The organism is Staphylococcus sp. 231237_7MaSpsaltlick (assembly GCF_043107035.1).
Window position 1 is genome coordinate 288357 of the sequence record NZ_JBICNX010000004.1, and the last position, 57671, is coordinate 346027.

General features: G+C 33.2%; 45 protein-coding genes, 1 pseudogene and 1 riboswitch (2 of these 47 cut by a window edge). Of the genes and pseudogenes, 33 read left to right on the forward strand and 13 right to left on the reverse strand.

The genetic code is table 11. The features are described from left to right. Both ACF91D_RS09780 and ACF91D_RS09785 read right to left on the reverse strand, forming a co-directional pair. On the reverse strand, nt 1-38 hold the beginning of the coding sequence (locus ACF91D_RS09780; RefSeq protein WP_107526855.1) for an SDR family oxidoreductase. The gene continues 721 nt to the left of window position 1, outside the view; the window shows 38 of its 759 coding nt (coding positions 1-38); the start codon lies at nt 36-38; its stop codon lies beyond the left edge, outside the window. A 191-nt stretch (nt 39-229) separates the two neighbouring features. Further along, nucleotides 230-2383, reverse strand: a complete 2154-nt coding sequence (locus ACF91D_RS09785; protein ID WP_107589133.1) for a bifunctional glycosyltransferase/CDP-glycerol:glycerophosphate glycerophosphotransferase — start codon at nt 2381-2383, stop codon at nt 230-232. A gap of 469 nt (nt 2384-2852) precedes the next feature. Here ACF91D_RS09785 and ACF91D_RS09790 point away from each other — a divergent pair, with 469 nt between their 5' ends. From ACF91D_RS09790 to ACF91D_RS09800, 3 genes are all read left to right on the forward strand, one after another. Beyond that, nucleotides 2853-3293 (forward strand): GNAT family N-acetyltransferase, encoded by a 441-nt coding sequence (locus ACF91D_RS09790; RefSeq protein WP_107527294.1) that lies wholly within the window; start codon nt 2853-2855, stop codon nt 3291-3293. A gap of 188 nt (nt 3294-3481) precedes the next feature. Beyond that, nucleotides 3482-4786: an MFS transporter gene (locus ACF91D_RS09795; protein WP_107527295.1), complete on the forward strand. Its 1305-nt coding sequence runs from the start codon at nt 3482-3484 to the stop codon at nt 4784-4786. A gap of 205 nt (nt 4787-4991) precedes the next feature. Then, nucleotides 4992-5618 (forward strand): nitroreductase family protein, encoded by a 627-nt coding sequence (locus ACF91D_RS09800; protein WP_107527296.1) that lies wholly within the window; start codon nt 4992-4994, stop codon nt 5616-5618. A 207-nt stretch (nt 5619-5825) separates the two neighbouring features. On the opposite strand, the gene ACF91D_RS09805 is transcribed toward ACF91D_RS09800, so the two are convergent. Further along, nucleotides 5826-6770 (reverse strand): nucleoside hydrolase, encoded by a 945-nt coding sequence (locus ACF91D_RS09805; RefSeq protein WP_107527297.1) that lies wholly within the window; start codon nt 6768-6770, stop codon nt 5826-5828. Nucleotides 6771-6967: 197 nt separating this feature from the next. Between ACF91D_RS09805 and ACF91D_RS09810 the strand changes: the two genes are divergently transcribed. The 6 genes and pseudogenes from ACF91D_RS09810 (at nt 6968) to argB (ending at nt 15206) form a co-directional block, all read left to right on the forward strand. Next, nucleotides 6968-8377, forward strand: coding sequence for an MFS transporter (locus ACF91D_RS09810; protein ID WP_107527298.1), 1410 nt, complete (start codon nt 6968-6970; stop codon nt 8375-8377). 546 nt (nt 8378-8923) lie between these two features. Further along, nucleotides 8924-10561, forward strand: a complete 1638-nt coding sequence (locus ACF91D_RS09815; RefSeq protein WP_119624426.1) for an APC family permease — start codon at nt 8924-8926, stop codon at nt 10559-10561. Nucleotides 10562-10906: 345 nt separating this feature from the next. Next, nucleotides 10907-12100, forward strand: coding sequence for an ornithine--oxo-acid transaminase (rocD, locus tag ACF91D_RS09820; RefSeq protein WP_107527812.1), 1194 nt, complete (start codon nt 10907-10909; stop codon nt 12098-12100). Between the two features lie 40 nt (nt 12101-12140). Continuing rightward, nucleotides 12141-13172 (forward strand): N-acetyl-gamma-glutamyl-phosphate reductase, encoded by a 1032-nt coding sequence (gene argC / locus ACF91D_RS09825; protein ID WP_107527813.1) that lies wholly within the window; start codon nt 12141-12143, stop codon nt 13170-13172. A 19-nt stretch (nt 13173-13191) separates the two neighbouring features. Next, nucleotides 13192-14430 (forward strand): annotated as a pseudogene (gene argJ / locus ACF91D_RS09830) (bifunctional glutamate N-acetyltransferase/amino-acid acetyltransferase ArgJ). 14 nt (nt 14431-14444) lie between these two features. After that, nucleotides 14445-15206, forward strand: coding sequence for an acetylglutamate kinase (gene argB / locus ACF91D_RS09835; RefSeq protein ID WP_107527815.1), 762 nt, complete (start codon nt 14445-14447; stop codon nt 15204-15206). Nucleotides 15207-15380: 174 nt separating this feature from the next. Here argB and ACF91D_RS09840 read toward each other — a convergent pair whose 3' ends face one another. Together ACF91D_RS09840 and ACF91D_RS09845 are read right to left on the reverse strand one after the other, a co-directional pair. After that, on the reverse strand, nt 15381-16610 hold the full coding sequence (locus ACF91D_RS09840) for an ArgE/DapE family deacylase (protein ID WP_107511783.1): 1230 nt from the start codon (nt 16608-16610) through the stop codon (nt 15381-15383). A gap of 199 nt (nt 16611-16809) precedes the next feature. Then, nucleotides 16810-17475, reverse strand: a complete 666-nt coding sequence (locus ACF91D_RS09845) for a hypothetical protein (protein ID WP_107526979.1) — start codon at nt 17473-17475, stop codon at nt 16810-16812. A 438-nt stretch (nt 17476-17913) separates the two neighbouring features. On the opposite strand from ACF91D_RS09845, the gene ACF91D_RS09850 reads away from it, so the two are divergent. From ACF91D_RS09850 to nagB, 4 genes are all read left to right on the forward strand, one after another. After that, nucleotides 17914-19176, forward strand: coding sequence for an MFS transporter (locus tag ACF91D_RS09850; protein ID WP_107526980.1), 1263 nt, complete (start codon nt 17914-17916; stop codon nt 19174-19176). Between the two features lie 1362 nt (nt 19177-20538). Beyond that, nucleotides 20539-21570, forward strand: coding sequence for an ornithine carbamoyltransferase (gene argF / locus ACF91D_RS09855; protein WP_082039251.1), 1032 nt, complete (start codon nt 20539-20541; stop codon nt 21568-21570). 203 nt (nt 21571-21773) lie between these two features. Beyond that, nucleotides 21774-23309: a PTS transporter subunit EIIC gene (locus ACF91D_RS09860; RefSeq protein ID WP_107526981.1), complete on the forward strand. Its 1536-nt coding sequence runs from the start codon at nt 21774-21776 to the stop codon at nt 23307-23309. A gap of 40 nt (nt 23310-23349) precedes the next feature. Next, nucleotides 23350-24096, forward strand: a complete 747-nt coding sequence (gene nagB / locus ACF91D_RS09865) for a glucosamine-6-phosphate deaminase (protein ID WP_107526982.1) — start codon at nt 23350-23352, stop codon at nt 24094-24096. Between the two features lie 716 nt (nt 24097-24812). On the opposite strand, the gene ACF91D_RS09870 is transcribed toward nagB, so the two are convergent. The 3 genes from ACF91D_RS09870 to ACF91D_RS09880 are packed head-to-tail and all read right to left on the reverse strand — an operon-like array spanning nt 24813 to nt 28049. Then, entirely contained in the window at nt 24813-26036 is a 1224-nt protein-coding gene (locus tag ACF91D_RS09870; RefSeq protein ID WP_107526983.1) for a NupC/NupG family nucleoside CNT transporter, read from the reverse strand. An 8-nt stretch (nt 26037-26044) separates the two neighbouring features. After that, nucleotides 26045-26956, reverse strand: a complete 912-nt coding sequence (locus ACF91D_RS09875; RefSeq protein WP_107526984.1) for a pseudouridine-5'-phosphate glycosidase — start codon at nt 26954-26956, stop codon at nt 26045-26047. Then, the gene (locus ACF91D_RS09880) at nt 26940-28049 is read right to left on the reverse strand and encodes a carbohydrate kinase (RefSeq protein ID WP_107526985.1); all 1110 of its coding nucleotides are present in this window, start codon (nt 28047-28049) and stop codon (nt 26940-26942) included. Before ACF91D_RS09880 ends, ACF91D_RS09875 begins: the two co-directional genes overlap by 17 nt. A gap of 266 nt (nt 28050-28315) precedes the next feature. Here ACF91D_RS09880 and bioB point away from each other — a divergent pair, with 266 nt between their 5' ends. The 11 genes from bioB (at nt 28316) to galU (ending at nt 41017) form a co-directional block, all read left to right on the forward strand. Next, a complete protein-coding gene (gene bioB / locus ACF91D_RS09885) occupies nt 28316-29302 on the forward strand; it encodes a biotin synthase BioB (RefSeq protein WP_107526986.1) in 987 nt (328 codons plus the stop codon). Nucleotides 29303-29827: 525 nt separating this feature from the next. Beyond that, nucleotides 29828-30628, forward strand: coding sequence for an amino acid ABC transporter substrate-binding protein (locus tag ACF91D_RS09890; RefSeq protein WP_107526987.1), 801 nt, complete (start codon nt 29828-29830; stop codon nt 30626-30628). Next, nucleotides 30612-31331, forward strand: a complete 720-nt coding sequence (locus ACF91D_RS09895; RefSeq protein ID WP_392436950.1) for an amino acid ABC transporter permease — start codon at nt 30612-30614, stop codon at nt 31329-31331. The genes ACF91D_RS09890 and ACF91D_RS09895 overlap by 17 nt, the downstream gene beginning before the upstream one ends. Then, nucleotides 31328-32059, forward strand: a complete 732-nt coding sequence (locus ACF91D_RS09900) for an amino acid ABC transporter ATP-binding protein (protein ID WP_042740435.1) — start codon at nt 31328-31330, stop codon at nt 32057-32059. The genes ACF91D_RS09895 and ACF91D_RS09900 overlap by 4 nt, the downstream gene beginning before the upstream one ends. Nucleotides 32060-32240: 181 nt before the next feature. Continuing rightward, nucleotides 32241-33146 carry a type I pantothenate kinase gene (gene coaA / locus ACF91D_RS09905; protein ID WP_232154390.1) on the forward strand — a complete coding sequence of 302 codons (906 nt, stop codon included), beginning with the start codon at nt 32241-32243 and terminating at the stop codon, nt 33144-33146. Between the two features lie 771 nt (nt 33147-33917). Continuing rightward, entirely contained in the window at nt 33918-35861 is a 1944-nt protein-coding gene (locus ACF91D_RS09910; RefSeq protein WP_107526988.1) for a BglG family transcription antiterminator, read from the forward strand. A gap of 23 nt (nt 35862-35884) precedes the next feature. Further along, nucleotides 35885-36319, forward strand: coding sequence for a PTS sugar transporter subunit IIA (locus ACF91D_RS09915; protein ID WP_042740432.1), 435 nt, complete (start codon nt 35885-35887; stop codon nt 36317-36319). 5 nt (nt 36320-36324) lie between these two features. Next, nucleotides 36325-36609 carry a PTS sugar transporter subunit IIB gene (locus ACF91D_RS09920; RefSeq protein WP_042740431.1) on the forward strand — a complete coding sequence of 95 codons (285 nt, stop codon included), beginning with the start codon at nt 36325-36327 and terminating at the stop codon, nt 36607-36609. Nucleotides 36610-36628: 19 nt separating this feature from the next. Then, the gene (locus ACF91D_RS09925) at nt 36629-37984 is read left to right on the forward strand and encodes a PTS ascorbate transporter subunit IIC (RefSeq protein WP_107526989.1); all 1356 of its coding nucleotides are present in this window, start codon (nt 36629-36631) and stop codon (nt 37982-37984) included. Nucleotides 37985-38502: 518 nt separating this feature from the next. After that, the gene (locus ACF91D_RS09930; RefSeq protein WP_119624427.1) at nt 38503-40041 is read left to right on the forward strand and encodes a glycosyltransferase; all 1539 of its coding nucleotides are present in this window, start codon (nt 38503-38505) and stop codon (nt 40039-40041) included. 112 nt (nt 40042-40153) lie between these two features. Then, a complete protein-coding gene (galU, locus tag ACF91D_RS09935; protein WP_042740428.1) occupies nt 40154-41017 on the forward strand; it encodes a UTP--glucose-1-phosphate uridylyltransferase GalU in 864 nt (287 codons plus the stop codon). Nucleotides 41018-41234: 217 nt separating this feature from the next. On the opposite strand, the gene panE is transcribed toward galU, so the two are convergent. After that, the gene (gene panE, locus ACF91D_RS09940; protein WP_107527858.1) at nt 41235-42152 is read right to left on the reverse strand and encodes a 2-dehydropantoate 2-reductase; all 918 of its coding nucleotides are present in this window, start codon (nt 42150-42152) and stop codon (nt 41235-41237) included. Nucleotides 42153-42318: 166 nt separating this feature from the next. Here panE and ACF91D_RS09945 point away from each other — a divergent pair, with 166 nt between their 5' ends. The 6 genes from ACF91D_RS09945 (at nt 42319) to ACF91D_RS09970 (ending at nt 50254) form a co-directional block, all read left to right on the forward strand. Further along, on the forward strand, nt 42319-43077 hold the full coding sequence (locus tag ACF91D_RS09945) for a CPBP family intramembrane glutamic endopeptidase (protein WP_107527857.1): 759 nt from the start codon (nt 42319-42321) through the stop codon (nt 43075-43077). A 166-nt stretch (nt 43078-43243) separates the two neighbouring features. Beyond that, a riboswitch (SAM riboswitch) is annotated at nt 43244-43348 on the forward strand. 64 nt (nt 43349-43412) lie between these two features. Next, a complete protein-coding gene (locus tag ACF91D_RS09950; RefSeq protein WP_119624428.1) occupies nt 43413-44231 on the forward strand; it encodes a MetQ/NlpA family ABC transporter substrate-binding protein in 819 nt (272 codons plus the stop codon). A 198-nt stretch (nt 44232-44429) separates the two neighbouring features. Next, complete coding sequence (locus ACF91D_RS09955) at nt 44430-46295, forward strand: BglG family transcription antiterminator (protein ID WP_107526788.1); 1866 nt, start codon at nt 44430-44432, stop codon at nt 46293-46295. 83 nt (nt 46296-46378) lie between these two features. Beyond that, nucleotides 46379-48361: a fructose-specific PTS transporter subunit EIIC gene (locus ACF91D_RS09960; protein WP_107526787.1), complete on the forward strand. Its 1983-nt coding sequence runs from the start codon at nt 46379-46381 to the stop codon at nt 48359-48361. 15 nt (nt 48362-48376) lie between these two features. Then, complete coding sequence (gene manA, locus ACF91D_RS09965) at nt 48377-49312, forward strand: mannose-6-phosphate isomerase, class I (protein WP_107526786.1); 936 nt, start codon at nt 48377-48379, stop codon at nt 49310-49312. A 51-nt stretch (nt 49313-49363) separates the two neighbouring features. Continuing rightward, complete coding sequence (locus ACF91D_RS09970; RefSeq protein ID WP_107526785.1) at nt 49364-50254, forward strand: ROK family protein; 891 nt, start codon at nt 49364-49366, stop codon at nt 50252-50254. 92 nt (nt 50255-50346) lie between these two features. On the opposite strand, the gene ACF91D_RS09975 is transcribed toward ACF91D_RS09970, so the two are convergent. From ACF91D_RS09975 to ACF91D_RS09985, 3 genes are all read right to left on the reverse strand, one after another. Next, nucleotides 50347-50805: a threonine/serine exporter family protein gene (locus tag ACF91D_RS09975; protein ID WP_042740420.1), complete on the reverse strand. Its 459-nt coding sequence runs from the start codon at nt 50803-50805 to the stop codon at nt 50347-50349. A 12-nt stretch (nt 50806-50817) separates the two neighbouring features. Next, nucleotides 50818-51570: a threonine/serine exporter family protein gene (locus ACF91D_RS09980; RefSeq protein WP_107526784.1), complete on the reverse strand. Its 753-nt coding sequence runs from the start codon at nt 51568-51570 to the stop codon at nt 50818-50820. Between the two features lie 928 nt (nt 51571-52498). Continuing rightward, nucleotides 52499-53803 carry a homocysteine synthase gene (locus ACF91D_RS09985; protein ID WP_107526783.1) on the reverse strand — a complete coding sequence of 435 codons (1305 nt, stop codon included), beginning with the start codon at nt 53801-53803 and terminating at the stop codon, nt 52499-52501. Between the two features lie 228 nt (nt 53804-54031). On the opposite strand from ACF91D_RS09985, the gene ACF91D_RS09990 reads away from it, so the two are divergent. Both ACF91D_RS09990 and ACF91D_RS09995 read left to right on the forward strand, forming a co-directional pair. Continuing rightward, a complete protein-coding gene (locus ACF91D_RS09990; RefSeq protein ID WP_107526782.1) occupies nt 54032-54934 on the forward strand; it encodes a PLP-dependent cysteine synthase family protein in 903 nt (300 codons plus the stop codon). Next, a complete protein-coding gene (locus ACF91D_RS09995; protein ID WP_107526781.1) occupies nt 54931-56079 on the forward strand; it encodes a bifunctional cystathionine gamma-lyase/homocysteine desulfhydrase in 1149 nt (382 codons plus the stop codon). Before ACF91D_RS09990 ends, ACF91D_RS09995 begins: the two co-directional genes overlap by 4 nt. Before the next feature lie 293 nt (nt 56080-56372). Here ACF91D_RS09995 and ACF91D_RS10000 read toward each other — a convergent pair whose 3' ends face one another. Next, nucleotides 56373-56978, reverse strand: coding sequence for a hypothetical protein (locus ACF91D_RS10000; protein WP_042740414.1), 606 nt, complete (start codon nt 56976-56978; stop codon nt 56373-56375). A 232-nt stretch (nt 56979-57210) separates the two neighbouring features. Between ACF91D_RS10000 and ACF91D_RS10005 the strand changes: the two genes are divergently transcribed. Then, nucleotides 57211-57671: the 5' portion of an ABC transporter ATP-binding protein gene (locus tag ACF91D_RS10005; RefSeq protein WP_119624429.1), read on the forward strand. The gene runs 244 nt beyond the window's last position; the window shows 461 of its 705 coding nt (coding positions 1-461); its start codon is at nt 57211-57213; the stop codon falls past the right edge of the window.

A 57671-nucleotide genomic window follows, 5' to 3' on the forward strand; every position in this document is an offset into this window, starting at 1 on the left:
ACTACGACTTTGTTGTTTAATGAATTAAATTTACCCATCATATTACCTCCTAATTTTTATAACGTTACGTTACACCTTAGAGTACGCTCTCAAGCAAGTTATATGTGGAAGGGGAGTGATATATCAATTAAAAACCACCAACAAATTAGGGAGTATCCCATTTGTTGGTGGTTTTAGTATAATGATCTTATTTGGAGTTTATTAATTTTAGCACAGATTTAAATAGAAATTATTTTTCAGTTATTAAGTCTGAAATTGCTTTTGAAGCTTTACCATTTTCTATTGAACAGAAATCATTATAGAATTTATCAATCTTACCTTGGTAGTCATTGGTAATTTTATCTAAGTTCTGTAAATCATCTGCTAATTGATAAGCATCCTTATAAATTGGACCTGGTAAGTCGTTGTGGAAATCAAGATAGAATCCACGTAGGTCTTGGTCATATTTATCTAAGTCATAAGCAAAGAAGATTTGAGGACGTTTTAATACACCGAAATCGAACATAACTGATGAATAATCTGTAATTAAACAATCAGAAATTAAATATAACTCTGAAATATCGCTGTAATTTGATACGTCTATAGCAAAGTCTTCGTAACCACGTAGGTCTAACGCATTTGAAATTAGATAATGCATTCTTAGTAATACAACATATTCATCACCTAGCTTTTGTTGTAAATTATCTAAATCAATTTTTAAGTCGAATAGATATTTACCTTTTTTCACAAATTCATCGTCTCGCCAAGTAGGAGCATACATAATGACCTTTTTACCTTCTGGAAGGTTTAGATTTTCTTTAATTTGTTGTATAAATGCTTGGTCATTCGCTCTGTTTACTAAGACATCATTTCTAGGATATCCAATTTCTAAGATTTTTTCGGGTGGCATCCAGAAAGCTGTCTCGAAAATTTTAGATGAATATGCATTTGGTGAGATAAGATAATCCCAACGATTGGTTTCTTCACGGAAATTACGTTTATAATTATCCGTTGTTGTACCTGGCATACGAACGACTTTCATATCATTGGCTAATCGTTTTAAAGGTGTGCCGTGCCATGTCTGGATGTAGACTTGGTTTGGTTTTTTATTTAAATAAAGCGGTAATCTAGCGTTAGACACCCAATATTTAGCTCTTGAATATGCATCATAGTATGCAGCAGAGCCTTTCTTTACTTTTTTAGCTGGACCAGGTAAAAATGCTTTGTCTGGACTTTTAAATACCCAAATAAATTCTAATTGAGGATAATGTTTCATCATATATTCATAAATATATTTAGGGCTATCGCTATAGTTTTTACCACCAAATGATTCAAAAACAATTGTTCTTGGATTTACTTTATCGATGTTATCGGTTAATTGATAGTGTGCACGATTTTTATTTTTTCTTTTTAGAACAACACTTTTCAATAATCTCGTATTTTTGCGTATGCGATTGACTTTAAATGCTTTATTACGTTTGTTAAACATCAATAATAGCATTTCTATAACAAATAAAGGTTTTTCATTTTTTATGATAGATGGGAATAATGAACGTACTACTTTTGGTAATAATTCACTATGTTGTTCGTAACGTTCTGGTGTCTTTCTCAATGAAGGTTCGAATGAATGCTTCATTAAGTTTTTCATTTTATTGCGAATGAATGCTTTATTTTCTTGTCTTGGCGCACGTTTGACTGAGTCACTAAAGCTATAAACATAATCGTTAAAGATTACACCAAAGTCTTGTTTAGATAACGTCGGTTTTAAAAATGGATCATATACTTCTCCTTTAATATAGAAAGGGAAGCGACTGACACGTACGAATTTATTAGCATATTTAATAAATTCTAGTACAAATGACCAGTCAATAAATATATTTAAGTCTTCATTAAACTGTATGTTGTGTCCATGGACGATAGCAGTTTTAAAGACGATATTACACGCAGAATGTTTACGTAAAAATTGATTAGAATTTTCTTTCGTATCTAAGTAACTAACTCTTACAAGATTTTGATCCACATATTGAGGAATATCAAGTGTAAATGAGTGAATTGGTGCGATTAAAGCATCAAAATGATTCAAGTTTTTCATATAGAATGATAGGGCATAAGAAGCGAGATAATCATCTGAATCTACAAAGACGAAGTAAGGTGCTTCTACTGATTTCATTGCCACATTTCTTGCGTGTGCATGGCCCATATTTTGTTCTAAATTAATTTCTTTAACGGTAATATCCCAATCTTTAAGTATTTGTGTAGCGATGACTTTAGATTGGTCCGTTGAACCATCATTCACTAAGATTAATTCGAAATCTTGGAATCTCTGTTGTTTAAGACTATTTAGACATCTCTCTATATAATCTTCTGAGTTGTAGTAAGTTACTATAACGGATATAGACTTCATTGTTTTACCTCTTTTTCAATTTTTTTCTTAATTTTATAAGGTAGAATGTAACAAAAAGTAAGTGGTTATTTCAAATGTTAACTTACTTTGGTCATACCTTAGTCTAGATACAGTAGTTTCTCTGTATTAAGAAATAGTAGTAGTCTTGTTGTTTGTATGAATAGTTAAATTATACCATGTAAATGTGTATTTTTTGCTTTTGAATTATGAAAATACAGCACATGGTAAAAAACCACCTCTCTTATTTTACTATAAAAATTTAATATATCTAGTGATTAAACAAAATTATAGGTAATTTTTGTAGAATATTATTTAAAATTTAATATTAGTTCTAAAAAATAAAACGTAAATATACAACAATGTTTTGTGTTATATGATTTGAGTACAATTAGAATAGTTTTTAGTGTGGTTTATGGCAAAGAAAAGAATCAAATAAATAGTAAACATAATAATAGAAGGAAGTGATCACATGTTTATTAAATTAGCGACGAATAAAGATTTGAAAGTGATTTATAACGCAGTACCCCATTTGTTTAAAGAGGCTATGAACTGTCAAATAGCTGTATCTGATGATGCACTTAAAGCATTATCGAAAGAATTAGTGTCAAAAGGTGCACGATACTTTGTGTGGAAAGAAGGGGAATCGATTAAAGGTTTTATATTATTTGATACAAAATTTGATTATTTAACACAACAAACATATGGATTTATTTATGAGCTTTACGTGTTTGAGGAATATAGAGGGATGCATATTGCAAAGAAATTAATGAATTTTATTCAAAAGTATGCAGAGGATCAAGGACTTCAGACTTTAAAATTAAATGTCTTCTCAAGTAATACGGTACAGCGTTTTTATACTGCATTAGGATATCAAGTGGAGCAAATGACCATGGGTTTATCATTAGAATGAAAGACATAATAATATAGAAAGATTATATTTTAAATTAAAATTTTAAGTAACATTATTGTTGTCGTTACAAGGGTTTTAGATTTTTAATTTTTTGAAAAATCAAATTAATTAAAAAATTATATTGACAACGCTTACAAATAGAGTTAAGTTTTCTTATGATTTAAGTGTTTAAACATGGGGGGAGCAAGATGAAAAATTATCGATACTTTATCATTACGATGATTATCGTAATGACTATGATTAATTATGTTGATCGTGGTGCTATTTCATATGCTCAAGAAGATATTATTAAGGAATTTGGTTTTGATAATATTGCTTGGGGTGCTATATTAGGCTACTTTGGATATGGTTATATGCTTGGTTCGTTATTTGGAGGTATTACTGCAGACAAAAAAGGACCGAAGTTTGTATGGCTAGTGGCTGGAACATTATGGTCGCTGTTTGAAATCGGTATGGCTTTTGCAGGTGAAATAGGCATGGCATTGTTTGGTGGATCAGCAATTGCTGGATTTGGATTGATGCGTGTATTATTTGGTGTATCAGAAGGTCCAATCTTTTCGACAATTAGTAAAACAAATGCTAACTGGGCTGCGCCAAAGGAACGCGGATTACTGTCTGCGCTTGGCTTGATTGGTGTACCATTAGGTGCATTGATTACGGCACCAATTGTATCAGGATTCTTAACGATTTCTAATTGGCGTGTATTATTTGTTTTATTAGGACTTATTGGACTTGTTTGGATTATCATATGGTATAAAGTGTTTACAGACTATCCAGAAGATAATAAACATGTGTCTAAAGAAGAATTAACGGCAATACGTTCTACTGAATCAACAGTCGAAGGTGAAAAAACTGTAGAAACAGAACACAATGCGCATGAAAAATGGTATCATTTTTTCAAGAGTCCGACGCTTGTGTTTAATATGATTGGCTACTTTGGATTCCAATACATAAACTTTTTAATTTTAACTTGGACACCAAAATATTTACAAGATGAATATCATTTTGAAATACATTCATTATGGTATTTAGGTATGATTCCATGGATTGGTGCTTGCTTCACTGCGTATTTTGGTGGTAAACTTTCGGACTGGTTACGTTATAAGACAGGTAGTCTTAGAATTGCCAGATCCGGTTTAGCTATTTTTGGAATGACTTTAGCAGCCATTTGTTTCTTGATTATTCCAACAACCAACAATATTGCCTGGATTATGTTTTTGATGATGTTAGGTAATGCTTGTATCTTCTTACCAAATGCCGTTTATTGGGCAGTCATTATTGATACAGCACCTAAAAAGACTGGAACATATGGTGGAATGACACACTTTTTCGTGAATTCCGCTACGATTATCGCTCCGACTTTAACGGGAATCTTAGTAACATCTTATGGTTATTCATCAATGTTTATTTCAGCAGTCATTGCAGCAGTTATAGGTATTATTGCAATGTGCTTTGTTAAGCCAGGTATAAAGAAAATATCTATTAATAATTAAATGTAAATTGAATTTTTAAAGTGAATTAATAATATGATATGAAAATACACATTTCTAATTAAAGAAATGTGTATTTTTTGTGTTTAGAAGTTATTTTTAAAGATATGTAAAATAATATTTGGTAATTTTATAAACAGATGATTTGTAATCCGTAATAAATTGAGTATAATTTGATTTTGTAAAAAATAATTAAGGAGCATTGAACATGATTAATAATAATTTTGAAGATGTAGTAATGAATAGAAAATCAGTTAAAGTATTTGATGAAACTGTTAAAATACCTCAAGCAGAAATGGACGAAATCATACAAAAAGCAACGAAGGCACCTTCTTCTGTAAATATGCAGCCATGGCGTTTCTTAGTAGTAGAAAGTGACGAAGGTAAAGATAAATTACGACCACTTATTCGTTTTAATACGAGACAAAATGATACTTCAGCAGCAATGGTAGTCATCTTTGGGGACATGCAAAACTACGAGCACGGTGAAGAAATTTATAATAGTGCTGTAGAGCATGGGATGATGCCAGAAGATGTTAAAGATGAAATGTTAGCTAAAGTATTACCATACTATAAAAGTTTATCAAAAGCAGAAATGAATGACATCATTAAAATAGATAGTAGTTTAGCAGCAATGCAATTTATGTTAGTAGCAAGAGCATATGGTTACGATACAAACCCAATTGGTGGATTTGAACGTGATCAAATTGCAGAAGCATTTGACCTTGATCCAGAACGTTATGAACCAGTGATGATTGTTGCAATTGGTAAAGAGAAAAATCCTGGTCATGATTCATATAGATTACCAGTAGATACTGTGACTCGCCACGTATAGAATATAGATAATGTAAGACCCTTAAAAGCTTAACCATTTTAGATAAAGACTGCTTAAAGTAAGATACTAAGTCAATTTATCAACGGTTGAAGTTTAAGGGTCTTTTTTTATGCTTTGATATTTTTATGTTTTGTAAGTTAATCAAAGATTAATAATTACTACTAATAACAGTTATAGATTTTTATAGATAAAAGCTGTATAGCTGATTTAATCTCTTACACGTTTCGCTAAATCAGTCATATATTTGAAGAATCTATCATGGTCAACGTGATAGACTACCGCGAGAGGTCTACCTGCTTGTTCATCTATATATGTTTGACCCTGGCTTGGTCCGCTTGTATATACTGATGCCATGACTGTCTTTTGTTTCACGAGGTCGGGGCATCCCGTATAAGCAGTAGTTAAGACATCCCATAGAAAATAAGTTGAGTTAGTCTGGAAATGCGTTAATGGTGGAACGGCGGCATAGCTGACACCTAAGAAGTCTACGCCAGTGTACTGCCTTTCATTTGCCCAGGCCTGTCTAATATCCCAGGTCAAAGGTACTTGATTTGTGCTTTCTAATGCAACCATATCAATTTTGATGTCTGTATCAAAGACGGTCTTGACTGCTTCAGGGTCCCAAAAAGCATTCCACTCTGCAGTGCCATCATGTTCAGGCTCCTCGACATTTCCTTTTGATAAGAAAGTACCTCCCATCCAAACCAGTCGTTCAATATGTTCAGTGATTGTAGGATCAACAGTAATTGCCTTTGCCAGATCTGTTAATGGTCCAGTAAATAATAATGTGATTTTTTCTGTAGCGTTATTTAACTTTTCAATAATATCTTCGTATGCGTGATGTGACAGCATCTGTGCATGTTGTGCTTTAACAGGTTCGTTTAATATTGGTAAAGCATCCATGAAAAATGCGTGCATACGCCAATCTTTAGGGAAAGGGTTCTTTCCACGCTCTATTGATGCAGCAACATCAATTGGATAATGAGCAAAGCGATTAATAATTTTTTGTGAAGCACTTACTGCAGGCTCTACATAACTATCAGCACCGATTGCACTTACACCCACTAATTTGACATCATCCATTTGTAGTAGAAGAAATAAGGATACTAAATCATCTACGCCACCATCATGGTTAAAATATATCTGTTTCATTTGGTAATAGACCTCCGTGTAAAAATTAGAATTATCTATATTATATCAAAGAATTACTGTGATGATTTTTTATAAATATTGTCGCAATATCTATAGTTGTTATTAATTTATGACATTTATAAAAGTGTAAATTGTTTATTAATAGTTGCATAGGATATTTAAAAAAAGTAAGCGAATTTTTAAGGGGTGTAATTTTTGTGAAATTTAAAAAGGAAAATGTTAATAAGGTAGATTCAGATCAAACTAAGAAAAGTATAGTTGCAACTGGTATAGGTAATGCAATTGAATGGTTTGACTTTGGTTTGTATGCACAATTAGCTGTAATTTTAAGTGCTAATTTCTTTGGGAACTTACCGGCACAACTACAAATTATTTCTACTTTTGCAGTGTTTGCGTTCGCATTTATTGTGCGACCAATTGGGGGGATTTTTTTCAGTCATTTAGGTGATAAATATGGGAGGAAAATCGTATTATCAACAACCATATTACTTATGGCAGCATCTACTTTACTATTAGGGCTCTTGCCAACACAGGAACAAATAGGTATTTGGGCACCAATTCTATTGTTAGTAGTGCGTATGGTGCAATCATTTTCAACTGGTGGAGAATATGCAGGGGCAATGACTTATATTGCAGAGACAGCGCCTGATAAGACGCGAGGTAAGCTGGGTAGTGGATTAGAAATAGGCACATTAATAGGCAATATCATGGCGGCCTTATTGGTTGGTACGCTTTATGCATTGTTAAGTGACCAACAAATGTCTGACTGGGGTTGGAGAATTCCATTTATTTTAGCAGCACCATTTGGCATTATAGGCATTATTTTACGTTCAAGCCTTGATGAAAGCCCGGCCTATGAAACGACATTAGAAGAACAACAAGCACTAGAATATTCCTATTTAGACATATTCAAATATTATTGGAAAGACGTTATCGTTTGTTTTACAGGAGTGGCCTTTTTAAATGTGGCAAATTATATGGTGTTGTCGTTCATGCCTTCATTCTTAAATCAAACAATTCATTTAGGTGGAGCCATGGGGTCCGTATTAAGTACATTGACAATGGTTATAATGATTCCAGCAGTATTTTTCTTTGGTTGGTATAGCGATAAAGTGGGTAATAAAAGAACTATCCTCTTTGGTCTAGTTGGCTTTAGTTTGTTTTCAGTCTTTGCATTTTGGCTGATGAGCATACCAGTTTTACCTCTAGTCATTGTCGGTTTATTAATTATTGCTTGTTTTATGGCTACATTTGAAGGTGTGATGCCTTCATTACTACCGAGTATGTTCTATACAAAAGTGAGATTGCGCACGTTATCACTTGTTTATAACATTGGTGCTGCAATTTTTGGTGGACTTACACCATTTATTTTATCAACCTTAGTAGAGACAACTGGACAAAAAATTGCGCCATCTTACTATTTAATGTTTATCAATGTTGTTGGTCTCATTATCTTTGTGACGATGTTTAAGTCAACTTCCAATAAATCATTAAAAGGTTCATATCCAAATGTAGAAACAGATAAAGAATATGAGGAAGTGGTGAATAACCCTGAAGAAGCCTTATGGTGGGAGCAGGAAAATAAAATAAATAACTCATCATCTTGATAACTATTGTTATTTAACTTTATTAGAGTAAAAATATTTATTAGCTATAATTTTTAATAAGTATAATTGGAGATTATATATTTGAGTAACATTATAAAATGCAATTATTAACTATCTAAAGGCTCTAAAATCCATATTTAATAATTATTTATGTAAAAATACAATAAATAGTATAATATGTAACAAATAATTTGAAATCTAGGGTTAAATTTACTATGAACCGTTGATATGACAGTCTTTAACCTTTATATGAGCGATGAATTGTTGTAGATGCCGATATACTATTTATGAATAATTGAGTAACATCAATAAAAAATGCTTCATCGACTTTATATAGTGACGGGAAAGGCAATTTGTTGCGTGCTACGTTTATGCATTTTGAAGTCATATAATGTATTAATATTCAAGTGTATTCAAAAAAATAGCGATAAAATGTTGATTTGACTTGAATTTTAATATGCGTATAATAACTACATATACAAGAAAGTGTATACATTGTACATTTACCTTGATATGAATATAAAAAGATGAATAGTAGGAGTTTTTATGGGAAAACAGAAAAAGAGTGAAAAAATTAATTTGTCGCAGCTTGTACTATTAGGACTTGGATCACTCATTGGTTCAGGTTGGCTATTTGGTGCATGGGAGGCGTCTTCTATTGCTGGCCCAGCTGCAATTATTTCATGGATTATAGGTTTTGTAGTTATAGGCTCCATCGCTTATAACTATATTGAAATTGGTACAATGTTTCCACAATCAGGCGGAATGAGTAACTATGCTCAGTATACACACGGTTCGTTACTAGGATTTATTGCTGCGTGGGCAAACTGGGTATCTTTAGTTACAATTATTCCAATTGAAGCCGTTTCTGCAGTTCAATATATGAGTTCATGGCCATGGGAGTGGGCTAAATTTACGTCCGGTTTAATGAAAGGTGGCACAATCAGTAATTCTGGATTGTTTACTGTGTTTATTATCATCATTATCTTTTCATTATTAAATTACTGGTCAGTTAAATTACTTACTTCATTTACGAGTTTAATATCTGTATTTAAACTTGGTGTGCCATTATTAACTATTATTATGTTAATGATCTCTGGATTTGACGCAGGAAACTATGGTCATACTGCAGGTCAATTTATGCCGTATGGATCAGCACCAATATTTGCTGCTACAACAGCATCCGGTATTATCTTCTCATTTAATGCTTTCCAAACAATCATTAATATGGGTTCTGAAATACAGAAACCAGAGAAGAATATTGCAAGAGGTATTGCAATTTCACTAACACTAAGTGCCTTACTTTATATTGTATTACAGAGTACGTTTATCACATCTATGCCACAAGATATGATTCATTCTAAAGGTTGGAGTGGAATTAACTTTAACTCTCCATTTGCTGATATGGCTATCTTATTAGGTTTAAATTGGTTAGCGATACTACTTTATATAGAAGCAGTTGTGTCTCCATTTGGTACAGGTGTATCATTCGTTGCTGTTACAGGTCGTGTATTACGTGCAATGGAGAAAAATGGACATATTCCTAAGTTCTTAGGAAAAATGAACGATAAATATAAAATTCCACGTGTCGCTATTATCTTTAATGCCATTATCAGTATGGTCATGGTATCACTATTTAGAGATTGGGCAGTGTTGGCGAGCGTAATTTCAACGGCAACATTAGTTGCGTACTTAACTGGTCCAACGACCGTTATTTCATTACGTAAAATGGCGCCAAAAATGCACAGACCATTCCGTGCAAATATGTTGAAATTTATGGCACCATTCTCATTCGTGTTAGCTTCACTAGCAATTTACTGGGCAATGTGGCCAACGACAGCTGAAGTTATCTTTATTATTATCTTAGGTTTACCGATTTATTTCTTCTATGAATATAAGATGAATTGGAAAAATACTAAGAAACAAATTGGTGGTAGTTTATGGATTATTTTATACTTAATTATTCTTGCCTTCTTGTCATTTATAGGAAGTAAAGAATTTAATGGTATGAACTGGATACATTATCCATATGACTTTGTCGTTATTATCATCGTTGCATTAATCTTTTATAAGCTGGGTACTACAAGTTACTTTGAAAGTGTGTACTTTAAGCGCGCTAAAAAGATCAATAAAGATATGCGTCAGAATTTAAAAGAAGAACAAAAGTTAGAAAACCAAGAATAAACATTGATAATTATAAAAAGAACAAACTGGACTAATTATGTACCAGTTTGTTCTTTTTTATTTCAAAGTTAAGGAATTTTTTTTGGCCTTTTAAAAGATATGAAAAAATAAAAATTTCCGAATGAAAAATATGCAAAATAAATACATCGTAATATTGTGAAGATATAGCCGTTGAATAAGAATGATATGGATTCTTAATTTTGAAAAAATCAACAGTGTAGTAAATTAAAAGATTTAAAATATGCAATTTTTTTAAAAATAATCTTTGACTAATTGCCAATATCGTTGTATGATTTTGAATATTAATTCAATTTCAGGAATAAATATAAAGGAATGAGGGTTAAGATGAACGATTTATTTGAATTAACAGATCGATACAGTTCTAACAATTACAGTCCATTAAAACTAGCTTTGACTAAAGGTTTAGGCGCTAAGGTTTGGGATGTGGATGGAAATAGTTATATTGACTGTGTATCAGGATTTTCAGTCGTCAACCACGGTCATTGTCATCCTAAAATTATTAAGGCTGTCCAAGAACAAAGTGAAAAAATAACCATGGTATCTAGGGCACTCTATAGTGACAATTTAGGTCAATGGGAAGAAAAAATATGTAATCTTGCAAACAAAGATAAGGTATTACCAATGAATACTGGTACAGAAGCCATAGAAACAGCAATAAAGATTGCTCGTAAATGGGGAACAGATGTCAAAGGTATTGAAGAAGGTAAACCAGAAATAATCGCAATGAATGGAAACTTTCATGGTCGTACATTAGGTGCACTATCACTTTCATCTCAAGAAAGTTATAAAAAAGGGTTTACGCCATTATTAGATAATATGCATACAGTTGATTATGGAGATGTTACGACTTTGAAATCACTTATCAATGAAAATACAACAGCTATTATCTTAGAACCTATACAAGGTGAAGGTGGTGTAAATATTCCGCCAGAGTACTTTATACAAGAAGTGCGTAATTTATGTAATCAACATAATGTATTGCTAATTGCTGATGAGATTCAAGTTGGTTTAGGTCGTACCGGAAAACTATTTGCAATTGAGTGGGAAGGTGTAGAGCCAGATATTTATTTACTTGGTAAATCATTAGGTGGTGGACTATATCCAATATCTGCAGTGCTCGCTAATGAAGATGTAATGAATGTCTTAACACCTGGAACACATGGCTCAACATTTGGTGGAAATCCACTTGCTTGTGCTGTATCTAGTGCAGCATTAGATGTACTAATAGATGAAAATTTAATTGAAAGATCTGCTGAGTTAGGTCAAAAATTATTAAATCAATTACAGCTTATTGATAGTGATTTAATTGTAGATGTCAGAGGTAGGGGATTATTTATCGGAATTGAACTTAACAAACCAGCGCAAACCTATTGTTTAGAAATGATTGAACAAGGTGTGCTATGTAAAGAAACACAAGGTAATATCATTAGAATCTCGCCACCATTAGTAATAGATGAAGAAGAAATTGCTACTGTAGCGAAAGTAATCACTGAAGTATTAGAACAAGCAAACCATTAATACCATTAAAAGTCCGAATATTCAGAAAGGAATGAACGTTATGATAGAAGTTGGGATTGTAGGAGGAAGTGGATATGGTGCAGTCGAACTCATTCGACTCTTAGTACATCATCCAGAAGTTAAAATTAAATATGTGTTTTCACATTCAAAGGCAGATGAACCCATAAGCAAAACATTTCCTCACTTAAATCACTTAACACATCATTACGAAGAACTAAATTATGAAACGATATCATGTGATGTAGTGTTTTTTGCAACACCTTCAAATGTTAGTAAACATATAGCTCCGAAGTTAGTAAAACAAGGAATTAAAGTCATTGATTTATCTGGAGATTTCAGATTGAAGGATAGAGATGTATATCAGCAATTTTATGGTGAAGAAGCAGCACCACAGGAACAACTGGATGATGCAGCTTATAGTATTGCTGAATGGTCTGATATCAAACAGACGGTTCCTAACTTGATTGCGAATCCTGGATGTTTCCCAACAGCGACATTGTTAGCTTTGCATCCAGTTATCGATCGACGAGTGGTCGATACAGATTCGATTATTATCGATGCTAAAACTGGTGTTTCAGGTGCAGGAAGATCACTCTCACAAAATGTCCACTATTCCGAAATGAATGAAAATTTTAGTGCATATGGTATAGGCAAACATAAACATAAACCTGAAATTGAACAATATTTATCTCAAGTTGCTGAGAAAGATATTAATGTTATATTCACGCCACACCTCGTTCCTATGACTAGAGGGATTCTGTCAACAATATATGTGAAATTAACTGAAGCATTTTCAGCTGAGCAACTGCATAAAGTATATGAGAAATATTATAAAGACAAGCCGTTTGTCAGAGTTAGAGACTTAGGAGAATATCCTAAGACTAAAGAAGTTTACGGAAGTAACTATTGCGATATCGGTCTATATGTAGATGAGACGCAGCAAACAGCAGTTATTGTATCTGTAATTGATAACTTAGTAAAAGGTGCAAGCGGACAAGCGATTCAAAATTTGAATTTAATGTTTGGATTGCCAGAAACAACTGGATTAAAACAAACACCAGTATACCCATAAATTGAGAAGGAGAGATACTATGAAAGATATTGAAACAATTGATATATTAGATCAACTAAATGTAGACTTACAAGGCGATGTTAGTTCTCCGTCCGGTTTTGTAGCTGGTGGTTTCCATGTTGGTTTGAGAAAGCAACGCAAAGATTTTGGTTGGATTTATTCAGAAAATGAAGCGGCAGCAGCAGGTGTTTATACATTAAATCGTTTTAAGGCAGCACCATTACAAGTTACAGAAGCATGTATTAATAATAATCAAACGTTGCAAGCAATCGTTGTCAATTCAGCAAATGCGAATGCCTGTACAGGTGAAAAGGGATTACAAGATGCTAAAGACACACAAGCATGGGTTGCACAACAGTTAGATCTACCAACACATAATGTAGGTGTAGCATCTACAGGCGTTATAGGTTCATTTTTACCAATGGAGAAAATTCATTATGGAACGCAGAATATAATGAAAGATGAGTATAATCATGGAGTCTATTTTAGCGAAGCCATTCTTACGACAGACACTATTACCAAGCATTTATCAGTACAAGTAGAAATAGATGGTAAAACAATAACAATAGGTGGGACAGCAAAGGGCTCAGGTATGATACATCCAAATATGGCTACAATGTTAGGTTTTGTCACAACTGATGCCAATATTGAAAGTATGGAATTATCAAACACATTAAAACAGTCTGTCGATCAATCATTTAATATGATTACTGTAGATGGTGATACGAGTACAAATGATATGGTGTTGTTTATGGCGAATGGTCAAGCTGGAAATAATACCCTCACACCGACACATCCAGATTGGCATAAATTTAATTATGCGTTGAATTTTGTAACACAGTACCTTGCTAAAGCTATCGCAAAAGATGGAGAAGGTGCAACGAAATTAGTTACTGCTAAGGTTAATGGAGCAGCAGATACAGATGAAGCGAGAAAGATTGCTAAAAGCATTGTATCATCTAATTTAGTAAAATCAGCGATACATGGCGAAGATGCAAATTTCGGTAGAATTATTACAGCCATAGGTTATGCTTCACAAAATGTTGAACCAAGTGAAACATATGTCAAGTTAGCTGAGGTTCCAGTTGTTGAAGAAGGTATGGCAGTTTTATTTGATGAACAATATTTAAAAGAACAACTTCAAGGTGACAATATTTAAATAGACGCGACTGTAGGTACTGGCGATGGAGAAGCTGCAGCCTATGGTTGTGACCTATCATATGATTATATACGTATAAATGCTTCATATAGAACATAAGGGGTGTATAGATAGTGAGTTATATCATAATAAAAATTGGTGGTAGCACCTTAACGCATTTACATGAATCTATTATCGAAGATATTGTAACATTGAAACAACAGGGGTTAAGACCAATCATTGTACACGGTGGAGGACCGTTTATCAATAAGGCATTAGAGAACAATGGTGTAGCACCGGAATTTCAAGATGGTTTACGTGTAACGACGAGTGAAGTGTTAACTGTCACTTGCCAAACATTAATTGGACAGGTTAATCCACAATTAGTCAGTAAAATAAATCAAAATACTGCTGTAAGTGTTGGCTTAAATGGGATAGATGGTAATCTCGTTGATATCATTCCATTAAGTGAAAAATATGGATTTGTTGGTGAACCTACAGATATAAATACAGAACTGTTGGAACATATAACTGATCATTTTATACCAGTTATAGCATCTATTGGCATGAAGCATGATACTCAGCAATTATACAATATCAATGCAGATACATTTGCATATAAAATTGCACAGACATTATCTGCACCTATCTATTTGTTGAGTGATATTCCAGGTGTACTCATTGAAGCACAGGTACAACAGACGTTAAATGCTGAGCAAATTCAGAATCATATTGATAGTGAAGCAATATATGGAGGTATGATTCCTAAAGTACAAGATGCAATTCAAGCAATTGAACAAGGGTGCGAGAAGGTTGTAATTGCAGCAGGAGACGAACCCCATGTAATTGACAAAATTTTAAATAGTGGGAACGTAGGTACTACGATACAACAATAAATATCTGAACAGTTGCAGATAAAAAACAGTTCGAGACAATATGCATTGTTACCATGCCTCAAAGGCAGTGGCATATACATATGTTATCTCGAACTGTTTTTTAGTGTAATACTGGTGATTATAATTCAAGTTTACAAACAATTTTAGAATTATAATCTTATGGTATATTGATGATTATTTTTCGACATAAGTAGTTAATAATTCAATGTAGAAATCGATGAATTTAAAGTACATGTCTTTTTCAACGCGTTCATTTACTTGGTGAGGTTCACTTCCAGGTCCAAACACAAGGAATGGGAAAGATTCATCTTTACCACGTAATAAATTAGAAGCATCTGTTACGCCACCAATTGGAGATGCAAGTAAATCTTTATTGAACATGCGATCACCGATTGCTTTGGCCGATTCGATAAGGCCATTTTGACCAGTTGTTAGAACTGGTTCTAGATCAAGGTATAAATCACTTTCCAAATTTGCACCTTGGCTGTTATGTTTTTCAAGTGTATCTGCAAATAATGATTTAACCTGATCATTGTTATACTCAGGAATTGTACGAATATTAAAGTCAGCATTAGCAGACTCTGGTACAGAGTTAACTTGTACGCCACCTTGGATTAATGTATTGCTAATTACAAGACCTTTTAATACATCTTCAATTTCACCTTTGTCGATTGATGCCGGTAATGATGTATTGAATTTTTGTAGTAGATTAGAAAAATCTAATGATTCACCTTTAACTTCTTTAGAAATTCTAGCATGTGCTTCATCGATATCTTGTATAAAATCAATTAAAGGCTTAATTGCATTGATACCAAAAATTGGCATTGAACTATGTGCAGATTTACCAATAGATTTAATTTTATAATCCATAGAACCCTTATGCGCATATACGAGCATATCTTGACATGGTTCTGCAATAACTAAAGCTTCTACATCATCCATATAGCCTTTTTCGTATAACTGTTGAGAACCTAATTGTTCCATCTCTTCACCAGTTGTAGCTAAAAATCTAATACGTCCATTTTTTAAGGCGTTTGAGTTATTAATCTCGATTAAAGCAATTGCTAATGCTGCAAGTCCTGATTTCATATCAGCAGCACCGCGACCATATAAGAAACCGTCTTCCTCAGTTAACTTAAATGGATCATATTTCCATTGTTGACGATCGCCTTCAGATACGACATCCATGTGACCAGAAATGCCAATTACAGGTCCAGCCTCACCGATTTCTGCAATTAAATTGGCACGACGTTCGTCTACCTTATCAATTGTTGAATCGATGCCATGTTCGGCGAAAAGCTTTTGAAAATACTCACAAACTTGAATTTCATTATCGTTTACTGTATTCATTTCCACAATATCAGATAATATTTGCACTTTTTCCTCATTTGAAAATGTGCTCATAATATACCACTCCTTTAACAAACTATATAAATTATACATCTGTCTTATTATTTTGATAAGAAAAATGCTTACAATTAAAATGCAAATTATATATAAGATGATATAATTTATTAATTTTTAAGATTAAAATATCAATAGCGTTGTGGTTGAAATGTGTATATTAAGAGAAAGGATAGTTGGCATTATTGTAATATAGCATTTACTTTGATACTGGCTCTAATGTCCAATTGGTATCAATGGCATAGGATAATTCGAATTGATCAGTTCGAATTGTCAGTGGATGAGCCTGTGATAGTTTATCAGAAAATAACCACTTTCTTTGTTCTGGTGTTAACAATAGATAACTTTCATCATTCATGTCGCCAATGAAATTCAACTGATTGGAATTGAACGGTTCCCCATTATGTACAGTGACATTATAGTTCAATAATGCAGGATATAATGTGTCTAGATCGTTACACACAAAGCTCATTTCACTCACTCTAGTAAATTCTGCTTCGTCTGTGATGTTGCTTGCTCTAGCAATCAATTCGACAATATTTCCTGACGGATCATTGAAATACATAGATTGTGCAACAAATGATTCACAATAGACAGAGTGTTTACCATCTTCCATTAATAAGAATAAGATGTTTTGAAAATGTTGTTTCATCTCATAAAAATAATTATATGGAATATCTATCGCAAAATGATAATAAGGCTGCATATTATCTTTCGTACGTTGAAAACATAAAGTAGTTTCCCCAATTTTTACCTTAAAATAATCAACATTAACTTCTAACATAGGACATTCTAGTATTTCATCATAAAATTGCATTGTTTCAGAAAAATTTGATGTAAATAAAGTAATTTGTTCAAATTTCATAGGATCCCCCATCCATTCCCTTAAGTTTAAACAATATATGATTCTAATTTTATCTGTACTGTAACAGAATAATAAATAAGATGATATTATTAAGAATTTATTTTGTACAAATAAATTAATTTTAGGAGATATTGTAAATTAATGAGTAAATATTATATCTTGCTGATAACGCATACAACATTGTTATTAGTGTTGCTATGATTATTTAAAATGACTCGCCATAAGGGTCGATAATAATTAAAAACGAAAAAATATGAAAATAAACGAAAATAAATTTGCATTATTAGAAAAAATGAAATAACATAACATTAATAAATGAAAGCGTTTTCTATATTGTTGGTAACTGCATTTGGGGATTAATCATATTTTCAAATTTGTATTTATATGTAATTCAATTTCGATGATATGGTATTTACTTTTAAAGGGGTGTGGTGTTTTATGAATCAAAAATTAGCAAAAATGGGGATGCCTCCGACGCTTTTATGGGGATATATTGGTGTCTTAATATTTATGATGGGTGATGGTTTGGAATTGGCATGGATCAGTCCATATCTTCATGAGCAAGGTTTATCTGTACAGCAAACTGCATTGTTAACGACATGCTACGGCGTAACAATTGCAATTGGCTCATGGTTGTCTGGAGTGCTCGTTGAAATCATAGGACCTAGAAAGGTGATGTTGATTGGTACATCGCTATATATTATCGGACATGCAATATTTGTTGGTATTGCAATTCCGTCAATGAATTATAATTTAATGATTCCTTCTTATGCAATTAGAGGATTTGGTTATCCGTTATTTGCATATTCATTTTTAGTCTGGGTAGCTTATCGCTCGCCACAAAAACGATTAGGTGCTGCAGTTGGGTGGTTCTGGTTTGTATTTACAGGTGGTTTGAGTGTGCTAGGTGCCTTTTATTCTTCTATGGCGATTCAACTATTTGGTCATTTTGTTACTTTATGGACGGCAATTATTTGGGTAGTCATCGGTACATTTTTAGCTATTGTTGTGAATAGAGATAAATTTGAACTCGAAGATCGAGAAGAAGGATTTAAAGATCACTTAAAAGAGGTAGGAGCAGGCATTACTATATTGGCAAGAGAACCAAGAGTTGCTGTTGCTTGTATTGTACGTATTATTAACCAAGCGGCACAATATGCATTTCCGTTATTTTTACCAATTTATTTAGCAAGTAAAGGAATTGCGACGACGACATGGTTAAATATTTGGGGTACTATTTTTATAGCGAATATCATATTTAATTTAATTTTTGGTGCTTTAAGTGACAAGATTGGTTGGAAAAATACAGTTTCTTATATCGGTGGTATTGGATGTGCCATCTTCACATTAGGATTATATTTTATACCTGAATTGTTTACAGGCAATGTCTTCGTAGTTGGTACTGTAGGATTCTTATGGGGAATGTGTCTAGCAGGCTTTGTACCAATTTCAGCACTAGTTCCTTCCTTAGTGCATGATGGTGATAAAGGCCCGGCAATGGCAATATTAAACTTAGGCGCAGGTTTATGCGTATTCGTAGGACCAGGATTAGTGGCGCTCTTCTACGACAGTATTGGCGTTAAGGGGATGATGTACCTATTGTTCGGTTTATATATCGCAAGTGCAATTATGACCCGTTTCTTAAAAACGCCAGAAGAACGCGAACGACTTAAAAGCGGAAAAAAAGAAATCGTTAAGTAATGTATAGAAAATGCATATTTAAAAATAAGATACTTTATTATTTACTAACATTATGAAATTCGATTTTATTTTTGTTCAAGTAAGTGTATAGAACATGAATCTCAGAAGATAGCACTCAGATAATTGATTTCAATTTATCTGAGTGTTTTTTTTATTCAATACTTCGTATTATTGGCTCGCTTTCCTAGGGGACAGCTTCAGCCTGTAGTCTTCAGCTTGTCCTGTTCCCTCAGGAGTCTCGCCAAAACACAATTTAATAAAATATGACTATATATTAAAAAGAACAGTACAATTATCTTTTTGAATTTGTGTTGGAATATAAAATCAATAATGTTAACTATTAAATATTTAATACCTTATCTACTAGCTTTTAGTTCAATACTTCGTATTATTGGCTCGCTTTCCTAGGGGCTAGCTTCAGCCTGTAGTCTTCAGCTTGTCCTGTTCCCTTAGGAGTCTCGCCAAAATAGTGCTTAAAGCTTTATAAATGTACATTAACATTTTCGAAAATTAATAGGTCTTGTTTGTGTTTGCAAATGCATATTCCCTTAATTACTGGCTATTTTTATTTGCTATTTCGCATTATTGGCTCGCTTTTTTAGGTGATAGATTCATATGAGAATAGATAGTATATCCTAGTAATAAATACAGTACTTAGTTGAGTTAGAAATAAGTGGATGATAGTAAGTAATTGTCTATTGGTTATGTGTATAGACCTATAGTCATATACATCTATTGTACTGACAGGGAATAGCATACACCAAAACATTAAAAACAAAAAACCATCGACAATGACTGAGTGTTTGTCGACGGTTGGGTCAATCAACCATAAAATAGGTTGACCTTTTTAAAGGCAAAAATAGTATCCATTGGGATAAGTGATTTCTAATTCATTTGGGATATAGATATACTATTCAATTTTAAGAAAGGTAAGGTTGATGAATATAAAATAGTAGGTGGATTGTTTTTTGGATGTTTGGATTATTGGAACCCACCAGAGACAAATTGTGATAACAGTTGTTTAATTAATTCAATAATTACACCTGACATATCGTTTCACCTCCATTAATAAGGGGTTATACATATATTGTAATATGTTTATTTATTTTGTGATTAAATAGTCCTTAATTCATTATTTGGAGTGCTAAGGTGTAGATATTGTTTTTAATTCAATTCCTAATTGCTTAGTTATATTACATAACTGTATAAATCTAAATAATAAACTAGTCTGTTTTATATAAAAAAAGATAGATAAATCACAAATTTTCAACAATATGCACAAAACAGTATAATTATACTTGATTTTCATGGAAAATACCTTTATTATGTATATTAATCTTATAATAACATTGGAGTGATGTAATTGGGGCGTACACAACAGCATTAAAAAAATTACAATCTTTTAAAGGAAAGCATTTTTTGAAGACGTGTGACTTTTCAGCAGATGAATTAAACACGTTGGTTGATTTTACTGGTGAATTAAAGGAAAAGAAAAAGAGGGGTATACCACATCCATATTTAAAAGGAAAAAATCTGGCATTATTATTTGAAAAGCCATCAACGAGAACACGTTCAGCATTTAGTGTCGCAGCATATGATTTAGGCGCTTATCCTGAATATTTTGGACAAGGTGACATTCATTTAGGTGTAAAAGAATCAACTGCTGATACAGCAAAGGTGTTAGGCAGAATGTATGATGGTATTGAATTTAGAGGATTTCACCAAAAGGATGTTGAATCATTAGCAGAGAATGCAAATGTACCTGTTTGGAATGGTTTAACTAATGAATGGCATCCTACGCAAATGATTGCTGATTTCTTTACTTTAAAGGAAAATTTAGGCACATTATCAGGCAAAACGCTCACTTATGTTGGCGATGCGAGAAATAATGTGGCACATGATTTATTAGTTACGGGTGCAATACTTGGTGTCAATGTCCATATTGCAGCCCCAGTTAGTTTACAGCCTGATGAATCCATACAAGAAATGGCTCAGGCATATGCAGAGCAATCTGGAAGTCATATATTAATCACTGAAGATGTCAAACAAGCAATATATCAAACTGATGCAATATATACAGATGTATGGTTTTCAATGGGTGAAGATCAATCCGTGTTAGAAACACGTATCAATCAATTATTACCATATCAAGTGAATGAATCTATGTTATTGCAGACAATGAATCCAGATGTCATCGTGTTACATTGCTTACCTGCATTTCATGATTTAAATACGGAAGTCAGTCAACAAATCTATGAAACATATGGTTTAACAGAAATGGAAATGACTGATGACGTATTCCAAGGAAAACATTCCGTTGTATTCGATCAAGCTGAAAATAGATTACATTCTATTAAAGCGATTATGTCCGTTACACTTGGAGATATATTTTAAAATTTAAAACCAACACACGTTCAGTAGGCAACAAGAGCGTGAAATAAAGGCTACCAAGGTCACATTGACCTTGGTAGTTTTTTTAGTGAATTAAAAAGATTGAATGAATTATAACTAATTTTGAAAATATTTTTCATAAATAGAATTTTAATTGATTAGAATTTTCTTTGAATGTATATTAAAAGCGATAGGGGGTTCTTGTTATGAGTAAATGGTTTGAGAAAGCACAACAATTTGGAAAGTCATTTATGTTGCCAATAGCAATATTACCAGCAGCAGGATTACTACTGGGGATTGGAGGCGCATTGAGTAATCCAAATACGGTAAAGGCGTATCCAATGTTAGATATCACATTACTGCAAAATGCTTTCACATTAATGTCATCTGCAGGCAATATTGTCTTTCAAAATTTAGCAGTTATCTTCGCGGTAGGTGTGGCGATTGGACTTGCCAAGAACGATAAAGGTACTGCTGCACTGGCAGCAATGTTAGGATTCTTAATTATGAATGCGACTATGAATGGATTATTGACCATTACTGACACATTAGCGAATGATCAAAATTTAATATCTTCTGGTCAGGGGATGGTGTTAGGTATACAAACAGTTGAAACTGGAGTGTTTGGTGGTATTATTACTGGAGTTATGACTGCATTGTTACATAACAAATGTAATAATATCTCATTGCCAACATATCTTGGATTCTTTGGAGGCTCACGCTTCGTACCTATTATAACCTCATTATCTGCAATAATCTTAGGTGTCTTGATGTTCTTTGTGTGGCCAACAATTCAAGAAGGCATATATCAAGTGGGAGGAATCGTAGATAAAACAGGAGTGGTTGGTACATTCTTTTTCGGTTTTATACTGCGTATGTTAGGTCCATTCGGTTTACATCATATTTTTTATTTACCATTTTGGCAGACGGCACTAGGAGGTACATTAGAAGTGAAAGGGCATTTAATTCAAGGGACGCAAAATATTTTCTTTGCACAATTAGGTGATCCGCATGTCACTCAGTACTTTTCAGGAATATCTCGTTATATGTCAGGGCGTTTTATTACGATGATGTTTGGATTGTGTGGAGCAGCATTTGCGATATATCGCACAGCTAAACCAGAACGTAAAAAAGTCGTCGGTGGTTTAATGTTGTCAGCTGCATTGACTTCATTTTTAACTGGCATAACAGAGCCGTTAGAGTTTAGTTTTTTATTTGTGGCACCCGTTTTATATGTTATTCATGCATTTTTAGATGGGTTAGCATTTATGATGGCAGATATTTTTAATATTACAGTTGGACAAACATTCAGTGGTGGATTGATTGATTATTTACTGTTTGGTGTATTGCAAGGAAATGCTAAAACTAATTTCTTACTAGTATTGCCTATTGGTATATTGTGGTTCTTTCTCTATTATGTCATTTTTAAATTCTTAATAATTAAGTTTAATTATAAAACACCAGGACGAGAAGATGAACCAACCACAGAAATAGTCGCAGATTCACAAAGGTCAACGACAATTGTTGAAGGACTAGGTGGTTCAGAGAATATTACAACTGTTGATTGTTGCGCGACTCGATTACGAATCACATTAAATAGGAATGAACTCGTAAATAAACAAATGCTAATGTCTACAGGTGCTAAAGGCGTAATCATAAAGGGGAAGGGCGTACAAATTATCTATGGACCACATGTTACAAATATTAAAAATGAACTTGAACAGTTATTAGGACTTAATTAATAATTATATAATTTTACTATAGAAAGCGAAGGAAATAGAGATGAAGATAATTAATATGAAAAATGCAATACTAGCTAGCCAATATGTAGCTACTGAATTGTTTAAGGTGATAGATAATAATTCAGCTGCAGTATTGGGGCTTGCAACAGGTAATACAATGTTAGAGGTTTATCGTAATTTAAATACTTTAATTTCAGCCAATAAATTGAATTTAAAAAATGTAAAAACATTTAATTTAGACGAGTATGTTGATTTAAATGCATCACATCCTCAAAGTTATCATACTTATATGAGACAGCAATTATTTAAATATAATGATACATGGGATGAAAAGCATATATTTATTCCGAATGGTATCAGTAAAGATGTTAAAGCAGAGTGTCAGGCTTATGAACAACATTTAAATAAATATGGACCTGTCGACATACAAATTCTAGGTATAGGTGAAAATGGTCATATCGGCTTTAACGAACCAGGTGCATCATTCGACAGCATAACGAGAGTAGTGGATTTAAGTGATTCAACCATCAATGCTAATAGTATACATTTTGACAATAAAAACTGCGTACCGAAACAAGCAATATCTATGGGTATAGCATCAATTATGCAAGCGCGTCGTATTATTTTACTCGCTTTAGGTGCCTCAAAGCATACGATTATCCAACAATTATTAACGTGCGATGTTACAGAAGCATTGCCAGCGTCTATATTGCATACACACCCTAATGTCGAAATCATTGTTGACGATGCAGTGTACTTTGGTGAATCAAATGGGGATCATAGATAAGAGATACGGTTTCTAGGCTTAGTTTTGGGCATTGTTTACCTGTTGATGAATTACTAACAGATACTATTGCACTAGAAGATATTAATGAAGGTTTCGATCGTTTAGCACGTGGCGAAGCAGCGAGATTGGTCGTAATAATGTCATAGAATTAGCGTACATTTAATCCGGAAACTTTAAAGTAATTCATTGTAAATCCATATTTTATTAAACAGTGTTTTGGCGAGACTCCTGAGGGAACAGGACGAGCGGAAGACTACAGGCTGAAGCTGTCCCCTAGGAAAGCGAGCCAACAATACGAAGTATTGAATAAAAAGATAGTAGATAAAGTATTAAACATATAATGGTTAACATTATAGATGTTATAACCAAACACAAGTAGGATACATTTAATATGGAAATCCTAAAGTATTTCATTGTAAATGCAAATTTTATTAAACAGTATTTTGGCGAGACTCCTGAGGGAACAGGACAAGCGGAAGACTACAGGCTGAAGCTGTCCCCTAGGAAAGCGAGCCAATAATAAGTAATATTAAATAAAAATAACCCTCAGATAAATTGAATCATCTGAGGGTTATTTTTCTGGAATTGATATCCTAGGATTATTTTGAGTAAGTATATTTATTATCTCTGTAACCTCACTATTACCAGTATATAATCCGCTTTATAGTTGGCATGATATATTAACTTTGATCAACTGCAATGGGGAGGTGCATTTTCTATAGAACTAAGCCAATCATAGATGCGGAAATTATAGAAGCAAGTGTCGCACCTAATAATAATCTTAGTGCGAATGAGGCAACTTTATTGCCTTGGTCACTATTGATACCTTTTATTGCACCAACTATTATACCCACAGTCCCAAAGTTCGCAAAGCTGATTAGATAAACAGAAATAATACCCTGTGTACGTGTGGATAGTTCGTCCGCTATTTTTTGAAAATCTAGCATCGCTACAAATTCATTCGTAATTAATTTAGTTGCCATAATGGAACCAGCTTGAACAGCTTCGCTCCAAGGTACACCAATAATAAAGGCGATAGGTGCAAATATATAACCAATAAGTTGCTTAAAGTTTAAGCCGATTAAATGAAATATAAGTGTTATAGCTTCCATTAATGATATAAAAGCTAACAGCATAATCGCAACAGTGATCGCAATTTTAAAGCCATCTATCGCACTATCACCAATCATTTGGAAAAATGGCGTCCGCTTTGCTTTATTTACTGTAGTTTCGTTTGAACCAGCACTCAGTTCTAAATTTTTCATGTGTGAAAGATCATCTTCCTGATTTGAAGTGGGATAAGGATTGATGATACTAGCTACTATTAGTGCACTAAAGATATTGAGCATAACAGCAGTGACAACGAATTTTGGATCGAGCATTTGCATATATGAACCTAACATCGCCATACTTACTGCACTCATTGCTGAAGTTGAAATTGTATAAAGTTTAGCGCGTGATAATTTAGGAATCATTTCTTTAATTGTTAAAAATACTTCCGGCTGGCCTAACATAGATGTTGATATAGCAAAGTAACTTTCCAAACGACCCATACGTGTTATTTTATTGATAAGATAACCTACATATTTGATAATAAAAGGTAATATTTTAAAATGATTTAATATCCCGATTAACACAGAAATAAATACTAATGGTAGCAATACATTTAAGAAAAATGTCGAACCGTTGTTATTTTGCAAATCACCAAAAACAAAGTTTATACCAGCGTTACTGATTTTAATTAAACCTTCGAAAAACGACCCTAGTGTAGTTAATATAGTTAAGCCTATCGTCGTATGTATCATAAATAATACGAGTAAGACTTGAATAATTATCATTATAAACGGTTTTTTAAAATCAATAGCCTTTTTATTGAAACTAAATAGAAATGCAATCAACAGTGCAAATAAGATACCTGTAATGGTAAACAGTATGGACATTTAATCACCTACAATTTATTAAAGGCAACAGCAATTTGTGCTCCGACAAATGCGTTGTTTTCTACTAATTTGATATTAGTTTCTAAACTTTTACCATTTGTTTGCTCTACGATGTATTTTAATAAGAATGGTGTCGAATCTTTTCCTGTTACACCTTGTTCTTCAGCTTGCTTTACAGCTTGACTGATAATGTTATTTATATAATCTTTATCTAGTGCATGTTCGGTTGGTACAGGATTAGCTACAACGATGCCACCTGATAACTTTAATGTGTTTTTTGTATGACAAATATTAGCGATACTGTGAACATCAGCTGCAGTGCTATTTAATTTAATGCCACTTTCACGTGTGAAAAATGCTGGTAATTCTGCAGTTTGATATCCAATAACGGGGACACCTTTAGTTTCTAAATATTCCATTGTCTTAGGTAAATCGAGTATAGATTTAGCTCCAGAACAAATTACCGTCACATTGGTTTGTGCGAGCTCCTCTAAATCAGCGGAAATATCCATTGTGTGTTCAACACCTTGGTGGACACCTCCGATACCTCCCGTCACGAAAAATTGTATGCCAGCTAATTCAGCACAAATCATTGTTGAAGCTACAGTGGTTGCACCGATTCTGTTAGTAGCAATGGTTTCGGCTAAATCTCTGCGTGACACTTTAATAACTTCTGAGCTTGAAGCAAGTAATTCTAGTTCATCTTCTTCTAGTCCGATTTTTATTTTGCCGTCTATTATGGCTATTGTTGCTGGGATGGCACCTTCCTTTCTAATAATATCTTCAACTGTTTTTGCCATTTTCACGTTTTGTGGATAAGGCATGCCATGTGAGATAATCGTTGATTCTAGTGCGACAATTGGCTTTCCTTGTTGTTTAGCGGTTATAACTTCTTGTGAAAATTCAATATATTGTTCCATGTTTAAAATCCTCCACGTCTCTAAGTAATTGTTGTTTATCTAAGTTTTGTCTAACTGTGTATTGCGTTTCAATTGTTTTTAATGCATTTACCATTCCGGCAGTTAAAATAGTATCGATGTCAAAATGGTGTATCCAACTAAAAATAACTGCACTTGAAAAGGAATCCCCAGCACCAGTTACATCGACAACACGATTTGACTTAATTACTGATTTAATGTGTTCTTCGCTGTCGCTACGGTAGATAAAATTTTTAATCCCATTCGTTATTATGACGTTTGAAACGCCAGCATCATTAAAGCGTTTAGCTACTTTACGTAAGTCAGAATCATCAGTAATGCTTGTATTGAAGTAAGATTCTGATTCATCTCTATTAATAATCAACCAATCAATTGCATGTAATGATGTCGGCATGTTTTTCATTTTTGGTGAAGAAACAGGAATAACAACGAGTTTAATATTATGCTTTTCTGAATAAGCGCATAGGAAGTCCATCGCACTTTTATCCAAATTCAAATCTACAACAATGCATTTTGCTTTAATTAATAGATGTGTACGTTTAATTAAAAATTCGGGTGTAATGTAGTTGTATACCTCCATATCTGCTAAACCATATTGCATATTACCGTTTGCATCGATAAGTGCAGTATAAGAACCGGTATTGGCACTTTCTATAGCTTGTACATGATCCAAGTTCATAAATGGGCTCGAAAGTTTATGAATCATATCCCATTCACTGTCATTGCCACAGACGGAAAGAAACGCTACCGTTTCTCCCATACGACCTAAATTCTCGGCAATATTACGTGCGACACCACCTACCGAACGAGTGGAGGTAACAGGATTTGAAGTTTCAGGCTCTAAATCTTTGATAACATTGAATTTTCTATCAAGATTAGCTGCTCCAATGCAGACAATCGGATAATCTTCATTTAATACATAGGCTTTACCTAAAACATACTCTTTCTTAATTAAGCCTGAGATGATATTAGCGACAGCAGGGCGTGATAATCCTATCGCTTCAGCTAATTCTTGCTGAGATATGAAAGGATTATTTTCGATGCGTTGTAAGACCTGTTCCTCATTTTTATTCATTGACGTGCTCCTTTCTGTGTTTTTTAAACAAAAGTTTACAAATTAAACAAATGTTTAGCTTACTACGAGATTAGCATGAGGGTTACATTATGTATACGCTTACATATGTAAAAAATATTCTTTCGATTTGTCACTTTATACAAAAATTAATAAAAATGGCTGCTTTTAATTTTCAAAAACGTTTAAATCAGATAATGTAAACTTATAAATGAAATAGGTTTACATTAATGATATAATCAAATAAATTGAAATAGGGGGAATTTAGATTGAATATTGCAAAGCGTATTTTAGAAGGTGACGCATTAACGCCGTCAGAAGCATATGAAATATATACAGATAATACTATTGATACATTAGAAATGGTGGATCAAGCATATCAGTTACGTAAACATTATTACGGACATAAAGTTAAATTAAATATGATATTAAATGCTAAAAGTGGTATTTGCCCGGAAGATTGTGGATACTGTGGTCAATCACGAGATATGAAAAAGAAAACACGCTATGGTTTAGTAGATAAAGAAAAGATTTCTGAAGGTGCAGAAGTTGCACATGATAATAATATTGGTACATATTGTATTGTGATGAGTGGCAGAGGGCCAAGTGATAAAGAGGTTGATTATATTGCTGATACTGTAAAAGATATAAAGCAAGCACATCCACAATTAAAAATTTGTGCCTGTCTGGGTATTGCGAAAGATGAACATGCAGTTAAATTAAAAGATGCAGGAGTGGATCGATATAACCACAATTTAAATACAAGTGAAAATTATCATGATAATGTTGTTACGACACATAAATATCAACAACGTGTTGATACAGTTGAAACAATGAAGAAACATAATATTTCACCTTGTTCAGGGGTCATTTGTGGAATGGGAGAAAGTTTACAAGATAGAGTTGATATGGCATTTGCGCTTAAAGAAATAGATGCAGACAGTATCCCGATTAACTTTTTGCACCCTATTAAAGGTACAAAGTTTGGTGACATGGATGAGTTGACACCAATGAAATGTATGCGTATTCTAGCATTGTTTAGACTGGTTAACCCAACAAAAGAAATTAGAATAGCTGGTGGTAGAGAGGTTAATTTAAGAGCCTTACAATCGATGTCACTGATGGTTGCGAATTCAATTTTCGTAGGAGATTACTTGATAACGGGTGGTCAACCAAACAAAATGGATTTCGATATGATTAAAGATATGGGATTTGAAATTGACTATGATAACCTCGTACCTGAAGCACAACAATAGTTAAAATTATTTAGGAAGATGATTTAAAACTGAAATTGAACAGGAACATTTGGTCCTAAAATTAAGACAAGCTCTCATCGTTTTTTATATTGAGTTTGTCTATTTTTATGTTCTATTTATATGGGTCTTACAATTAATGTGTTGGTGAAAGTAAAGGTTCATTGTTGAATAAACTACAAGAAATTCTTATGAATCAATTAATATACATACACGCTAACTGTCTTTGAGGTTATCAGACAGCGTAGCTATTGCTAAAACACTTTAATAGATTATTTATCCTAGGATGGATTGAACAAGAAGTATGGAAATAATGCTATCAAGTGTCAGAAGTACAATTGACTTAAATAAACAGGACTAATGGTTAATTGAACCATAGGGATAATAAATGTATCTGTGTTAGTTCATAGTAATTAAGGGTAGTTAAAAATTAATTACAATATTTGTAAAAAAAGTTATTGACTAAATACGATCTTAGGAATAGAATACTTTTATTCCGATTAGTTTAATAAGAATAGGGGTTAGGAAATGAAGAAAATTTTGTATAGTGTTATTACATTAGTATTAGTGCTAGCATTAGCAGCATGTGGTAATAATGATTCTGACAAGAAAAACAGCGACAGCAAGACAAAAACAGTAAGCCAAGACAAAACATTTATAGTGGGTACTGAAGGAACATATGCGCCTTTCACTTATCATGATAAAAAAGGGAAACTAACAGGTTATGATATTGAAGTAATGAAAGCAGTAGCAAAAGAAATGGGTTACAAAGTTAAATTTAAAGAAACACAATGGGACTCAATGTTTGCAGGTTTAGATTCAGGACGATTTAATGTTATTGCAAACCAAGTAGGTATTAATAAAGAACGTAAAGAAAAATACAAGTTCTCTGAACCATACACTTATTCAAAAGCAGTATTGGTTGTAAATAAAAATAATAAAGACATCAAGTCATTTAATGATGTAAAAGGTAAAAAGTTAGCTCAAACATTTACTTCTAACTATGGTAAATTAGCTAAATCAAAAGGCGCTGAACTGACTAAAGTAGACGGTTTCAACCAAGCGATGGATTTATTACAATCAAATCGCGTAGATGGAACATTTAATGATAAAGTTTCATATCTAGATTATAAAAAACAAAAACCTAATGCCAAAGTAAAAGCAATTGAAGGTGATGCTGAGAAGAGCCAATCAGCATTGACGTTCACTAAAAAAGAAGATGACAAAACAATTAAAAAAGTGAATAAAGCACTTAAAAAATTAAAAGATAATGGTGAATTAGCAAAAATAAGTAAGAAATGGTTTGGTGAAGATGTTTCTAAACCTTAATGATGAACAACAACATGCTTTGGATGCTGCGGGGCAAGCCTTCTTACCTATGCTAGAAGGCTTAGTGAAATATTCTATTCCAATTACATTAGTTACTTTTGTATTGGGATTGATTATTGCACTGATCACCGCACTCATGCGTATTTCAACGAGTAAAGTGCTAAGAGGAATTGCCCGTTTTTACATTTCAATCATTCGTGGGACACCGATGATTGTTCAGTTATTCATTATCTTTTACGGTATTCCAGAATTAGGACGTTTATTTACTAATGATTCAGACAATCAATGGACATTAGCACCAGTCGTGGCAGCTATTATTGGTTTATCATTTAATGTTGGTGCATATGCCTCTGAAATCATTCGTGGTGGTATTATGTCTATTCCTAAAGGACAAACAGAAGCGGCATATTCTATTGGTATGAATTACCGTCAAACGGTACAGCGTATTATTTTGCCACAAGCAATTCGGGTGTCTGTGCCAGCTTTAGGTAACACATTCTTGAGCTTAATCAAGGATACATCATTACTTGGATTTATTCTCGTTGGAGAAATGTTTAGAAAGTCTCAAGAAGTTGCCTCAACAACCTATGAATATTTAACGATTTATTGTTTAGTGGCACTTATGTATTGGGTTGTTTGTTTTATTATTTCAATCGTACAGAACTTCTATGAATCTTATCTTGAAAGAGGGTACCGCTCATGATTGAATTGAAAAATATAAAAAAATCTTTCGACGATAAAGAAGTAATCAAAGGTATCGATTTGACAGTTGATAAAGGTGAAGTAGTCACGTTGATTGGTAGATCTGGTTCTGGTAAGACAACCTTGTTACGTATGATGAATGCACTTGAATTACCTACTGAAGGTGTTGTGTATGTGAATGGCATGTCTTATAAAAATGATGACAAAAAATCACAAATTGCAGTTAGAAAACAATCTGGTATGGTATTCCAGAACTATAATTTATTTCCGCATAAGACGGCACTGGAAAATGTCATGGAAGGTCTTGTAACGGTCAAAAAAGTCAAAAAGGCAGACGCAGAACAACAAGCACTTCGATTGCTTGAACGTGTTGGATTGACAGCTGTAAAAGACCAACGACCGAATGCATTGTCTGGTGGGCAACAACAGCGTGTCGCAATTGCCCGTGCTTTAGCGATGAATCCGAAAGTGATGCTTTTTGATGAACCAACATCAGCATTAGATCCAGAATTAGTTAATGAGGTGTTACGTGTTATCAAGGATTTAGCTAATGAAGGTATGACAATGGTGATTGTTACACATGAAATGCGCTTTGCTAAAGAAGTATCAAATAAAACAATCTTTATCCATGAAGGCGTGATTGCTGAGCAAGGACCGCCAGAGCAAATTTTTAATCACCCAGAAACTGCAGAATTACAACGATTTTTAAATATTATACGTGAAGTTTAAAATAAGAACATCCTTAGCAAAGTGGTTAGGTCCAATGCTAAGGATGTTTTTCTATATTATGATAAAATAATTTTGAATTTGCTTAATCATATATATATAAATTAACGGCGTACAATAGGGCTATGTGTTATATGTAATCAGAACATAAAGTATCGTATGTCTTATAAGGGAGATAATGAAAGTGATTTATTACACACGAAACGAGTGGCAACAAAATACCTTTTCAAAAAATATAGCAACCGAACAACTAGATTTAAATGAGATTGTGAGTCTTAATGATAAATTAACCCATAAAGAAATCAATGATATATACATACCGCTTGTTCAATTTTTAACAGAGAAGGTAAAAGCGGAGAAATCATTTATGTCATTTGTCAAAGATCATATGCTAGCTAAGAACCAGTCTATACCATTTATTATTGGTATTACGGGTGGTGTCTCTGTAGGAAAGAGTACGATGTCTAGATTGTTGTTAGAACTGATGCGTTCATATAATCCTAACTGGAAAGTAGAGCTAATTACGACGGATGGTTATATTTATCCAAAGAAAACATTGTTAGAACGTGATTTAATGTCTAAAAAAGGATTTCCAGAAAGTTACGAAACAAATCAACTCATTACTGATTTAAAGAAAATTAAGAGTGGTGAAGAGAATGTACCAACCTATACTTATTCTCATTTAACATATGATAGGCTGCAAGATGCATATCACTTTATCAATCAACCAGATGTATTAATTATCGAAGGGGTAAATATTTTTCAGACAAATAATTATTCTGAGGAATTAGTCAGTGATTATTTAGATTATAAAATATATTTAGATGCAGAAATTGAACAAATGAAACAATGGTATGTACAACGTTTCTTTAAACTACAAAGTGAAGCATTTCAAAATAAACAATCCCATTTCTATCAATACAAAGATTTAAGTTATGAAGAAACGCAGCGTTTAGCCCTAGATATTTGGCAATCAATCAATGAAATCAATATCAAAGAAAATATTATGCCGACACGTAAACGTGCGGATCTAGTCTTACATAAGGGACATAACCATGAAATTGATTATTTACATTTCCAAAAAATATAACCATTAGCAATGAATCTGGGACATAATTACCGAGCATTAAGCCCATCAAAGATCAAATATCTTTGATGGGCTTGTTGTTTATATCGATACGCAGTATTGTATTGCTCGCTTACCTAGGGGGCTGGGTCGAGCCATGGTCTCGACACGCATCCTGCTCCCTCAGGTGTCTCGCAAACAATACTGCGAAATTATAAGCAGTAAATATCAAGATAAACGATTTTAATATAATTCAATCTCTTTACACACACTCCATCATACTAGGTAAAAGGAGATATTCTATCTATCTTTCTGATTCGTATTGCTCGCTTACCTAGGTGGGGCTGGGTCGAGCCTTGGTCTCGACACGCATCCTGCTCCCTCAGGTGTCTCGCAAACAATACGAGGTTCATATATGTTATTACTACAAAAGAGAATGCAAAAGTCAATTTAACTTTATAAGAAATTGATTGAAACTGAATTTATCACTGAGATAAAACAAAAATGAATAGTGAGTTAAGTTACGATGCTTTAAATAAAATCGAGGGTTTTTACTGTGAAAATCATCGATTTTATTTAAGTCTGAAAGACTAATGTACCAGACCTATTTTATTATGTTATTTAATGTAGCGAGCAATAAGAAATCATATATATAATAAATATTTATTTGGATTATGTTACGATAAATTAACTTTCGAATTGGATGTGCAATTTTTCGTATTTAAAGACGAATGAGATTACACATCTACAGTTATTAGAAAGCGTTTACAATAAAGGTGTAAGGAGGTTGCTGATGTGTTAAGTAAGAGGCAGCAACAAATATTAACTTTCTTACTGGAAAAAGAAGGTTTTGCGACTATTCATCATTTAGCAATGCAGTTTAATGTTTCAGAAAGAACGATTCAGTATGATCTAGAATACCTGGAAAGTATGGCGCAGCAATTGTCACTTGAGATTGCACGTAATAAAAATAAAGGTATTAAAATTAAGCGTCACTCAGAATATATGAAGAGTGAATCAGTTCAATTTTCTAATATTGCTATGCATTATTCTAGGGACGAACGCGTACTCTATATTATCTTAAAGCTATTTGAGTCTATTGAACCTACATCATCTCAATCTTTAGCGTCATTGGTTTCTGTATCTCGAAGAACGATAGTGGAAGATTTGAAACGTGTACAGAGTTGGGTAGAGTCACAAGGTTTAAGATTGGAATATGTTAAAAATAAAGGCTTTGTGATTAAAGGTGATGAAAGTAATTATAGAAAAGCATATGCAGATAGAGTAAATGCATACTTTCAAACACATACACATAACATTGGACATCAGTTGTTTTCGAATAAAGAGCTAGAATCTATACGGCGTACAGTAACTGAGACATTGTTTGAAACACAATATCAACTTGTTCAAAGTGCTATCGATGGTTTGATATATCATATATTAATTGCCATACATCGCACTAGAGAAGATTTTGTATTTGATATACCTACAACAGAATATCAAAAATTAGCTCAAACAAGTCAATTTATTGTGGCGAAACAAATTCAATCACAACTGGAATCTAACTTTAATATTACATTCCCTAAGAGTGAAGCGGCGTTTATAACTTTGCATTTATTAGGAGCTAAGACATCAGATATACATGATGACGACAATGTGGTGGACGACTTAGAAATCATGGTTGAGCAACTCATTGAAAGAATGAGCGGAGATTTAGGCATTGATTTAATGGCTGATAATAAATTATTAAATGGTTTAGTTGTTCATCTAAGACCAGCCATACACCGCTTGCAATTTGAAATGAGTCACCCTAATCCTTTAAATGATGAGATACAGAAGGAATATCAACAATTGATAGAAAGTATTCAACGTCACATTTGGGGGATTGAAGAACTTTTCCAAATTTCATTTACAGCAGATGAATTATCGTATATTACCTTACATTTTGCTTCGGCAATTGAACGTATTAGTAAACGTAGTGGTCAGAAGATAAAGGTCATACTGTTGTGTGGTTCGGGTGTTGGGACATCCCAACTATTGAAAAGTAGATTGAGCCATATTTATCCTGAATTGGAAATTGTTGATGCTTACTCTATTTATGAAGTCAATGATACTTTGTTAAAGCATGAAAAGATAGATTACATTATCTCGACAGTACCTTTCGAACAATCAACAGTACCTGTAGTCCAGGTGAGTCCTTTTTTAAATAAAAGTGACCGACAACAACTCAATGAGATTATTAATCAGGCACGTGAACAGTATGTAGCAGAAACTAAGCGTATGGGTCCTAATTTGATAGAGGTGTTATCTGAGACTAGAGTATTAACAGAACAACAATCAGTATCACGTGATAAGGCAATTCAGCAATGTGTTGAATTATTAGAAGCGGACGGTATTGTCGATGGTGGATATGCCGATGACATCATAACGCAGTTGGAGAACTTTGGACCTTATATGGTAATTAGCCCACATATAGCACTCATACATGCAAAACATGAACATGTGAAACAGTCTGTAGGCTTTAGTTTGGTACATTACACCAATGGTATTACGTTCAATCACAGTCAATATGATCCTGTCTATATTGTTGTAACTTTAGCTACCAAACAGCCACAAATACATTTAAATGCACTGCGACAATTGAGTGAATGGATAATGGATGCGCGAGGAAGAGAGGATTTGTTCTCAGGTGACAAGCGTCAAATTATGAACTGGATAAAAGATGTCAGTAAATCATAGCATGATAGAGGAGGGTAAAGCGTTTGGAAATATTAACGCTAGATAAGATACAGATCAAGGATGCAGTAGATAATTGGGAACAAGCTATTGATATAGCATCACACCCATTGTTACAGCAAGGCTATTTTGAAAAGAGTTATATTGACGCGATGATTAACAGCGTAAAGGAACTTGGACCTTATATTGTAATTGCACCAGAGATTGCTATTGCACACGCAAGACCAAATGAAGATGTAAAGCAAGTAGGATTAAGCTTGTTGAAATTAAATCAACATATTAATTTTTCACAAGATAATCATTTCGCTAGTCTCATATTTGTATTAAGTGCAGTAGACAACGAAGGACATTTAGAAATTCTTAGAACGTTAGCTTCAACATTAAGTGATAAAGAGACAGTAAATAAATTATTAGCTGCTACAGACGTAGCAGAAATTAAACAGATATTTAAAGGAGAATGATGAAAATGAAAATTTTAGTTGTATGTGGTCATGGTTTAGGGAGTAGCTTTATGGTTGAAATGAATGCTCAAGAAGCATTGAAACAATTAAATGCCCCAGAAGATATAAAGGTTGAACATAGTGATGTGATGACAGCCAGCCCTGATATGGCAGATTTATTTATATGTGGCAGAGATTTAGAAGAAAACACAAAAAATTTAGGTGATGTTCTAGTATTAGATAATATTTTGGACAAAGATGAATTGCAATCAAAATTAAATGATAAGTTAACGGAATTAAATATTTTATAACAAGTTGGGAGGTAGTTGAATGAAACCGATACTTGATTTTATAGTGGATGTCTTGAGTCAACCTGCAATTCTTGTTGCTTTAATTGCTTTAATAGGGTTAATTGTACAAAAGAAATCAGCAGCAGATGTGACTTCAGGAACAATTAAAACAATTTTAGGATTCTTAGTATTGAGCGCTGGTGCAAATGTAGTGACACAATCTTTAGAACCCTTTGGCAAGATCTTTCAACATGCATTTGGTGTACAAGGTGTTGTTCCTAACAACGAGGCAATTATTTCTATTGCACTAGAAAAATATGGTACTACAGCTGCGTTAATTATGGTGTTTGGGATGATCGTAAATATTATTATAGCGCGTGTAACGAACTTGAAATATATCTTTTTAACAGGACATCATACATTTTATATGGCAGCGTTTTTGGCTATATTATTATCTGTAGGACATATTACAGGCACAATGACTGTCATTATTGGTTCTGTAATTCTAGGGCTTATTATGGCCATATTACCAGCATTGGCACAACCAACAATGCGTAAAATAACAGGCAATGATCAAGTTGCTCTAGGGCATTTTGGAACGATAAGTTATTGGGCAGCAGGGCAAATTGGTAAATTGTTTAAAGGGAAATCGAAATCTACGGAGGACATTAATTTTCCAAAGGGATTAAGTTTTTTACGAGAAAGTACTATTAGCATTTCATTAACAATGATTATTCTATACGTTGTAGCGTCACTATTTGCCACACCCGACTATGTACATAGTGAAATTAGTAATGGCCAAAACTTTATTGTTTTTTCATTAATTCAAGGTGTGACATTTGCTGCAGGTGTATTTATTATCTTGACTGGTGTGCGTTTAATTCTTGCAGAAATTGTACCTGCATTTAAAGGTATTTCAGAAAAGTTAGTGCCAAATACAAAACCGGCATTGGATTGTCCAATTGTCTTTCCTTACGCACAAAATGCTGTGTTAATTGGATTCTTTGTCAGCTTTATTGTAGGTGTGTTAGGTATGTTTGTCTTATTCCTCTTCGGGGGTGTAGTCATTCTACCCGGAGTAGTTGCGCATTTCTTCTTAGGTGCTACTGCAGGAGTATTTGGTAATGCACGTGGCGGTATACGTGGTGCGGTTGCAGGTGCTGCATTGAATGGTCTGTTGATTACCTTCTTACCATTAATCTTCCTACCATTCTTAGGTGATTTAGGTGGAGCTGCGACTACATTCTCAGATACTGATTTCCTTGTTGTAGGTATCATATTTGGTAATATAGCAAAATACCTAGGATTAATTGGCATTATTGTTTTAATCTTATTGATAGCAGGTATTTCGATCTTATTCCAAAAACGTGTTAATAAACATGTAAACAATAAATAGGCTACTAAATTAAGCCTAAATATAATTAATAACTAAGGGTATTAATCTAAGAAAAGTAGCATTCAGATGATTGAATTATAATTATCTGGGTGCTATTTTTATTTGCTATTTCGCATAAATGGCTCGCTTTCCTAGGGGACAGCTTCAGCCTGTAGTCTTCAGCTCGTCCTGTTCCCTCAGGAGTCTCGCCAAAACGCTGTCAAAAAAATGATAAATATACATTAAAAAGAGCTAAGCCATTATGGAATAGCTCTTTTTTGTTTTGATAAAGTGAATTTACATCACAAGTACTTTTGATAGCTCGAGCATAGGAATTATATTGTTTCTTGAATCGGTATTTATATCTTAATCATCCTTAGTTAATGGTAAATAAAGTATCATTTAAGTGGAAAATTAATATAAACTACAGTTATTTCTAAAATAATAATATTGCAACGTGCAAAAGTTTATAAAAACCATACATAGCGTGTTAGAATAAAAATGTTATTTAATTTAGTGATACAAGGGAGTGGGATATAGTGTTGTATACAATTACATCGACTTTGCCACCGATACATGGTGGACGTACGAAAGCATTGTTAAGTCGTATACAGTTAATGAATAAGGAACTTTCTGCAACGAATACGATTTTAACGACGAATTATAATGCTGATTACCATCAAGTAATCGAAAGCTTTATAAGTAATGGGAAGTTAGGTGCCAACATAAAAGTAGAGAATGTATATGATTGGCTGGCAGATTATAATCTACTTTATACACCTAATTCAAAGGAAAGAAAAAAGGCTAAATATTATAAAACCAAGCGTAAAATCAAAGGTTTAAAACATAAGGCTAATGAAAATAATAATAATATTGTTCGTTACTATGATGGTGATGAGTATGTTTTATATCGTAAATATAGACAAGATAGCGATGTATTAGACTTTGAGGATTTTATGACCCCTTATTGTAAGAAAAGAGTAGAACGTTGGCATTATAACGAATTTGGTCAATTACATAAGAAAACATATTATTCTACAAAGCGATATGGGAAAATCGCTGAGAAATTTTATGATAGGGATGGCAACAAATATTGCGAAAAGTTTTTTGCGGATGATGATAAAACAACCTTAGTACTTATACAACTTTATAAAAAAGGCAGAATGTATAAAGCTTTTTCTACTGAAAAACAATTGTTTGAATATTATTTTGAAGAACGTTTAACGGATGGGGATATTGTGTTTAACGATGCGAGACTTTTAGATAGACCATTGCTAAACCAAAAAAACAATACGGAAAACGTATTAGTATTACATAACTCACATTTAAATAATGATGAAGTAAAAGGTTCATTTAAATTTGCATTAAAGCATAGTGAAAAAGTAACGAAATATTTAGTTTTAACAGAACACCAAAAGCAAGATATTCAAAGTGTTTATGATATTGAAGATGAAAAATTTGCTGTCATACCTCATTTTACACTTCAAAAAAACCCAAAATATAGCAAAGATCAACCTCAAGATAGGTTCATTTATATTGGAAGATTTGGCCACCAAAAGCAATTAGATCATCTTATTAAAGCATATCATCGTTTTAGACAGAGGGGCTATACTACCAAACTAGTGATGTTTGGCAAAGATGAAGCAGGTCAATTACAAATGATACAAGATTTGATAGATGTATATAAATTAAATGAATATGTTGAAATTAATGAATTTACTAATAATCCATTACTTGAATTTAACAATTCTAGAGCGTCTTTATTAACAAGTAATTATGAAGGATTTGGTTTAACGATTATGGAAAGCATAGATGCAGGCTGTCCAGTTGTTTCATATGATGTTAAGTATGGACCTAGAGAAATTATTGAAGAAGGAAAAACTGGATACTTGGTTGAACCTAATAATATAGAAGATTTTGCAGAAAAAATGATTCAAATCGTTGAATATCCACTAACGAATGTACGTACAAATGAGCGATTAAAATATAAAGCAGCTGTAGAGAATTATAAGGATTTATTACAGATATTAGCACATAAAAAGTCTAAATTTAGTAAGATTTTTGATAAAATAAAATAGTGATAACACTTTAAGTATTAGTCCGTTTAAGGATTATAAAAATTTATATGAAATAAGCACTTAATTGAATAAATAATATATAGTTTTTGCCACTTTGGAGGAGAGAGAAAAAATGAAAATAAAAAAAGCGATTATACCAGCAGCAGGATTAGGGACAAGATTCTTACCTGCTACGAAAGCAATGCCAAAAGAAATGTTGCCAATCCTTGATAAACCAACGATTCAATACATAGTAGAAGAGGCTGTAGCGGCAGGTATTGAAGATATTATTATCGTTACAGGTAAACATAAAAGAGCTATTGAAGATCATTTCGATAATCAAAAGGAATTAGAAATGATTTTAGAAGAAAAAGGAAAGCAAGACTTACTAGATGAAGTTCAACATTCTAGTAATTTGGCTAATATGTTTTATGTAAGACAAAAGGAACAAAAAGGTTTAGGACATGCAATTTGGTCAGCAAAACAATTTATCGGGAATGAACCGTTTGCTGTATTACTAGGTGACGATATTGTTCAGTCAGAAGTACCAGCAATTAAACAATTAATGAATCAATATGATGATACAGGAAAATCAATAATCGGTGTGCAACAGGTCAATGAAAATGAGACGCATAGATATGGTATTGTCGATCCTGCTGAATCAAATGAAGGTTTATTTAGTGTGAATAAATTTGTAGAAAAACCAGAACCAGGAACAGCGCCTTCAAACTTAGCAATTATGGGGCGTTATGTATTAACACCACAAATATTCGATTATCTAGAGAAACAAGAAATTGGTGCAGGTGGCGAAATTCAATTGACCGATGCGATTGAGCGATTAAACAAAGATGATAAGGTTTATGCATTTGACTTTAACGGTGAACGATACGATGTTGGTGAAAAACTAGGCTTTGTTAAAACAACAATACAATTTGCTTTAAATAATGAAGAAATGTCTCAAGATGTTAAAGCATATATTCAATCATTAGATTTATAATTTGGGTTTATAAAATAAATTGCTGCTAGTAATGTGGCATATCAATCAATGTAATTAGTAAAAAAAGAACGTCAATTTCTAACTAAAGCTGCAGAAATTGACGTTTTTTAATGACTGTTTATAATATTTTAAAGTGCAAAAGAATACGATGATTTGTGTGAAATCATGCATATATTTAAGTTTCGCAAAAATCATCAACTGCTATTTATCAATATATTTATTGCAACATTTCTTTATAGACTTTATGATTTTGATAAATTGTTGTTAATAGTGGTGCTTGAATTTGATGTTGGTCAGCTAATTTAAGCAAATGACCTTGTAAATGATCGGCTTCAATATTTAGACCTTTTTCCATATCACGCTGCATTGAAGTTTTGAAATGATAGGATAATTGGGTGAGTGCTTTCATGTATTTAGAAACGATTTGGTTATCTAAAGGTGCGCCTTCTGCACGCATAATAGTGGCTACTTCATTATATAATGATTCAATAAATTGAGTACCACCGACACTATCTCTTATTGGGCCTATAGGTGCATGCATTAATGTTGTAACACCTGATAATACGGTTATCATTAAATATTTGTGCCACATTCCTTGTGTGATATTGTTGCTCAAGATAAATTGAGCCTTGGAATTTGAGAAAGCCTCCGCAATATGTTTGGCACGTTGACTATCCTCGCCATTTAATTCGCCGAAAAATAATTTGTCGAATGTACTTGTGTGAACAATCTCGCCAGAAGTATCAAGCGTGGTTTCAATTACGCAATAACCTCCCATGATATTATTTTTACCAAACTCAGATTGCAATGTAGGAATGTGTGCAATGCCATTAAGTAGAGGAATAATGACTGTATTATGATGTATAAATGGTTGTAAATCTTCGATAGCGTGTTCCAAGTGATATGACTTTGATGAGAGTAGTACAACGTCGAATGCTTCGGCACGATCATCTCGCGTAATTAATTTAGGATTGAAGTTGAAATCACCATTTTCACTATGGATAGCTAAACCATTTCTTTCTAGGTATGACTTTCGTTTTGGACGAACTAAAAAAGTGACATCCTGACCACTTTCAGCTAAACGGCCACCGAAATATCCGCCAATACCACCAGCACCTAGGACTAGAATTCGCATATAAACACAACTCCCCTATAAATATGTATTATGGATTTAATAACTGTATACCACAATCGTCCATAAATTACGCATATAAATCAATAACTATAAGGGATCAGCATTTTGAAAAACTATATATACAATTTAATTTTTATGTTATTTTAAAATGTGAAAGGGGGATACAATGAAAATATCAGGAAAATATACATATAAATGGAAAGATATTAAATGGCTAGATTTTATTTTACCGATTATCTATTTAGTTAGTACATTTGCATTATCCTTAATTTGTTCGATTTTTGTATTTATTTTATATTTAGGAACTGAAAATAAGGCTTTTCAAATGAATGATCACATGTTGAATATGATACAGTTAATTGTAGATTTGATTGCCTTCATTATTTTATTTGGGACATGGATACTATTTTATAGACGATCCTTTAAGGACCGCTTGACACAAGGCATTAAACATATGAAGCGGTATTGGAAATTAATTATACTCACGTTTATTGTGTTATTCATTCTAAAGGCAATTTATCCTGAATTGGTAGATTTATTTGCTCCGGAGTCTTGGAAATTTGACGAAACAGAAAATGATAAATTAATTGAGCAAATGTTTGCTACGCCATTTTCAACGTTTTTAGCATTTTTTTCTATTGTGATTATTGCACCGATTAATGAAGAATTTTTATTTAGGCATTTGTTAATTGGTGAACTTGGTAAGAAATTCAGCTTTACGTTGATGTCTATCATTTCAGTTATCATCTTTGCTTCACTACATGTCACAGAAGCGAAATCACCTTTAGAAATTGTGATGTATTTAATTATTGCTATCGGTCTCGCGTATGTTTATTTAAAATCAGGACGAAAGTTGTCTGTTGCGATAGCGTTACATGCATTAAATAATTTAATAGCATATTGTGCTATGGTATTTATGGGATGAACAGTATAGAAACATGCTATAAAGCTATAGGATTAAGCTGTTTCACATGGAACAAAAAGTTAATATAAAGCATATGAAATCGAAGCATACAGAAAATTCTAAAAATTAGATTGACTAAACATGACCAAAATGCTAGGATTAAATAAATTCAAATACATAGTTATAACTCTTATCAAGAGTGGTGGAGGGATGTGCCCGATGAAACCCAGCAACCGTCGTAATACGAAATGGTGCTAATTCACAGAAAGTATTTAACTTTCGAAGATGAGAGAAGCAGAATGCCTTCTCTTTATTTAGAGAAGGCATTTTTTATATGAATAATAAGGAGAGATGATATGAAAAAATTTACATATGCAATTCTGTTATTGAGTTTAATTGGTATTTTAGCTGCTTGTGGCAAATCAAATAGTGATGCAGCAAATAAAAAAATAACTATTGCCGCATCACCTGCGCCGCACGGAGAGGTATTAGAACACGCAAAAAAAGCAATGGCAAAAAAGGGCTACGATTTAAAAATAAAAACAGTAAATGATTATAAAGTACCGAATAAATTATTAGATAAAGGTGATGTAGATGCAAACTTTTTCCAACATGTACCTTATCTTAAAGCAGAAAGAAAAGATCATAATTATAATATAGAAGAAGTGGGTAAGGTATTCACTACGCCAATGGGTGTTTATAGTCAAAAGTATAAAAATATTAAAGATATTCCAAAAGGATCTACAATTTATGTATCGAATAATCCTGCAGAAGAAGGTCGATTCTTATCATTCTTTGTTGATAAAGGATTAATTAAAATTAAAAAAGGTGTCAAAATCGAGGATGCTAAGTTTGATGATATAGTTGAGAATAAAAAACAACTTAAGTTTAATAATAAACAAGGTGCTGAATTTTTACCTAAGACATACAAGAGTAAAGAAGGCGCAGCGGTTATTATGAATTCGAATTATGCAATTGATAATGGACTAACACCACATAAAGATGCAATTGCAGTTGAAGGAAAATCATCACCTTTTGCAAATATAATAGCAGTTCAAAAAGGGCATAAAGATGATAAAAAGTATCAAGAATTATTAAAGGTATTACAATCTAAAGATATGAAGTCATTTATTGAAAAGAAATATGGACAAGATGTCATACCTTATGAAAAATAACTATTTAAAAAACATATTTTGATTTGAATATATGCGTATTGTAAAAAGGTACTACTTGTAAAAATTATAAGTAGTGCTTTTTTATTATATAAAATAATGTTTTATTGTAACTTGCTCTTAATGTCAAATAGACCTACAATATAATTGCTGATATTAACTATAATATAAACAAAAGCCTTGATGAAATGAGGTGTATATATGATAGAACGACATATTAAGATCATGCGTCTGTTTATACAGGGATCTGAAAATTACAAAAGTGCAGATGATATTGCAGCTATATTAAGTGTTTCTAATAGAACTGTGCGGTCGGACATAAAGTATATTAATACATTGTTTAGCGATCCAGTAATCACTAGTGTAAAGGGTCGTGGCTTTAGATTGAATTTAGAGCAGTATCATATTGAAACGATTGAACATTATATCAATGACTATGCCAATAAGGACAGTGAAATATTAATGAATTTAGGTTATCGGTTGTTAATGCAACACGATCCTACGACGACAGAACGTCTGATTGCTGACTTGAAGATAACTAAAAATGAATTTTTAGATTATTTACAAAGATTTACTAATTGGTGTCAGTCATTTGATGTTCTAGTTGAGAGCGTTAGAAATAAAGGTGTATGTATTAAAGGAAATGAGATGAATATTAGAAATGCTATTTTACACTTGAGTCAACTAACATCTAAAAATAAATCGATTGAAGATATAATATTAGCTGATATTCCTAAAGTGCATTTAGAACAAATAACACAAATTATTAAACGTGTCTTGATATATAACCATATTCAAGCTACACAAATACAACTCAAACAGTTAATTATTCATTTAATCATTATTTATAAAAGACAAAATATTAGTTATAAAGCATGGGATATAAAGCCAAAGTCATTTGAAATTGCTAATCAATGTATTACAGAAATTAATAATAGACTAGGATATGATTTGAATAGAGATACAATAAAACTTTTTTCTTTCTTTATTAGTGATTATTTTGAACAACATGATCTTGGATTTGAACAATTATTCGTCAAAAGTTATATTGAACGCCTCATTGTTCAAATGGAGCAAAATATTGGTGTAGCTTTTACCCAAGATAGTGTATTGAGAGACAATATATTTTCACATTTTAGTAGGACATATCATAGAATAATCAAAAATGTATATATCAATAATCCTTTGACTCAAGATATAAAAAAACACTACCCATTTATCTTTGATGCGTTATATGACATTGTGAAAGAGTTAGAAGTTGATGCCGATATTCATTTAGTAGAAGATGAAATTGCCTTTTTAGCATTACATTTTCAATCATCAGTTGAAAGAAACGAACAAGAAAAAATTAAAATAGTGATAGCTTGTTATTATGGTTTAGGTATTTCCAGCTTACTAGAAGCTAAAATTTTAAAGCTTGACGAACGTATCGAAGTGATAGATACCGTACAGCTGGATTCGCTTTATGACTATCACTTCGAAGGTATCGATGTATTAGTTACAACGCATGAGATAGAAGGTAATCATTTACCAAAGCGACTTTCTCAAGTAACAGTTTCACCTTTATTTTCAAATGAGGATGCTGAGAAAGTGAAGGTAATTATTAACCAAATCAATAATAACGTAATCAACCAAGCAGATTTATCATCGGTTCAAGTAGATGTGGTAGGAGGCGAAGATGAGGTTACTGATATGGCTGTTGTTTTCGATAAGGCACAAAGTATATTAAATAATAATCATGCAATTACCGAAAGTTATATACCAAGTGCATTAGAAAGAGAAAAATTTGCTTCTACATTTATTGGAAATGCTATTAGTATGCCTCATGGCAATCCTAAAGAAGTATTGAAATCACATGTTATAGTGTTTAAACATGAACAGGGCTTATTATGGAAACAAAATAAAGTCAAATTGGTGTTTTTCTTAGCCATTACTGAGGCTGATATACCGATAATGAAGAAAATCATACACAATATTGCAGATTTAACAGAAAATGATGTTGATCAATATTTATTGTTAGATGAGCAGGTGCTTCAGAAAAAAATCATGACTTTAATTAGAGAATAATTGCCACTAACAGCGGCAATTATTATTTTTTTGCGATGAATGTATGCGGTTACAATGAAGTGGATAAGGAGGCAGATGAAATTATGAAAATTTTAGCTATAACTTCGTGCCCAAATGGGATAGCGCACACATATATGGCTCAAGAGAAATTAGAACAAGCGGCAGAACGTATGGGAGTAGAAATCAAAGTAGAGACGCAAGGTGGTGTAGGGACAGAAAATAAATTAACTACTGAGGAAATTAAAGCAGCAGATGGTATTATCATTGCTGCAGATCGCCAAGTTGACCTTACTAGATTCGATGGGAAGTACTTAGTTAATGAAAGTGTAAGGGAAGGAATACACAATCCTGAACAATTAATTCAGAGAATCATAAAAAAAGAAGCAAGTATTCATCATGAACAGTATGATGCTGATGCGAATCAAAGAACACAATCCGAAAATAAAAAGGGACTACAAGTCATTTATCAACATTTAATGAATGGTGTGTCATTTATGGTTCCCTTTATCGTAGTAGGTGGTTTATTGATGGCAATTGCATTAACCATTGGTGGCAAACCTTCTGCAGAAGGACTAGTCATTCCAGAAGATTCTATATGGAAATCTGTAGAAAATATAGGTAGTCTGTCATTTAAGTTTATGGTTCCAATATTAGCTGGTTATATTGCAGTGAGTATAGCCGACAAACCTGGGTTGGTTCCTGGTATGATTGGCGGTGCAATTGCAGCTGATGGTAGTTTCTATGGTAGTGATGCAGGTGCAGGTTTCTTAGGTGGTATTGTGGCAGGTTTCTTAGCTGGTTATATTGCGAAGTGGATTAAGAATATAAAGACACCTAAAGCAATGGCCCCGATAATGCCGATTATTATTATTCCAATTATTTCGTCACTCATTGTAGGATTAATATTTATCTTTGTTATTGGTGCCCCAATTTCAAGTATATTTGAAGGGCTAACCTCTTGGTTAAAAGGGATGCAAGGTACTAATATTATTATTTTAGCCCTTATCATAGGAGCAATGATTGCCTTTGATATGGGAGGACCAATCAATAAAGTGGCATTTTTGTTTGGCTCAGCACTAATTGCAGAGGGTAATTATACAGTAATGGGCATGGTCGCAGTGGCAGTATGTACGCCGCCGATTGGTTTAGGTCTTGCTACATTTATCAATAAGCGTAAATTTAATCATGGAGAAGTTGAAATGGGTAAAGCATCGTTTACAATGGGATTGTTTGGTATAACTGAAGGAGCAATACCATTTGCTGCGCAAGATCCATTAAGAATTATACCAGCAAATATGATTGGTTCTATGATTGCAGCAGTTATAGCTGCTATCGGTGGTGTTGGTGATAGAGTAGCACATGGCGGACCAATTGTAGCAGTATTAGGTGGTATTGACCAGATATTATGGTTCTTTATTGCGGTGATTGTAGGTAGTATTGTCACGATGATTGTTGTATTGTTGATGAAACGAACGGCGCCAGCTGTTGCAGTTTATTCAAGTCCAATGGATACAGGTGTAAACAGTGAAAATCAAGCGGTGAGTAATGAAAGTATGACGACGAACCAAGAACAACTATCGCAAGAAAGTAAGATAACACATGAGCAAGCAGATGATGATAATTCTGAGCGTGTTTTTGATAAACGTGTGATTGAATTAAGTGATGAAACAATGACACGTGATACGGTGATTGATCAATTAATTGACCAGTTAGCGGATCATGATTATATTAGCAATAAGTCAATATTAAAAGAAGCGGTAATGGCACGTGAAGCAGAATCCACTACAGCAATTGGAATGAATGTTGCTATTCCACATGCTAAATCTAGCGTAGTGAAGCAACCGATTGTAGCAGTATTAAATAATAAGGCTGGTGTAGAATGGGAAAGTCTTGATGGTTCATTGCCGAAGATTATATTTTTAATTGTTGTACCAAGTCAAAGTAATGATGTTCATTTAAAATTATTACAAAGACTTTCAAGAACATTGATGAACGATGATATTAGAATGCAGCTTATCAATGCACAAAGTAAAGACGAAATATATAATATACTGAAAGCAATTTAATGGAGGTATACAGTGATGGTGTTATTTTTAGAACCAGAGTTCAAGGAACGTATTTGGGGAGGTACAGGATTAAAGGCGTTTAATTATGATATCCCTAGTGATATAACAGGGGAATGTTGGGGCATTTCGGCACATCCAAATGGACCAAATAAGATTAAGAATGGTAGACATCAAGGAAAAACATTAGATCAAGTATGGATAGAAGACAAAGCATTATTTGGAAATCCCAAAGCGCATACTTTTCCATTGTTAACTAAAATATTAGATGCGAATGATAAATTATCTGTACAAGTACATCCTAATGACGATTATGCGTTGAAGCATGAAGGGGAATATGGCAAGACAGAATGTTGGTATATTCTTGATGCTAAAGCGGACGCTGAGATTATTTATGGTGTAAATACAACGGATGCTAATGAATTAAATGAAATGATTGACAATAGAGCGTTTGACCAACTTTTTAAACGTGTTAAAGTTCAACCCGGTGATTTTTATTATGTACCTGCGGGGACTGTACATGCTATAGGTGAAGGTATCCAAATATTAGAAACACAACAATCTTCAGATACGACTTATAGAATTTATGATTATGATCGAACAGATAAAGATGGAAATCAAAGAGCGTTACATCTTGAACAAAGTAAAGCAGTCATTCAATTAAATGACAATTCACCAAATAGCACACCAATATCAAAAAATATACAAGGTCAGAAATATACACAATTTGTCTCCAATACATTTTTTACAGTTGCGCGTTGGGAAATTTCAGGCAAATTAAACTACGACTTATCTCGTGATTATGAACTTATATCAATTGTAGAAGGTCGTGGAACAATTGAAATAGATGGAGAGGTCCATGAATTAGTAAAAGGTGATCATTTAATATTGACCGTAGAGGATACGAATGTCGTTATAGAAGGCGATTTGACTGCAATTATCAGTTATGTTTAAGTCATCTATCAGATTTGAAATGGTTATCAACATGAGTGAGGTGGAATGATTATGTTAAAATTATGCGTTGATATCGGAGGTACGAAGACTATTGTTGGGGTAGTCAATGAACAACTTGATATCATTGCTAGTAAAAAATTTGAAACGATAAAGGAAGATCCCAAGCAACAATTTACTGAAATAATTAAACTAGCGAATCATTTTGTAACAGAATACAAAGAGGTAGATAGCAATATATTGAATATTGCTATGCCTGGTCCATGTGACTATACACAGGGATTGTTCTTAAATCCGCCAAACTTACAACAATACAATCAATTTAATGCAGGGCAATATATTGAGCAACATAGTCAATTTAAGCCAAGCTTTGTTAATGATACAGATGCTGCTGCGTTAGCGGAGTATCGATATATTAAATCAACTACATCTGATTTTGTTTATTTAACGATTAGTACTGGGGTTGGTATGGCATATGTAAAAAATGGACAGTTAGTTTCAGGTGTAGATGGCAACTTTGGTGAAATTGGTCATACTGTAATTAAAAATGATAGTGATTACCAATGTCCGGTTTGTCACCAGTATGGATGTGTAGAAAATGAAATATCTGGATTAGCCATTAGTCGAAAGGCGAGTGACCTTTTAAATCGACCAGTGACTATTAGAGAAGCTATAACGATGTATCTCGAGCATGAAGACGAAACAATTCATGCTATGGTTGAAGAAGTGATTAAATTAACACAACAACTATGTATTAACATATTTAGCGTCTTTAACATTTACCATATGGTTCTAGGTGGTGGCGTAACACAAAGTGCATTGCCATATAAGGAAGCAATAACGAATTATGTACGTCAACATCATTTAATACAAAATAGTACAATTCAAATTGACATTAGCCATCTTGAAGCAAATGTACTGACAGGTTTATATTTCATTAATTAATGATATCAAAGACACCACACAACACTTGCTATATTAATAAAACCAGAGGGTAGACCTTTGAGTTTATGATAGTAAATGCGTGTGGTGTTTTTTTATAATCTATTACGTTTTATTGCCCATAGTTTACGGATGTTTAGTGTTTTAGACAATTGGTCAGAAATAAGAAGACCTAAGGCAATCGCACCTGCTACAAGAATGGCGCGTATAAATGTATTTGTTGCGTCGGTAAACTGTAAGGTTACAAGTTGTTGTGTTGCTCTAAATGCAATACTACCTGGAACAAGGGGAATAATACCTGGAATCATAAAAATAACAACTGGCGCTTTAAATATACGACTCATAATATGACTAAGTAGCCCCAATGTTAAACTCCCCAGTAAACTTGTATAAATACTATCCATATGAAAGCTTTCCGTTAATACAAAATACACCATGTAACCCATCGCACCTGCGAAACCAGCAGGAATAAATAACTTTTTAGGTGCGTCGTATATCACATTGAAAAAATATGATGCACAAAAGCTACAGATAAACGTGAAAATAATTGTCATCTTTAGTCCTCCTTAAAATGTTACATATGCAATAGCAATACCTGAACCGATAGCAAATGCAATGACAAGTGCTTCCAAGAATTTTGCAGTAAACATTAACATGTGACGAGCGAATAAATCTTGGATAGCAGTAGTAATCAATACACCAGGCACAATGGGCATCACTGATGCAATCATTGCAGGACCAAAGGTGTTCTCGATGTGGAAGATATGAGAACCTAAGATAATGATAGCGCCTAAGACAAATGATCCCACAAATTCGGGTATAAACATTGTTAAGGATTTGCTTTGCATAAATTCTACAATGCAAAAGCCTGTAGCACCTGCAATTAATGTAGTGAGCATTTCAGGCCATGTTCCACCTTGTAAATATAAAAAACACAGAGAAATGATGCCTGCTGCGACGACTTTCTTCCACAGTGAGATAGATACTGTACTATGCTCAATATTGCTTAATTGCTGATAGGCTTCTTCTATTGAAATGTGATTACTTGTAAGTTGGCGAGAAATTGAGTTTACTTGATAAATTTTTAATAAGTTTGTTATGTTTTTGTCTATACGTAAGATACGTGTGTCGTGTTCCTCACTTAGTGAGAAATTAATAAATACATTTATGACATAACCTTGACTGTGATAGTAACCCATACATATGGCCATACGTCTCATTGTATCTTCTACACGTGAAACTTCAGCACCTGAAGATAATAAAATTTTTCCAGCGAGTAAGATAACTTGTATGGTTAATTTATCTTTTGTGCTATCCATGATTTGTCCCTCCTTTGTTTTTGAATGATTATCGTTATTATCCCAATATTATATGTGAAATTCAAAAGGAAATTTAAAAATAATAGTGAATAGGGTGAGTAACTCAGCGAGAGGTGAGACTGTCGGTTGTGTGCGGGGAGACTGCCATGTTCATTGTTATGTGCAATGGAATACTAAATGAGAATCACTCATAGCGAACGCTTTTGAACTTTATATTCAATGTATTGTTATACAATCTGACCTTGTTAATGCGTGAATGACGTCTGTGAGGATAGCGAGGGCGTATTATAGGGAACATACACGCATCTTACATGAGTAATGAGTTATTTTGATTTTGTAATCCATAAATTAAAAACAACGCGTCTAGACATAACACTAGAAAAAACACTCAGATTTTTGAAACCGATTTATCTGAGTGTTTCTATTTTATTCAATATTACGTATTATTGGCTCGCTTTCCTAGGGGACAGCTTCAGCCTGTAGTCTTCAGCTTGTCCTGTTCCCTCAGGAGTCTCGCCAAAATACGTTGTATTCATTTTTGATATTTACATTAGCATATATTTAAATCTTCGAATTAAATCTGTCATGTAAGTGATGGTATATAAATCATTAAGTGCATAATCCTTCATTTGTTTTCTTTTATTCAATATTTCGTATTGCTAGCTCGCTTTCCTAGGGGACAGCTTCAGCCTGTAGTCTTCAGCACGTCCTGTTCCCTCAGGAATCTCGCCAAAATACGTTGTAGTCATATGTGATTGTATATAAAAGCGCATAAAAAAATAAGACACTTCGTATTATTTAATAAATGCTACTAAATTAACGAGGTGTCTTATATATAATGAGTGCAATATGATTCAACATATAGCAATAATGTAACACTTATCATGACAGTGATTTATGTTACACAATCTGACTTTTGTTGTTCGAATTACTCAGAAGATTTGTTTGTGTTTACTGATTTCGATAGACTTTGATCTAAATCTGCAATGATATCGTTAATATTTTCAGTTCCTATAGATAGTCGAACGAGTTCTGGAACAACACCAGACGCTTGTTGATCTTCTGGTGATAATTGTAAATGTGTTGTACTTGCTGGATGTATTACTAATGATTTTGAATCACCGACATTTGCTAAATGAGAGAATAGGTGAAGATTTTCAACAAAGTTAGCAATATCATCAACACTACCATCGATGCCAAAGGTTAAGATTGCGCCTTGCCCTTTTGGTAGATATTTTTGTCCTAATTCATAGTACTTATTACTTTCTAAACCAGGATAATTTACCCAAGTAACACTTGGATGTTGCTCTAGATACTGGGCAACGCGTAAGGCATTTTTTGAGTGGCGTTCGAGTCTTAAGTGTAAGGTTTCTAATCCGATTAAGAATTCGTGAACATTAAATGGAGATACAGCAGAACCTAAATCACGTAATAATTGTACTCTTGCCTTTGTAATATATGCGGCTTCACCTACGTCATTAACGTAAGAAATGCCATGATAACTTTCGTCAGGTTCAACTAAACCAGGGAACTTGCCATTATTCCAATTGAATTTACCACTATCGACAATAATACCTCCAATTGATGTACCATGACCTCCAATAAACTTAGTTGCAGAATGAACTATAATATCTGCACCAAATTCAAACGGGCGTAATAAATATGGTGTTGGGAAAGTATTATCAACAATTAATGGAACCTCATGTGCGTGTGCAATGTCAGCTACAGCTTCAATATCTAATACATCAATCCTAGGATTACCAATGGTCTCCGCATAAACTGCTTTAGTCTTATTGTTAATAGCTGTTTTAAAGTTATTTGGATCACTAGGGTCTACAAAGTGAACTTTAATACCTAATTTTTTAAATGTTACATTAAGTAAATTATATGTACCACCATATAAATTGGACGATGCTACGATTTCATCTCCAGATTCAACAATGTTTAAAAGTGCTAAATGTATTGCGGCTTGTCCAGAAGATGTTGCTAGTGCCCCGATTCCTCCTTCTAAAGCAGTGATACGTTCTTCAAATACATTTTGAGTTGGGTTCATGATACGTGTGTAAATATTTCCAGGTTCAGCTAATGAAAATAAATTTTGGGCATGCGTGGTGCTGTCAAAGACATAACTTGATGTTTGGTAAATAGGTACCGCTCTTGATTTTGAAAAATCATCTACCTCTTGTCCTCCATGAATTGATAAAGTATCTAAATGCCATTGATTATTTGTCATATGTTGTACTCCTCCTATTTATTAGAATTTTCTGATAATTAGAACTATACTAGAATCACTATTAGAATACAAGCTTTTCTGACTAATTAAGTATGGATTCTTCATTGACTAATATCAGTAACTTTATAATATAAATGAGTTGCAAAAGGCTCATTTTTTATATATAATCCTTATCTGTATGGTAGGGTATGGATTAATAAGGATTTCAAGCCATTATGGAGGACTAAAATGATTGGGTATGACTTGATAGGTAATACACCGTTGGTATTACTGGAAACATTTAGCGATGAACAAGTACAAATTTATGCAAAATTAGAGCAATATAATCCTGGAGGTAGCGTCAAAGATAGACTAGGTAAATTCCTCGTTGAACAGGCACTTGAACAAGGATTAATTAAAAAAGGAGATACTATTGTTGATGCATCGGCAGGTAATACAGGTATTGGTTTGGCGATGGCAGCAAATCATTTCAAGTTACATTGTGTAATATATGCACCTGAAGGGTTTTCCGAAGAAAAAATTTCGATCATGAGAGCGCTAGGTGTACAAGTAGAGCGTACTCCTCGTGAAGAAGGTATGCGAGGTGCAAGAAAGGCTGCAGAACACTTTGCAGCGGTCAATAATGCTTTTTATACAAATCAATTTGAAACAGAGTTAAATCCACAAGCATATGTGAAAACATTAGGTCAAGAGATCACATCGGCATTACCTGAGATAGATTACTTTGTTGGTGGTGTTGGATCTGGAGGCACATTTACTGGTGTTGCACAGCACTTATCGCAGTATAACGTGGGCAATGTTGTAGTAGAGCCAGAAGGGTCTATATTAAGTGGTGGTGAACAGCATGCACATGATGTTGAAGGTATCGGTGTTGAAGCGTGGCCTCAGTTTTTATCAAAGGAATTAATTTCAGATATTATTAAGGTTTCCGATATAGATGCATTTCGAAATGTGAAGCAATTAGCACTGCAAGAAGGACTGTTAGTCGGTAGTTCATCTGGAGCTGCGTTACAAGGTGCATTAGAGGTGAAGAAGCATATTAATAATGGTGTTATAGTAACGATATTTCCAGATGGTAGTGATCGTTATATGTCGAAGCAAATATTTGAATATGAGGAGAATGTAAAATGAATAAAAAAACAAGATTAATACATGGTGGTTTAACTACAGATCCATATACTGGTGCAGTGACTACACCAATTTATCAAACAAGTACGTATATGCAAGATGAAATTGGAGATTTAAGACAAGGTTATGAATATTCTCGTACAGCTAATCCTACTAGAAGTGCATTAGAAAGTTTAATTGCGGATTTAGAACACGGTGAATTTGGATTTGCCTTTGGTTCAGGGATGGCAGCAATTTCTGCTGTTATCATGTTATTAGATAAAGGGGATCATTTATTATTAAATTCTGATGTTTATGGCGGAACATATAGAGCCTTAACTAAAGTATTTACACGTTATGGTATTGATGTTGATTTTATTGATACTACAGAAATAACTAAAGTTGAACAATATATTAAACCAGAAACAAAAATGCTTTATATTGAAACGCCATCTAATCCATTATTACGTGTAACTGATATCAAAAAAACTGCCGAATTGGCGCAGCAACATAATTTAATTTCAATTGTGGATAATACATTTATGACACCTTATTTCCAAAATCCATTGGACTTTGGTATCGATATTGTCTTGCACTCAGCTACAAAATACTTAGGCGGTCATAGTGATGTTGTCAGTGGTCTTATAGCTACAAAAGATGCTGACTTAGCAGAACGCATTGGATTTATTCAAAATTCAACAGGTGGTGTACTTGGACCACAGGATAGTTATTTGCTTATTAGAGGTATAAAAACATTAGGTTTACGTATGGAACAAGTACAAAAGAACACATTAGCTATCATTGACATGTTACAAGGTCATGCAGCAGTGCAACAAGTATTCCACCCAAGTATTGAAACGCATTTAAACTATAGCGTGCACAAAGAACAAGCTGATGGACATACAGGTGTAGTTGCCTTTGAAGTGAAAGATATCGAATTAGCTAAAGCAGTTATTCGTAAATCACAATATTTTACATTAGCTGAGAGTTTAGGTGCGGTAGAAAGTTTAATTTCAGTACCTGCATTAATGACGCATGCATCTATTCCAAAAGATATTAGAGAAAAAGAAGGTATTGCTGATGGATTAATTCGATTATCTGTTGGTATTGAAGATACAGATGATTTAGTAGATGACTTAAGACAAGCATTAGATTCAATCAATCATTAATTCCCAGGAAATACTCAAAGTACCTAAACGTAAATTAGGCATAAAAGCCAACCTAAAAGATTCAATCAATCTTTTAGGTTGGCTTTTTGTATGAATCATTTGTTTCGTAGAGGTTCCCATGACTAGAACTTTTAGCGGTGTTTTGTTGCGACGAACGTCGGATTTCATCAATTATTGCCTAGTCAGCAATATTTAAGGTTAATAAATGTAAAATATAAAAAGAACTATGAAGCAATCTATCTTCACAGAAAGCTTCATAGTTAATATTTAGTAAGTTTGTTATATATAGACTGTTAATTATCAAATAATGAGTTGATTTTATCTTTGATTGTGTTTAATTTTTGGTCAATATCAGTTAATAATTGATTTACTTTAGATTGATCCTCGTTATTTAACTGCGCATTGTTGGCTTCTTTCAATTTGTCAGCTTGTTGTTGGAAATCTTCTGTCAAAGATTTATCGGTAGCATTATGTTCATTATTCTTTAGACCATCAATTTTTTGTTGTAGATTGTTGATAATATCTTCACTGTTTTGGTTATTTTCTATTTTTTCTTTGGCATTATTGATTTGAGTATTGATATCACTGCTTTGTGTTTGTTGTTGATAATCGTTTGATGCATTGGGTTCTTTATTGTCTGTTTGTTGCTCATGCGTCGTTGATTCAGTATCGTTTGGCGCGGTGTTATGTTTATGGATGAAAAAGAACGTTAAACATATTGCAACAATCGCTACTAAAATAACAATTACTGCGACTAACCATTTTTTTGAGCGCCGAGATCGTTCATTTTCATATTCTAACTGTTGTTCACGTCTTTGATCTCGTTCATTATAGTAACGTTGTTCTTCTAACTTTCTATCTTCTTCGTATGCTTGTTTATTTCTTTCGGTACGTTTCATAATTACCACTTCCTATTTACTTCGAAATTATCAATTCCTTATGTTTAATATTTTAATGATTATCTTTATATTTGCAACTTTCTTTATATTTGAAGTTATTTTAAAAAGGAGGATTTTTAACAAATACATATTTAGTGGAAGTGAAATTTGACATTTTAATTGAATTTAAACGTGTGTAGATGTATGATAATTCAAAAGTGAGTAATCACTCACTTAAAGGGGTGGATAGTAAATGATTGAAGTGAATCATGTTAATAAGTCGTTTGGAGACAAACGTGTACTTAATGATATTTCCGTACTTTTTGAGGCAGGTGAAATTGTTGGACTGATTGGTCCGTCTGGAACAGGGAAGACGACATTAATTCAATGTATGTTAGGTATGGAGAAAGTGAATTCTGGTGAGGTAGTGATTAACGGAACTACAATTCCTGATAGGAAAATACTAGGAGATATAGGTTATATGGCTCAAAATGATGCATTATATGAGGATTTAACAGGTAAAGAGAATTTGAAATTTTTTGCGAGTATATATATGAAGGATAAGAAGTTAATTAATGAGCGAATAGAATATTGTAGCGCTATGGTTAAATTACAAGATGCTTTGAATCAGAAGGTTGCGACTTATTCTGGAGGGATGAAACGTCGACTTTCGCTAGCGATTAGCATGTTGCAAGACCCTGGTATTCTTATCTT

What these genes read in the sequence shown, in the direction of transcription:
- ACF91D_RS09785 (WP_107589133.1), bottom strand. Translation starts at nt 2,383, where the DNA reads ATGAAGTCTATATCCGTTATAGTAACTTACTACAACTCAGAAGATTAT.
- ACF91D_RS09790 (WP_107527294.1), top strand. Translation starts at nt 2,853, where the DNA reads ATGTTTATTAAATTAGCGACGAATAAAGATTTGAAAGTGATTTATAAC.
- ACF91D_RS09795 (WP_107527295.1), top strand. Translation starts at nt 3,482, where the DNA reads ATGAAAAATTATCGATACTTTATCATTACGATGATTATCGTAATGACT.
- ACF91D_RS09800 (WP_107527296.1), top strand. Translation starts at nt 4,992, where the DNA reads ATGATTAATAATAATTTTGAAGATGTAGTAATGAATAGAAAATCAGTT.
- ACF91D_RS09805 (WP_107527297.1), bottom strand. Translation starts at nt 6,770, where the DNA reads ATGAAACAGATATATTTTAACCATGATGGTGGCGTAGATGATTTAGTA.
- ACF91D_RS09815 (WP_119624426.1), top strand. Translation starts at nt 8,924, where the DNA reads ATGGGAAAACAGAAAAAGAGTGAAAAAATTAATTTGTCGCAGCTTGTA.
- rocD (WP_107527812.1), top strand. Translation starts at nt 10,907, where the DNA reads ATGAACGATTTATTTGAATTAACAGATCGATACAGTTCTAACAATTAC.
- argC (WP_107527813.1), top strand. Translation starts at nt 12,141, where the DNA reads ATGATAGAAGTTGGGATTGTAGGAGGAAGTGGATATGGTGCAGTCGAA.
- ACF91D_RS09840 (WP_107511783.1), bottom strand. Translation starts at nt 16,610, where the DNA reads ATGAGCACATTTTCAAATGAGGAAAAAGTGCAAATATTATCTGATATT.
- ACF91D_RS09845 (WP_107526979.1), bottom strand. Translation starts at nt 17,475, where the DNA reads ATGAAATTTGAACAAATTACTTTATTTACATCAAATTTTTCTGAAACA.
- ACF91D_RS09850 (WP_107526980.1), top strand. Translation starts at nt 17,914, where the DNA reads ATGAATCAAAAATTAGCAAAAATGGGGATGCCTCCGACGCTTTTATGG.
- ACF91D_RS09860 (WP_107526981.1), top strand. Translation starts at nt 21,774, where the DNA reads ATGAGTAAATGGTTTGAGAAAGCACAACAATTTGGAAAGTCATTTATG.
- nagB (WP_107526982.1), top strand. Translation starts at nt 23,350, where the DNA reads ATGAAGATAATTAATATGAAAAATGCAATACTAGCTAGCCAATATGTA.
- ACF91D_RS09870 (WP_107526983.1), bottom strand. Translation starts at nt 26,036, where the DNA reads ATGTCCATACTGTTTACCATTACAGGTATCTTATTTGCACTGTTGATT.
- ACF91D_RS09875 (WP_107526984.1), bottom strand. Translation starts at nt 26,956, where the DNA reads ATGGAACAATATATTGAATTTTCACAAGAAGTTATAACCGCTAAACAA.
- ACF91D_RS09880 (WP_107526985.1), bottom strand. Translation starts at nt 28,049, where the DNA reads ATGAATAAAAATGAGGAACAGGTCTTACAACGCATCGAAAATAATCCT.
- ACF91D_RS09890 (WP_107526987.1), top strand. Translation starts at nt 29,828, where the DNA reads ATGAAGAAAATTTTGTATAGTGTTATTACATTAGTATTAGTGCTAGCA.
- ACF91D_RS09895 (WP_392436950.1), top strand. Translation starts at nt 30,612, where the DNA reads ATGTTTCTAAACCTTAATGATGAACAACAACATGCTTTGGATGCTGCG.
- ACF91D_RS09900 (WP_042740435.1), top strand. Translation starts at nt 31,328, where the DNA reads ATGATTGAATTGAAAAATATAAAAAAATCTTTCGACGATAAAGAAGTA.
- ACF91D_RS09920 (WP_042740431.1), top strand. Translation starts at nt 36,325, where the DNA reads ATGAAAATTTTAGTTGTATGTGGTCATGGTTTAGGGAGTAGCTTTATG.
- ACF91D_RS09925 (WP_107526989.1), top strand. Translation starts at nt 36,629, where the DNA reads ATGAAACCGATACTTGATTTTATAGTGGATGTCTTGAGTCAACCTGCA.
- galU (WP_042740428.1), top strand. Translation starts at nt 40,154, where the DNA reads ATGAAAATAAAAAAAGCGATTATACCAGCAGCAGGATTAGGGACAAGA.
- panE (WP_107527858.1), bottom strand. Translation starts at nt 42,152, where the DNA reads ATGCGAATTCTAGTCCTAGGTGCTGGTGGTATTGGCGGATATTTCGGT.
- ACF91D_RS09945 (WP_107527857.1), top strand. Translation starts at nt 42,319, where the DNA reads ATGAAAATATCAGGAAAATATACATATAAATGGAAAGATATTAAATGG.
- ACF91D_RS09950 (WP_119624428.1), top strand. Translation starts at nt 43,413, where the DNA reads ATGAAAAAATTTACATATGCAATTCTGTTATTGAGTTTAATTGGTATT.
- ACF91D_RS09955 (WP_107526788.1), top strand. Translation starts at nt 44,430, where the DNA reads ATGATAGAACGACATATTAAGATCATGCGTCTGTTTATACAGGGATCT.
- ACF91D_RS09960 (WP_107526787.1), top strand. Translation starts at nt 46,379, where the DNA reads ATGAAAATTTTAGCTATAACTTCGTGCCCAAATGGGATAGCGCACACA.
- manA (WP_107526786.1), top strand. Translation starts at nt 48,377, where the DNA reads ATGGTGTTATTTTTAGAACCAGAGTTCAAGGAACGTATTTGGGGAGGT.
- ACF91D_RS09970 (WP_107526785.1), top strand. Translation starts at nt 49,364, where the DNA reads ATGTTAAAATTATGCGTTGATATCGGAGGTACGAAGACTATTGTTGGG.
- ACF91D_RS09975 (WP_042740420.1), bottom strand. Translation starts at nt 50,805, where the DNA reads ATGACAATTATTTTCACGTTTATCTGTAGCTTTTGTGCATCATATTTT.
- ACF91D_RS09980 (WP_107526784.1), bottom strand. Translation starts at nt 51,570, where the DNA reads ATGGATAGCACAAAAGATAAATTAACCATACAAGTTATCTTACTCGCT.
- ACF91D_RS09985 (WP_107526783.1), bottom strand. Translation starts at nt 53,803, where the DNA reads ATGACAAATAATCAATGGCATTTAGATACTTTATCAATTCATGGAGGA.
- ACF91D_RS09990 (WP_107526782.1), top strand. Translation starts at nt 54,032, where the DNA reads ATGATTGGGTATGACTTGATAGGTAATACACCGTTGGTATTACTGGAA.
- ACF91D_RS09995 (WP_107526781.1), top strand. Translation starts at nt 54,931, where the DNA reads ATGAATAAAAAAACAAGATTAATACATGGTGGTTTAACTACAGATCCA.
- ACF91D_RS10000 (WP_042740414.1), bottom strand. Translation starts at nt 56,978, where the DNA reads ATGAAACGTACCGAAAGAAATAAACAAGCATACGAAGAAGATAGAAAG.